The organism is Proteus sp. G2300, from assembly GCF_009915965.1.
GTDB classification, from domain to species: Bacteria; Pseudomonadota; Gammaproteobacteria; order Enterobacterales; family Enterobacteriaceae; genus Proteus; species Proteus vulgaris.
On the sequence record NZ_JAABNK010000022.1, the window covers coordinates 57,672 to 115,342 of the forward strand.

Annotated in this window: 64 protein-coding genes (1 of these 64 only partly in view); 55 read left to right on the top strand and 9 right to left on the bottom strand. The window is 38.6% G+C overall.

Going from position 1 to position 57,671, the window contains the following annotated elements:
• The first annotated feature begins 226 nt into the window (after positions 1–226).
• From GWI97_RS10690 to GWI97_RS18390, 30 genes are all read left to right on the top strand, one after another.
• Positions 227–496: a bacteriophage protein gene (locus tag GWI97_RS10690; RefSeq protein WP_036904926.1), complete on the top strand. Its 270-nt coding sequence runs from the start codon at positions 227–229 to the stop codon at positions 494–496.
• Entirely contained in the window at positions 496–966 is a 471-nt protein-coding gene (locus GWI97_RS10695) for a lysozyme (protein WP_109372927.1), read from the top strand. Before GWI97_RS10690 ends, GWI97_RS10695 begins: the two co-directional genes overlap by 1 nt.
• A complete protein-coding gene (locus GWI97_RS18215) occupies positions 948–1,106 on the top strand; it encodes a hypothetical protein (protein ID WP_202609419.1) in 159 nt (52 codons plus the stop codon). Before GWI97_RS10695 ends, GWI97_RS18215 begins: the two co-directional genes overlap by 19 nt.
• A gap of 2 nt (positions 1,107–1,108) precedes the next feature.
• The gene (locus GWI97_RS10700; protein WP_161751962.1) at positions 1,109–1,510 is read left to right on the top strand and encodes a hypothetical protein; all 402 of its coding nucleotides are present in this window, start codon (positions 1,109–1,111) and stop codon (positions 1,508–1,510) included.
• Entirely contained in the window at positions 1,425–1,661 is a 237-nt protein-coding gene (lysC, locus tag GWI97_RS18615; RefSeq protein WP_438873154.1) for an Rz1-like lysis system protein LysC, read from the top strand. The genes GWI97_RS10700 and lysC overlap by 86 nt, the downstream gene beginning before the upstream one ends.
• A gap of 15 nt (positions 1,662–1,676) precedes the next feature.
• Positions 1,677–1,838 (top strand): hypothetical protein, encoded by a 162-nt coding sequence (locus GWI97_RS10710; protein WP_159242363.1) that lies wholly within the window; start codon positions 1,677–1,679, stop codon positions 1,836–1,838.
• Positions 1,839–2,289: 451 nt separating this feature from the next.
• Positions 2,290–2,601, top strand: a complete 312-nt coding sequence (locus tag GWI97_RS10715) for a hypothetical protein (RefSeq protein ID WP_161751964.1) — start codon at positions 2,290–2,292, stop codon at positions 2,599–2,601.
• Positions 2,591–3,010: a hypothetical protein gene (locus GWI97_RS10720; RefSeq protein ID WP_161751965.1), complete on the top strand. Its 420-nt coding sequence runs from the start codon at positions 2,591–2,593 to the stop codon at positions 3,008–3,010. The genes GWI97_RS10715 and GWI97_RS10720 overlap by 11 nt, the downstream gene beginning before the upstream one ends.
• Positions 3,011–3,096: 86 nt before the next feature.
• On the top strand, positions 3,097–3,444 hold the full coding sequence (locus GWI97_RS10725; RefSeq protein ID WP_161751966.1) for an HNH endonuclease: 348 nt from the start codon (positions 3,097–3,099) through the stop codon (positions 3,442–3,444).
• Between the two features lie 214 nt (positions 3,445–3,658).
• Entirely contained in the window at positions 3,659–4,132 is a 474-nt protein-coding gene (locus tag GWI97_RS10730) for a phage terminase small subunit P27 family (protein ID WP_161751967.1), read from the top strand.
• A 3-nt stretch (positions 4,133–4,135) separates the two neighbouring features.
• Positions 4,136–5,869 (top strand): terminase large subunit, encoded by a 1,734-nt coding sequence (locus tag GWI97_RS10735; protein WP_161751968.1) that lies wholly within the window; start codon positions 4,136–4,138, stop codon positions 5,867–5,869.
• Positions 5,869–7,200: a phage portal protein gene (locus tag GWI97_RS10740; protein WP_161751969.1), complete on the top strand. Its 1,332-nt coding sequence runs from the start codon at positions 5,869–5,871 to the stop codon at positions 7,198–7,200. Before GWI97_RS10735 ends, GWI97_RS10740 begins: the two co-directional genes overlap by 1 nt.
• A 4-nt stretch (positions 7,201–7,204) precedes the next feature.
• Positions 7,205–8,056 carry a head maturation protease, ClpP-related gene (locus tag GWI97_RS10745; RefSeq protein ID WP_161751970.1) on the top strand — a complete coding sequence of 284 codons (852 nt, stop codon included), beginning with the start codon at positions 7,205–7,207 and terminating at the stop codon, positions 8,054–8,056.
• Between the two features lie 11 nt (positions 8,057–8,067).
• Positions 8,068–9,282, top strand: a complete 1,215-nt coding sequence (locus GWI97_RS10750; RefSeq protein ID WP_161751971.1) for a phage major capsid protein — start codon at positions 8,068–8,070, stop codon at positions 9,280–9,282.
• 43 nt (positions 9,283–9,325) lie between these two features.
• On the top strand, positions 9,326–9,580 hold the full coding sequence (locus GWI97_RS18220) for a DUF7210 family protein (RefSeq protein ID WP_202609420.1): 255 nt from the start codon (positions 9,326–9,328) through the stop codon (positions 9,578–9,580).
• Entirely contained in the window at positions 9,580–9,906 is a 327-nt protein-coding gene (locus GWI97_RS10760; protein WP_069367006.1) for a head-tail connector protein, read from the top strand. Before GWI97_RS18220 ends, GWI97_RS10760 begins: the two co-directional genes overlap by 1 nt.
• Positions 9,907–9,914: 8 nt before the next feature.
• Positions 9,915–10,238: a phage head closure protein gene (locus GWI97_RS10765; protein WP_123822042.1), complete on the top strand. Its 324-nt coding sequence runs from the start codon at positions 9,915–9,917 to the stop codon at positions 10,236–10,238.
• Complete coding sequence (locus GWI97_RS10770; protein WP_023582509.1) at positions 10,235–10,675, top strand: HK97-gp10 family putative phage morphogenesis protein; 441 nt, start codon at positions 10,235–10,237, stop codon at positions 10,673–10,675. The genes GWI97_RS10765 and GWI97_RS10770 overlap by 4 nt, the downstream gene beginning before the upstream one ends.
• A complete protein-coding gene (locus tag GWI97_RS10775; protein WP_161751972.1) occupies positions 10,672–11,007 on the top strand; it encodes a hypothetical protein in 336 nt (111 codons plus the stop codon). The genes GWI97_RS10770 and GWI97_RS10775 overlap by 4 nt, the downstream gene beginning before the upstream one ends.
• A gap of 65 nt (positions 11,008–11,072) precedes the next feature.
• Positions 11,073–11,540 (top strand): phage tail tube protein, encoded by a 468-nt coding sequence (locus GWI97_RS10780; RefSeq protein ID WP_115350930.1) that lies wholly within the window; start codon positions 11,073–11,075, stop codon positions 11,538–11,540.
• 2 nt (positions 11,541–11,542) lie between these two features.
• Positions 11,543–11,923, top strand: a complete 381-nt coding sequence (locus GWI97_RS10785) for a phage tail assembly chaperone (protein WP_088495895.1) — start codon at positions 11,543–11,545, stop codon at positions 11,921–11,923.
• Between the two features lie 41 nt (positions 11,924–11,964).
• Positions 11,965–12,228, top strand: coding sequence for a phage tail assembly protein T (locus GWI97_RS10790; protein ID WP_223672497.1), 264 nt, complete (start codon positions 11,965–11,967; stop codon positions 12,226–12,228).
• 19 nt (positions 12,229–12,247) lie between these two features.
• Positions 12,248–15,514: a phage tail tape measure protein gene (locus GWI97_RS10795; protein WP_161751973.1), complete on the top strand. Its 3,267-nt coding sequence runs from the start codon at positions 12,248–12,250 to the stop codon at positions 15,512–15,514.
• A gap of 2 nt (positions 15,515–15,516) precedes the next feature.
• Positions 15,517–15,849 carry a phage tail protein gene (locus GWI97_RS10800; protein ID WP_109402835.1) on the top strand — a complete coding sequence of 111 codons (333 nt, stop codon included), beginning with the start codon at positions 15,517–15,519 and terminating at the stop codon, positions 15,847–15,849.
• Entirely contained in the window at positions 15,846–16,595 is a 750-nt protein-coding gene (locus GWI97_RS10805; RefSeq protein WP_069366998.1) for a phage minor tail protein L, read from the top strand. Before GWI97_RS10800 ends, GWI97_RS10805 begins: the two co-directional genes overlap by 4 nt.
• A gap of 5 nt (positions 16,596–16,600) precedes the next feature.
• Positions 16,601–17,308, top strand: a complete 708-nt coding sequence (locus tag GWI97_RS10810) for a C40 family peptidase (RefSeq protein ID WP_161751992.1) — start codon at positions 16,601–16,603, stop codon at positions 17,306–17,308.
• A gap of 78 nt (positions 17,309–17,386) precedes the next feature.
• Complete coding sequence (locus GWI97_RS10815) at positions 17,387–18,250, top strand: tetratricopeptide repeat protein (RefSeq protein WP_161751974.1); 864 nt, start codon at positions 17,387–17,389, stop codon at positions 18,248–18,250.
• 53 nt (positions 18,251–18,303) lie between these two features.
• The gene (locus GWI97_RS10820) at positions 18,304–18,897 is read left to right on the top strand and encodes a tail assembly protein (protein ID WP_237585387.1); all 594 of its coding nucleotides are present in this window, start codon (positions 18,304–18,306) and stop codon (positions 18,895–18,897) included.
• Between the two features lie 19 nt (positions 18,898–18,916).
• The gene (gene gpJ, locus GWI97_RS10825) at positions 18,917–22,741 is read left to right on the top strand and encodes a TipJ family phage tail tip protein (RefSeq protein WP_161751975.1); all 3,825 of its coding nucleotides are present in this window, start codon (positions 18,917–18,919) and stop codon (positions 22,739–22,741) included.
• A 17-nt stretch (positions 22,742–22,758) separates the two neighbouring features.
• A complete protein-coding gene (locus GWI97_RS18390; protein ID WP_237585388.1) occupies positions 22,759–24,252 on the top strand; it encodes a phage tail fiber protein in 1,494 nt (497 codons plus the stop codon).
• 131 nt (positions 24,253–24,383) lie between these two features.
• Here the strand turns inward: GWI97_RS18390 and GWI97_RS10835 are convergent, their stop codons facing one another.
• Positions 24,384–24,791, bottom strand: a complete 408-nt coding sequence (locus tag GWI97_RS10835) for a hypothetical protein (RefSeq protein ID WP_072063026.1) — start codon at positions 24,789–24,791, stop codon at positions 24,384–24,386.
• Positions 24,788–25,354, bottom strand: a complete 567-nt coding sequence (locus GWI97_RS10840; RefSeq protein ID WP_072063025.1) for a Panacea domain-containing protein — start codon at positions 25,352–25,354, stop codon at positions 24,788–24,790. Before GWI97_RS10840 ends, GWI97_RS10835 begins: the two co-directional genes overlap by 4 nt.
• Before the next feature lie 451 nt (positions 25,355–25,805).
• Between GWI97_RS10840 and cbrC the strand changes: the two genes are divergently transcribed.
• The 6 genes from cbrC (at position 25,806) to potD (ending at position 32,291) form a co-directional block, all read left to right on the top strand.
• Complete coding sequence (gene cbrC / locus GWI97_RS10845) at positions 25,806–26,396, top strand: PF03691 family colicin E2 tolerance protein CbrC (protein ID WP_161751976.1); 591 nt, start codon at positions 25,806–25,808, stop codon at positions 26,394–26,396.
• 160 nt (positions 26,397–26,556) lie between these two features.
• Entirely contained in the window at positions 26,557–27,852 is a 1,296-nt protein-coding gene (locus GWI97_RS10850; protein WP_082239440.1) for a S8 family peptidase, read from the top strand.
• Positions 27,853–28,397: 545 nt separating this feature from the next.
• A complete protein-coding gene (gene potA, locus GWI97_RS10855) occupies positions 28,398–29,513 on the top strand; it encodes a spermidine/putrescine ABC transporter ATP-binding protein PotA (protein WP_036934548.1) in 1,116 nt (371 codons plus the stop codon).
• Positions 29,497–30,357: a spermidine/putrescine ABC transporter permease PotB gene (gene potB, locus GWI97_RS10860; RefSeq protein WP_087803327.1), complete on the top strand. Its 861-nt coding sequence runs from the start codon at positions 29,497–29,499 to the stop codon at positions 30,355–30,357. The genes potA and potB overlap by 17 nt, the downstream gene beginning before the upstream one ends.
• Complete coding sequence (potC, locus tag GWI97_RS10865) at positions 30,354–31,133, top strand: spermidine/putrescine ABC transporter permease PotC (RefSeq protein WP_036934543.1); 780 nt, start codon at positions 30,354–30,356, stop codon at positions 31,131–31,133. Before potB ends, potC begins: the two co-directional genes overlap by 4 nt.
• Positions 31,134–31,247: 114 nt before the next feature.
• On the top strand, positions 31,248–32,291 hold the full coding sequence (gene potD / locus GWI97_RS10870; protein WP_036934542.1) for a spermidine/putrescine ABC transporter substrate-binding protein PotD: 1,044 nt from the start codon (positions 31,248–31,250) through the stop codon (positions 32,289–32,291).
• Positions 32,292–32,419: 128 nt separating this feature from the next.
• On the opposite strand, the gene GWI97_RS10875 is transcribed toward potD, so the two are convergent.
• From GWI97_RS10875 to GWI97_RS10900, 6 genes are all read right to left on the bottom strand, one after another.
• Positions 32,420–32,731 carry a helix-turn-helix domain-containing protein gene (locus tag GWI97_RS10875; RefSeq protein WP_087803329.1) on the bottom strand — a complete coding sequence of 104 codons (312 nt, stop codon included), beginning with the start codon at positions 32,729–32,731 and terminating at the stop codon, positions 32,420–32,422.
• A gap of 25 nt (positions 32,732–32,756) precedes the next feature.
• Entirely contained in the window at positions 32,757–33,830 is a 1,074-nt protein-coding gene (locus tag GWI97_RS10880) for a fimbrial protein (protein WP_161751977.1), read from the bottom strand.
• Positions 33,830–34,348 (bottom strand): fimbrial protein, encoded by a 519-nt coding sequence (locus GWI97_RS10885; RefSeq protein ID WP_036934537.1) that lies wholly within the window; start codon positions 34,346–34,348, stop codon positions 33,830–33,832. Before GWI97_RS10885 ends, GWI97_RS10880 begins: the two co-directional genes overlap by 1 nt.
• On the bottom strand, positions 34,348–36,867 hold the full coding sequence (locus GWI97_RS10890) for a fimbrial biogenesis usher protein (protein ID WP_052038438.1): 2,520 nt from the start codon (positions 36,865–36,867) through the stop codon (positions 34,348–34,350). The genes GWI97_RS10885 and GWI97_RS10890 overlap by 1 nt, the downstream gene beginning before the upstream one ends.
• Before the next feature lie 36 nt (positions 36,868–36,903).
• Entirely contained in the window at positions 36,904–37,584 is a 681-nt protein-coding gene (locus GWI97_RS10895; protein WP_036934535.1) for a fimbrial biogenesis chaperone, read from the bottom strand.
• A 97-nt stretch (positions 37,585–37,681) separates the two neighbouring features.
• Positions 37,682–38,242: a fimbrial protein gene (locus GWI97_RS10900; RefSeq protein ID WP_036934533.1), complete on the bottom strand. Its 561-nt coding sequence runs from the start codon at positions 38,240–38,242 to the stop codon at positions 37,682–37,684.
• Between the two features lie 877 nt (positions 38,243–39,119).
• Here GWI97_RS10900 and yddG point away from each other — a divergent pair.
• The 19 genes from yddG (at position 39,120) to GWI97_RS10995 (ending at position 56,678) form a co-directional block, all read left to right on the top strand.
• Complete coding sequence (yddG, locus tag GWI97_RS10905; protein ID WP_036934531.1) at positions 39,120–40,034, top strand: aromatic amino acid DMT transporter YddG; 915 nt, start codon at positions 39,120–39,122, stop codon at positions 40,032–40,034.
• A 229-nt stretch (positions 40,035–40,263) separates the two neighbouring features.
• Complete coding sequence (locus GWI97_RS10910; protein ID WP_123822409.1) at positions 40,264–41,538, top strand: bifunctional O-acetylhomoserine aminocarboxypropyltransferase/cysteine synthase; 1,275 nt, start codon at positions 40,264–40,266, stop codon at positions 41,536–41,538.
• A gap of 128 nt (positions 41,539–41,666) precedes the next feature.
• Positions 41,667–42,251, top strand: a complete 585-nt coding sequence (locus GWI97_RS10915) for a hypothetical protein (RefSeq protein ID WP_161751978.1) — start codon at positions 41,667–41,669, stop codon at positions 42,249–42,251.
• 372 nt (positions 42,252–42,623) lie between these two features.
• Complete coding sequence (locus tag GWI97_RS10920) at positions 42,624–43,211, top strand: TetR/AcrR family transcriptional regulator (RefSeq protein ID WP_036934524.1); 588 nt, start codon at positions 42,624–42,626, stop codon at positions 43,209–43,211.
• A gap of 26 nt (positions 43,212–43,237) precedes the next feature.
• Entirely contained in the window at positions 43,238–44,092 is an 855-nt protein-coding gene (locus GWI97_RS10925; RefSeq protein ID WP_036934519.1) for a transcriptional regulator, read from the top strand.
• Positions 44,092–44,610 carry a FidL-like protein gene (locus GWI97_RS10930; protein WP_036934516.1) on the top strand — a complete coding sequence of 173 codons (519 nt, stop codon included), beginning with the start codon at positions 44,092–44,094 and terminating at the stop codon, positions 44,608–44,610. Before GWI97_RS10925 ends, GWI97_RS10930 begins: the two co-directional genes overlap by 1 nt.
• A gap of 739 nt (positions 44,611–45,349) precedes the next feature.
• The gene (locus GWI97_RS10935; RefSeq protein ID WP_004249182.1) at positions 45,350–45,628 is read left to right on the top strand and encodes a BMC domain-containing protein; all 279 of its coding nucleotides are present in this window, start codon (positions 45,350–45,352) and stop codon (positions 45,626–45,628) included.
• A 20-nt stretch (positions 45,629–45,648) separates the two neighbouring features.
• Positions 45,649–45,933: a BMC domain-containing protein gene (locus tag GWI97_RS10940; RefSeq protein WP_006536329.1), complete on the top strand. Its 285-nt coding sequence runs from the start codon at positions 45,649–45,651 to the stop codon at positions 45,931–45,933.
• Between the two features lie 14 nt (positions 45,934–45,947).
• Complete coding sequence (locus GWI97_RS10945; protein WP_006536328.1) at positions 45,948–46,226, top strand: BMC domain-containing protein; 279 nt, start codon at positions 45,948–45,950, stop codon at positions 46,224–46,226.
• A 73-nt stretch (positions 46,227–46,299) separates the two neighbouring features.
• Entirely contained in the window at positions 46,300–47,967 is a 1,668-nt protein-coding gene (locus GWI97_RS10950) for an acetaldehyde dehydrogenase (acetylating) (RefSeq protein ID WP_052038437.1), read from the top strand.
• 26 nt (positions 47,968–47,993) lie between these two features.
• Complete coding sequence (locus GWI97_RS10955; RefSeq protein WP_036934514.1) at positions 47,994–48,257, top strand: EutN/CcmL family microcompartment protein; 264 nt, start codon at positions 47,994–47,996, stop codon at positions 48,255–48,257.
• A gap of 7 nt (positions 48,258–48,264) precedes the next feature.
• The gene (locus GWI97_RS10960) at positions 48,265–49,413 is read left to right on the top strand and encodes a 1-propanol dehydrogenase PduQ (RefSeq protein ID WP_036934512.1); all 1,149 of its coding nucleotides are present in this window, start codon (positions 48,265–48,267) and stop codon (positions 49,411–49,413) included.
• Between the two features lie 56 nt (positions 49,414–49,469).
• Entirely contained in the window at positions 49,470–52,898 is a 3,429-nt protein-coding gene (gene cutC, locus GWI97_RS10965) for a choline trimethylamine-lyase (protein WP_036934510.1), read from the top strand.
• Positions 52,899–52,998: 100 nt separating this feature from the next.
• Complete coding sequence (gene cutD / locus GWI97_RS10970; protein ID WP_036934507.1) at positions 52,999–53,949, top strand: choline TMA-lyase-activating enzyme; 951 nt, start codon at positions 52,999–53,001, stop codon at positions 53,947–53,949.
• Between the two features lie 13 nt (positions 53,950–53,962).
• Positions 53,963–54,466 (top strand): BMC domain-containing protein, encoded by a 504-nt coding sequence (locus GWI97_RS10975; protein ID WP_036934506.1) that lies wholly within the window; start codon positions 53,963–53,965, stop codon positions 54,464–54,466.
• 56 nt (positions 54,467–54,522) lie between these two features.
• Positions 54,523–55,110: a phosphate propanoyltransferase gene (locus tag GWI97_RS10980; protein ID WP_373364698.1), complete on the top strand. Its 588-nt coding sequence runs from the start codon at positions 54,523–54,525 to the stop codon at positions 55,108–55,110.
• Between the two features lie 17 nt (positions 55,111–55,127).
• Complete coding sequence (locus GWI97_RS10985) at positions 55,128–55,832, top strand: hypothetical protein (RefSeq protein ID WP_036934503.1); 705 nt, start codon at positions 55,128–55,130, stop codon at positions 55,830–55,832.
• A 35-nt stretch (positions 55,833–55,867) separates the two neighbouring features.
• Positions 55,868–56,284 carry a DMT family transporter gene (locus tag GWI97_RS10990; RefSeq protein ID WP_036934502.1) on the top strand — a complete coding sequence of 139 codons (417 nt, stop codon included), beginning with the start codon at positions 55,868–55,870 and terminating at the stop codon, positions 56,282–56,284.
• A 67-nt stretch (positions 56,285–56,351) separates the two neighbouring features.
• The gene (locus GWI97_RS10995) at positions 56,352–56,678 is read left to right on the top strand and encodes a DMT family transporter (RefSeq protein WP_004245856.1); all 327 of its coding nucleotides are present in this window, start codon (positions 56,352–56,354) and stop codon (positions 56,676–56,678) included.
• 231 nt (positions 56,679–56,909) lie between these two features.
• On the opposite strand, the gene GWI97_RS11000 is transcribed toward GWI97_RS10995, so the two are convergent.
• Positions 56,910–57,671, bottom strand: partial view of a MexW/MexI family multidrug efflux RND transporter permease subunit gene (locus GWI97_RS11000; protein ID WP_036934500.1) — the final stretch only. Its footprint extends 2,316 nt past the window's final position; the window shows 762 of its 3,078 coding nt (coding positions 2,317–3,078); its start codon lies off the right edge, out of view; it ends in the stop codon at positions 56,910–56,912.

Genomic DNA, 57,671 nt, shown 5'->3' on the forward strand with positions numbered 1-57,671 from the left:
TTATTTCGTTACCCGTTCTAAATATAAAGCTTATTGGCGAGCCGTATTTCATTAATTATCGAAAGCCTCATGCAGAGATATCGATAATTGCACACTAGGTGGAGTTGTGCCCACCATCTATTTACACATTGCAGACCACAGTATCAATCACACACTAATCACTTCACACAAGAGCTGTGTGTCTGCATCCTTTTAACTAAACTCGGACACTCCGTAGGGGGTGTATATGCGCATGGAAAAATTGACCAATGCTACCTACGGAACAGCTGGCTTAACTGCCTTTTTTGCAAGTCTCTCACTTTATGAATGGGGATTTGTAATAGGGATGGGATTCAGCATGCTCCTTGGATTAGCAACTTACTTTATGACACAGCGAGAACAGCGGAAACGAACAGCGTTATTTGCTGAATTAGTTCATCGAAATTGTTCTAGCGATCCGCAAGACATAGAAAAGATAGTTGGCGAGATGCTGACTAAAGCTAAAAAGGACATTTAATGAACCTAAAACAGAAAGTGACAGCAGTCGCGAGTGCTGGTGCGGTAAGCATTGCGCTAACAGTGATTGGTTATTTTGAGGGAGTGCGTTATGAGCCATACCATGATGTTGCTGGAATTCTGACGGTTTGTTATGGCCACACTGGAAATGACATCATTCAAGGTAAGACATATACACAGCAAGAGTGTGACGAATTACTGCAGAAAGACTTTATTAGAACGCAGCAGCAAGTTGATACCCTGATTAAAGTACCGCTGGATGATAAAACAAAAGCTTCTCTATATTCCTTTGCTTTTAATGTCGGTACCACAGCATTTGCACGTTCTACGTTGCTAAAGAAATTAAATGCAGGTGATCAGTATGGCGCCTGTGAAGAAATGAAGCGTTGGGTTTATGCGGGTGGAAAGATATGGCGAGGGCTAGTCAGTCGTAGAGAGGCGGAGTCAGCATTATGTCGCGGAAGCCTTTAATCATCATCGTCGGTTTTATCCTTACTCTACTCATCACAGTCGCTGGTGGTATTTATATCTCAATTGATAATTCATGTGTTAATGATAAAGCCAGTTTAGAAAAGCGCTGTCAGGTGGCTCTCTCACATCATCGGTACTAATTATGAAACTAGGCGAAACAACAGTGTCTGTTGGTATTATCTTGGTGATGACCATTTGCATTGCGTGGCAAAGTAACCAGCTTGATAAGCTGAGTGAAAGTGTTACTAAGTTAGAAAAAGATAAATCATCACTTACTGAACAACTCTCACGTCAAAACTTAATCACAGAAAACGCCAACCGCACATTCAGGATTATCAATAATGTCTCATCACTTAATAGCGAAGAGCGGAATAGGTCAGCCGTGGATTCTGAAAAAGTTAAAACGGTTATCAAAACTGTTCTTATCAATAATGATTGTGCCAATACCGCTATTCCTAATGACGTTCTTATCAGGATGCACGACTATTCAGAAAGAATACGTACCAGTGGAACACATAGCGATACCGGCACACCTAACCGCTGATTGTCTATTGCCTTATATACCCGAACAAATGACATGGGGAGAATCATTAATGTTAAACATCTCCCTGTTATCGGTTATTGAGCAATGTAATTCAGACAAGAAAGCGATCCGCGATATTGAGTCAGCTAGAAGCAATTTAAATTTACATTAAAACGGAGTGTTTACGATGAACGAAGATAAAGATGCTTTAGCGGCTAAAATTTTAGGGTTTATGAAACAGCACAACCCAATTGAATATTCTTATGACGAAATGGGTTCTAAATATGCACATGTATTCTCTGAAAAGCTAGCTGAGCACCTGTTGCAAGAAAGCAATACGGGAAATTGAAGAAAATAGATAAAAAAATACCCTGTGAGTTCGGGCAACACAGGGCGGTTAAAATGAAGCAAAAAATTAATATTAGATATCAACACTAAGTTGATTGAAAGTTAAGTATAATTATCCATACGTAAACTTACAAATTTAACCTATCTATTATTGAAATAAATCAAATCGATTACCCTGAAATATTAATGCGTAGCGTTGTCGCTGTCTCCTATGTTAGCCATGACCTGTTTTATTCTCGACAGATAGCGCATAGTGAGAGTCAAAAACAATGAATACCACCGCCTTAGCTATTTTCGGTCATTATCAGCAACGTCAGCTGTAGGTAGAAGAAAGGACGTGACTATGGAGAGACATTATTAATTCTACAAACGTCATTCATTGAGTGGCGTTGATAGAGTTTATTTAGATAGCCATCAGTTAATAGCTGGTGGCTTTTATATTGGAGAGGATCATGTCAGATAACCAGATTAACTATGAGGCGATAGGTCGTGATGTATACCTATCCAAAAAGATACATTCTTTAATTCGAAGTAGACAGTCTGAACTTAAAGGTATTGCAGGCACTATAGATGAAACTTGCCTCACCTATAGTCGGCTAACTAATGAATATAGATTATTTAATTACCGCAATATTCCTGCAGTAATTGAAACAATTCAATCTATCGATAATCAACTTAAAGAATTACTTCCAGAGCAGAATAAGTGGGCCAAGATTGCAGGTGGTGAACCTATTGTTATTGAGGGATTAAACGATGTCAGATAACACTATTCAATTAAAAGTCTCAGTGGATACAAGTGAGTTAGATAAGTTAGAAGAACAACTAACCCGTATTAAACAATTGATGGCAGATGTCGGTATCAATACAAGCATTAAGCCAGAGCAAGGCAATGATTTCTTTATTGCAGGTTCAGGTGGTTATTTTATTAAAGATGCTGTTATTGATGGAGGAAAACTTAAGTGCTGTGTATCAGGTGATGCAGTGTTTAGTGGTGTGCTTGTCAGTAATAAGTTAGAGGCGGATACCAAGGCTCAACTGACAAATTTACGAATGCAAATTGATCGACAAGATGTTGCTATCAATGAGTTAAAAAGAGTAATGGAAACTCAGAATAATGCATGGTCACAGGCTGTGAATGATTTAACTAACAGAACGTGGTGCAGTCAGAAGTAAAGGTGAAAATACCCTATGTTCAATAAAGGGTATTATCCTCTTCTTTAAAATGGCAGATATCTGCCCTTTAAATTATAGGAGATAACATGCCACCTCGCATACCTCGTGCGTGTCGTAAACAGGGATGCGCTAAGACAACAACAGAACGTAATGGTTACTGTGAAGATCATCAGAACTTAGGATGGGAAACCCACCAGCGCGGTAAGTCTCGTCATCAACGTGGTTATGGTAGTAACTGGGATAAGTTACGAGTACGTATACTCAAACGTGATAAGTATCTGTGTCAGGAATGCTTAAGAATAGGACGAGCAACTGAAGCGAAAACGGTTGACCATATCATTGCTAAAGCACATGGGGGTACCGATGCAGACACTAACCTGCAGTCATTATGTATTCCATGTCATAGAACCAAGACAGCAAAAGAAAGAATCTAATATTAAATATAATCCATTGATATATAACAATTAAATAAATTTATGAAAAATATTTAATTTCACATTGATATTATAACGCACAGGGAGGAGGGGAGGGTCAAATCTCTACCACTTTCGCCTGATAGGACCGCCCCCTTACCTCTTTTCACATCACCGCAGGTTAGAAAACTTTTTTTGGGGAACCCCAAGCGATTATTGATAGGAGATTTCTATTATGGCTGGACCGCCTAAAACCCCGTCACATCTGCAATTAGTGAGGGGGAACCCATCAAAACGACCGATTAATAAAAAAGAGCCAAAGCCCCCTTCAGGGGTACCCCCAACTCCGAAGTATTTTGATAAGCAAGGTAAGTATTGGTTTAAACGAATAGGGGAAGAATTAAACGCATTAGGTGTGATGAGTACACTTGATGCTAAAGCATTAGAAATGTTGGTTGAAGCTTATGTTGAGTATCGACAGCATTGCGAGACACTCGATGAAGAAGGTTATACATACGATGTCATGTCATCGATGGGCGATAAATTAAAAAAAGCTCACCCTGCAGTCGCCATGAAATCTGATGCATGGAAACGTATTCGCGCCATGTTAAGTGAATTTGGTATGACTCCCGCTTCTCGAGCAAAAGTCACGATGAACACTCCTGCCGAAGAAGATCCTTTTGAGGCATTTTTGAAAAAGCGCAAATGATGAATGGCAATCGTAGCAGATGGAATTCAGTACGCCGAACAGGTGGTTGCTGGAGAAATTGTTGCGTGCGAACTGGTACGTTTAGCGTGCCAACGGTTTTTGAATGATTTAGAGCATGGGCCTGAGCGTGGCATCTATTTCATTGAAGATCGCGCACAGCACATACTCGAATTTTACAGTTTTATTCCTCATGTCAAAGGAGCATTAGCTGGTAAACCCATTGATTTAATGCCTTGGCATGTTTTTATCTTAATTAATATTTTTGGCTTTGTTATCCCGTTAATTGATGAGCAAACGGGTAAAGAAGTTGTAGATGAAGATGGTGATGTTGTCTTTGTCCGTCGCTTTCGCACCGCTTACAACGAAGTTGCACGTAAAAATGCAAAATCCACATTGTCATCAGGTATTGGGCTGTATATGACCGGTGCTGATGGTGAAGGTGGTGCCGAAGTTTACTCTGCAGCTACGACGCGTGATCAGGCTCGTATCGTATTTGAAGACGCGAAGAACATGCTGAAAAAGTCCAAAGCGACATTGGGACGTTTATTTGAGTTTAATAAACTCGCTATCTATCAAGAAAGAACTGCCTCTAAGTTTGAACCGCTTTCTAGTGATGCTAATAACCTCGATGGTTTAAATATTCACTGCGGTATTGTTGATGAATTACATGCGCACAAAACTCGTGATGTGTGGGACGTATTAGAAACCGCCACTGGTGCGCGTCTGCAGTCTCTTCTTTTTGGGATCACTACGGCGGGTTTTAATAAAGAGGGGATTTGTTACGAACTACGGGATTACGGTATTAAAGTGCTTCGTGGCCAAGTGGATGATGACTCGTTTTTCGCCATTATTTATACCTTAGATAAGGACGATGATCCCTTTAATGAAACCGTATGGCAAAAAGCGAATCCGGGTCTCGGTGTTTGTAAGCGCTGGGATGATTTACGCCGTCTAGCCAAGAAAGCCAAAGAGCAGGTTTCTGCACGAATTAACTTCTTCACTAAACACATGAATATTTGGGTCACGGCTGAATCTTCATGGATGGATATGATGAAGTGGGATAGTGCTCCTGAACTCGCATCACAACAAGAATTACAAACTTATCCGTTATGGGTCGGTGTTGACCTTGCTAATAAAATTGATATTTGTGCGGCCGCTAAAGTATGGAAACAGCCCGATAACGGTCATGTTCATGCTGATTTTAAGTTTTGGTTACCCGAAGACCGACTTGAGCGTTGCTCTAAACAAATGGCAGAACTCTATCGTAAATGGGCTGATATGGGATATCTCACATTAACTGATGGTGAAGTTGTCGATCATACTCAAATTAAAGAAGAAATCATTGAATGGGTGACGGGTGAGAACTTAAACGAACTGGGTTTTGACCCGTGGAGTGCGACACAATTTAGTTTATCACTGGCTGAAGAAGGGTTACCCCTTGTAGAAGTAGCTCAAACGGTGCGTAACTTTTCTGAATCCATGAAAGAGATTGAAGCACTGGTTTATGCGGGTAAGTTTCATCATGGCCAACACCCTGTTATGAACTGGATGATGTCGAACGTCACGGTTAAACCAGATAAAAACGACAATATTTTCCCTAATAAATCAACTCCTGAAGCCAAAATAGACGGTCCTGTTGCACTATTTACAGGCATGAGTCGATTATTGGTGAATGGGGGTGGTGATAAACCCGATATCTCAGGATTTATAAATAACCCAATCATAGTAGGTATCTAATGCAACACAATAAAAAACCAGGACGCATTAAAAGTGCGCTTCTTAATTGGTTGGGCGTACCTATTTCGCTGACCAGTGGAGAGTTTTGGCAAGAATGGAGTGGCACAAGCAGTAGTGGAAAAGTTGTAACAGCAGATAAAGCAATGCAACTTTCTGCGGTTTGGGCATGTGTAAGATTGCTTAGTGAATCAATATCAACATTGCCGATCAAGATTTATAAAAGCGAAAGTGATGGCTCAAGAAGTTTAGCGAAAGAGCACCCTATTTATAGATTACTCTGTAAGCAACCTAACTTTGAAATGACGCCTTCCCGCTTTATGTTAATGGTTGTTGCTAGCCTTTGTTTGCGTGGTAATAGTTTTATTGAGAAAAAGTATATTGGTTCAAAGTTGGTTGCTTTAGAGCCTTTATTGCCACAAAACATGACGGTTAAACGCAGCGAACAAACGGGGATGCTCGAATATAAATACACCGATCCGTTAGGGCAAAAAATACGAACTATCCCTATTAATAACATTATGCACATTCGTGGGTTCGGCATGGATGGCATTTGCGGAATGATCCCCGTAAAAATAGGGCGTGATGTTATTGGTGCTGCATTATCTGTTGAAGAGTCAGCCGCTAAGATATTTGAAAATGGATTGCAAAGTTCGGGTTTTTTATCTTCTGAACAATCACTTAATGAAGATCAAAGAGAGCGCATTAGAAGTTATTTATTAAGCTTTGTGGGTTCAAAAAATGCGGGAAAAATGATGGTGTTGGAAGGAGGGATGAAATACAACAATGTCACCATGAATCCTGAAGCGGCTCAAATGCTAGAAAGCAGAACGTTCAGTATTGAAGAGATTTGTCGATGGTTTCGTGTTCCACCCTTTATGGTGGGTCATATGGATAAACAAAGTAGTTGGGCGTCGAGCGTCGAAGGTATGAATATGCAGTTTCTTACTAATACGCTAAGACCTCTTTTAGTCAATATAGAACAAGAAATTAGCCGATGCTTATTGAATGGCGACGACGATTATTATGCTGAATTCTCTGTTGAAGGTTTATTACGGGCTGACAGTGCAGGGCGTTCTGCTTACTACACAACGGCATTACAAAATGGTTGGATGAGTCGAAATGATGTGAGACGGCTAGAGAATTTACCGCCAATTGAGGGGGGGGATATTTACACCGTTCAACTTAATTTAACCCCCCTTGATCAGCTCGGGCAAGAAGCCTCTAGTAATGAAGCTGAAAAACTTAAAGCGCAGATCACCAACTGGTTGTTTCCTGACGGCAATCCCGTAGCCCCACATTCTCAAAACAATCAACCTCACTCTGAGGAGTAAATTTATGAAAAAAAGTCATTTGCCAGTTGCGCTGGAGGATCGCCCCTGCGCATCGATTAGCTACGAGCTTAAACCTAGAGCACTGGATAAATGGAATAGCAGTATTCGTGCATCAAGTACAGATAACACCATCTCAATATTAGATGTCATTGGTGAGGATTATTGGGGGGAGGGTGTTACTGCAAAACGTATTTCTGCCGCACTTCGCGCCATTGGAAATAATGATGTGGTTGTCAACATCAATAGCCCCGGTGGCGATATGTTTGAAGGGTTAGCCATTTATAACCTACTTCGCTCTCACAGTGGAAAGGTGATCGTTAATATTTTGGGTATTGCGGCTTCAGCTGCGTCCATTATTGCAATGGCTGGCGATGAAGTTCAAATGGGCCGAGGTGCCTTTTTGATGATCCACAACTGTTGGGCTGTCGGTGTGGGTAATCGGCATGACTTTGCAAAATTAGCTAATGATCTCGCTCCTTTTGATACGTCTATGGCAGATATCTATGTTGCACGTAGTGGGCAATCTAATGAAGTCGTAAGTCAGATGATGGACGACGAAACCTATATTTGTGCGAGCGAAGCGATTGAGAAAGGTTTTGCTGATAATTTGCTTACTGCAGATATCGTTGATGATGGTGATGAAAGCCCACAAGCCGCCATTCGTAAATTAGATGCGTTACTTGCTAAGGCGAACACCTCTCGCTCTGAGCGTAGAAAACTTATTAGTGCTTTAACACGAAGTATGCCGAGCGCTACTTCCAATCCTCACGGTACGCCAAGCGCTACCTCTGAAATTAATCCTGACACTCTTTCTGAATTGGAAAAGGCGGTAAATGCCTTTGCCACAGCTAACTAATTGGAGACATTATGTCTGATACAAATGAATTATTAAAAAGTCTATCGGCAAAAATTGAAGAAGCCAACGGCAAATTTAATGCTAAAGCCGAAGAAGCCTTAAAAGAAGCGCAAAAAGTCGGTAGTTTAAGCACTGAAACTAAAGCCGCAGTAGATAAGATGGCAACCGAACTGAATGCATTGCGTGAATCTGAAAAAACACTCAAAGCTTCATTAGGTGAATTAGAGCAACATGTAGCACAAATGCCATTGAATAATGCGGTTCAGGCAGCCAAAACAATTGGCCAGCAAGTCATTTCTGCAGATGTACTGAAAGAAATTAACTCTAGTATTCAATCAAGTAAGCGCATTTCTATTCCAGTGCAAGCCGCATTAACTTCAACCAGTGTGGCTGAAGGTGTTGTTGAGCCTCAACGTTTACCCGGTATTGATGTTGCGCCAAAACAGCGTTTATTTATCCGTGATCTGATTGCGCCGGGCAAAACAACGTCACCGGCTATTTTTTGGGTTCAGCAAACGGGCTTTACGAATAAAGCTTCTGTGGTACCAGAAAATACCACTAAGCCTTACAGTGACATTGAATTTGCAACCAAAATCACACCAGTAACCACCATTGCTCATATGTTCAAGGCCTCTAAGCAAATCTTAGATGACTTTGCACAACTGCAGTCTTTAGTCGATGCTGAAATGCGTTATGGTTTGAAGTTTGTTGAAGAGCAAGAAATCTTGTTTGGTGACGGCTCTGGTGCTCATTTACATGGCATCATTCCTCAAGCCTCTAAATATAAACCTGAATTTAGCGTCGAAAAGCAAAGTGGCATTGATGATTTACGCCTTGCGATGCTACAAGCGCAATTAGCTCGACTGCCTGCCACAGGGCATGTTTTGCATTTTATCGATTGGGCGAAAATTGAATTAACCAAAGACTCATTAGGGCGTTACATTCTTGCCAACCCATCTGCATTAATTGGCCCAACTTTATGGGGTCTACCTGTTGTTGCTACTGAATCAACGGCCTTTAAAGGCAAGTTCTTAACAGGGGCATTTAACGCGGGTGCGCAGTTATTCGATCGTGAAGAAACCAATGTGGTGATTTCTACGGAAAACACTGACGATTTTGAGAAAAACATGATCTCAATTCGTTGCGAGGAGCGTTTGGCGTTAGCAGTAAAACGTCCGGAAGCCTTTGTTTACGGTGATTTCACCGTGCCTACATCAGGGGAATAATCGATAGAGCGGTCTTCATGACCGCTTTTTCTTTGGGGGCAACATGAAGCTAATTATATTACGAGCCATTTATTTTGGTGGTGTCGTTGTTACTGAGGGGAAAGAGATTGAAACCTTAGAACAACATGGTCGTGAGTTAATTCAAAAAGGGTATGCAAAAGAAAAGGAAGTTGTACATCCTGCTATTGAGCCTGAGCCTGAGCCTGAGCCTGAGCCTGAGCCTGAGCCTGAGCCTGAGCCTGAGCTTGAGCCTGAGCCTGAGCCTAAAAAAAACACCAAGGCTAAAAAGGAGAAATAATGCTTTCTCTGGAATTAGTAAAACAACATTGCAATATTGATCCTGATTTTACGGATGATGATAAATTGCTCGCTCTTTACACCAAATCTGCAGTGAAGTTTGTCGAGAACTACACTCGCAGGACGCTTTATGAAAAGGAAGTATCGGAAGGATACCAAGAAGATGCCGATCATCTATTACTGACAGATGATGTTTCAGCAGCCATGTTACTACTGATTGGGCAGTGGTATGACAATCGAGAAGGTGTGATTACGGTAAGCTCGTTTTCAACTCAACCATTTGCAGTGGAAGCGTTATTGCAGCCTTATCGAATTTACGGTGTGTAGGAGGTTGTATGCAAGCTGGTCGCCTAAGGCACAAGGTTAAATTTCAGCGTAACGCACCCATTAAATTACCTTCAGGGCAATTTAAAAAAGAGTGGATTGATATCGCTTCAGTGCGGTGCGAAGTAAAACATCTTTCTGGTCGTGAACTGATATCCGCTAATGCTGAAATGTCAGAGGTTACCGTTAGAGTGTGGATGCGTTATCGACCGGATATTAACAGTACCTGCAGAATGGTTTGGCGTGAGCAAATTTATGACATTCAGTCAGTCATCCCTGATGAGAAATTGACTCGATTAGAATTGCTATGCAAACAAGGAGTTAAACAATCATGAATTTGGATTTCTCCGATCTACTCGACTTATCAAGAGAGTTAGATGTTTTAAGCCGAGCTGAAAGTCATCAAGCGATGCGAAAAGCAACCAATGCGGCCGCAACGTTATTACGTGATGAAATCAGAACGTCCGCACCACGAAAGACGGGAAAATTAGCACGAAATATAGTGACCCGTAATCACAGAATGCGCAATAAAGGTGAGGTTTCTTCGGGCGTTTATGTTCGAGGGAGTAACGCATCAGGCACAAACAGTGATACATCCATGAAAAGTGATCATCCTAACAATGCCTTTTATTGGCGCTTTCTTGAAGAGGGTACTTCTAAAATGGCGCCAAGGCCTTTTATACGTCCCACTTTTGATCGTGAATCGGATAAGGCAGCCAATTTAGCCATTAGCGAATTAAATAGAGCGATTGATGAGGCGCTAGGAAAATGACAGAGGCGGATATCTACGCAATTTTATCACCCGTATTACCTGATAAAGTTTTTCCGTATGTTGCTCCACAATCAAGCCCTGCAATAACAGCGCCTTGGTGTGCCTTCTCTTTGTACGATGTCAAAGGCGATGTACTGAAGGGGCAAGCCGAAACGATGACAAATATTCAGGTTGATGTTTATGCCGATACGATTGATGAGGCAAGAACGCTTCGCTTGTTATTTGCTAACGCCTTAACAAAATTAAGCCCTGTTGAAATTTCAGAAAAACAAGGCTACGAGCCTGATACAGGATTGTTTAGAGCAACATTTGAATGCCAAGTTTGGCAATAGCATCGCCTTATTATTCACACTAAAGCCACCTTCGGGTGGTTTTTTTATGCCAATAGGAAATGATCATGTCTAGTAAATATGAAAAAACACAAGGCACTAAAATCAGTGTCTCGAAATTACCTGCAACGGAAGTTAACCCTGCTGATGCGGTATTTTTAGGGATTTCTTGTTCAACAAAAGAGATCAGTTATACCGGTGGGCAGAAATCAGATATTGATGTCACCACGCTCTGCTCTGAGGAGCAAGAAGTTACCAATGGATTATCTGCACCTGCAGAGCTCACCATTAATGGTAATTTCACCGATGATGAAGGCCAAGAAACATTACGTACCGCGTATGAAAATGATGAAGTTCATGCCTTTAAAGTGGAGTTCCCTTCGGGGATTGGCTATGCCTTTTTAGCTGAAGTGCGTCAAAACAGTTGGAGTGTTTCTACTTCGGGTGTGGTTTCTGCTTCATTTACCCTACGTTTAAAAGGTAAATCTAAGCCGATTAAAAACGGGACTGTTAATTTAAATGAAGGTAGCGAATAATCATGAAAAAACCGTCATTAAAATCACTGGCTTTAAGTGAAAAGAATGCCTTTCGCACAAAGAAAGTGAATGTTGCTGAATGGGAAAATGCGGTTGTCATGCTTCGTGAACCGTCATCACCTGCATGGATGAAGTGGCGTGAAATTATTCATCATGATAATGCTGAAGATGAACATTCGTTATCTGACATTGAAATTGCACAACGTAATTTACGTGCCGATGTTGTGATGTTTATTGATGTGTTGCGTGATGAAAACGGGGATGTCGTTTTTGATGAATCAGACATCAACGATGTGATGGCTATTTATGGCCCTGTGCATTCTCGTTTATTAAAACAAGCGCTCGATTTAACTATTTCGGTTGATGATGCAGAAAAAAAGTAGCCCAGCCTGATACTTTCTTTTTAATGACATTGGCGCTCCGCATGGGGCGCACTCTTGACGAACTCACTCGCCAAATGAGCTTGAGTGAACTTCGGATGTGGATGGCTTTTGATCGCATTAATCCCATCGGTGATATTCGTAGTGATATTCAAACAGCACATATCGTTTCTTCCATTTATCACTCTCAAGGCGGTAAATGCACGCTTTCTGATGTGCTTTTACGGTGGGATCCCAAAGCAACACAAGAAAATGATGATAGTTCTAATGGGTTAGAGAATTTCTTTCAGTCTATTTCAGAAAATTAATTATTTTTGCGAGGATAAAATGGCAAAACTGCGTGAACTGATTATTAAAATTTCTGCTAATTCTTCCTCGTTTCAATCTGAAATAGCGCGGGCTTCGCGTATGGGAGAAAACTATTATCGGATCATTGAGCAAGGCGGACGACGCGCCAGTGGCGCATCTCGTGAAATGCAACGTGCTATCCATGATCTAAATGGTGAGTTGTCATCCATTAAAAATACTGTATCAGGCGTTGCGGGTGCATTTGCAGGGGCTTTTGCAACACAGCAACTTATCAATTATGCAGACGTATGGAGTCAACTCAGCGGTCGATTAAAATTAGCGTCTACGTCGATGGAAGATTTTAAGCAAGCACAGCAAGAGTTAATGACGCTGAGCCAAAGAACGGGCACATCGATTGCTGCGAATACGAATCTATACAGCCGTGTTGCACAATCTATGCGTGATGCGGGTTATGCCTCAAGTGATGTTGCGAAAGTCACTGAAACCATTGCAACTTCATTAAAGCTCTCTGGTGCCAGTGCTGAAGAAACCAGCTCTGTTATTACACAGCTAAGTCAAGCATTAGGCTCGGGTGTTCTTCGCGGTGAAGAATTTAATGCCGTTATGGAAAATGGTGGGCGATTAGCAAAAATGCTGGCTGATGGTATGGGAACGACGATTGGTGGCCTGCGTGAAATGTCGCAAAGTGGACTACTCACGATGGATAAAATTGTTCCTATCCTGACAAATACGCAACAGTTACGAGCCGAATTTGAGCAATTACCAGCTACGGTAAGTGGGTCTGCGCAGAAGATTGAAAATGCGTTCATGGCATGGATCGGCAATGTTAATGAAACATCAGGTGCTACTCGCACACTATCAACCGCAATGGAGGGGATCGCTAACAATATTGATGGTATAGCCTCTGTTTCTGGTGTGTTAATTGGTTTGGGGTTGGCGCGTTATTTTGGTGGGTTAACAACAAGTGTAGCGAATGCAACCATTGGGGTTGCGCGTGCAACAAAAAGTGAAATAGCACATGCTCAAGCTCAATTGCAAGGTATAAAAATATCAACGGCTAGAGCAAGGGCAGCAGTCTATCGTGCTCAACAAGCAAGGTTAGCAGCACAAAGTGTTGAGCAACAAGCATTAGCTGAGCGCCGATTAGCTTCCGCGCAGGCAACATTAAATAGAAATATTTCAGCTAGACGGACGGCACAATCAAATTTAAATAGAGTAGCTTCTGTTGGAAGTCGCCTTCTTGGTGGAACTGTGCGTTTGTTAGGAGGGATCCCTGGACTCCTTCTTGCAGGGGCTTCTACATGGTACATCATGTATCAAAATCAAGAGGAAGCGAGACGTTCTGCTATGGAGTATGCGGAAACAATAAATCAAGTTCAGGCAAGCTTGAAAAAAATGTCTCTTTCTGATGTTTTGGATAATCAAGGGAAAACGAATAGCTCTTTAATAGAACAAAATAGACTGATTGAAGAACAGAAACAAAAAGTAAGTGACTTAGAAAAGAACATTAGAGGATATAAACAAATTTTAGCCTCTCCTGGTCCGAAAATGGGTGATTTCATGATAAATCATCTATCCAGTGAGTCAGAAGTCGTTAAGCAATTAGAGGATGCCGAAGCTAGCTTGCTCGCGGAGCAAGAAAAACTCCTGCAAATGCAGGAGAAATCGACAGGAATTCAGTCAGCATTAAAAAACATTGAAGAACAACGAGTATTTTTAATTCGACAACAGGCTTCAGAGCAAAATAAAGCCCATCAAGCCTTGTTGTTTATGAATGCTGAGCAAACGAAGTTCAATCAGATCATGAATATTGGTAACAATATGCTCGCTACTCGGCAGGCACTCGTCAATATTCCTATGCGTATTCCTAATGCACCACTAGATGATAAACAGCAAACGCTAATAAATAACTCTGAACGAGAGAAAATTCTCTCTTCATTAACGGGTGAAGCTAGAGTTATTAAACAGGCCGAATTTTCTGCCGATGATGTGGGGTTAACCAATACGCCTGAGCATGCCGAAAATCGTCAGAAATATATTAATAACCTAGTGACTGCTTTTCAAAATCGAGAAAAGCTAAATGAATCTCTTCAAACAGGAAAAGCAACACAAAGCGCCTATGAAAAGGCGCAGAAAGAAGCTGAAAGAACCGCAGAGCAATATGAGCGGAAGATAGCAGATTTAAGTGTGGCAACAGAGGTTCAGAAGGTTAGAGCTTCACAAGGTGAAAAAGCCGCTTCTCTTTATGCGGCATCACATGAAAATGGGGCTAAATGGACGGATAAGCAAAGAGAAGCGATTGAACGCTCATCTGTCGCTCTCGCAGAATGGACACAAAAAGCAGATGATGCCGTGAAAAAGCATCGTGATATGGAAGAGGCTCGTAAAAAACTGCAAGAAGCCACGGTCAAATTTAACGATGAAGCTACGTTAGCGACTCAAACCAATAGCATGAATTCGCGAGAAAAAAGCTACTTTGAAGAAAGCCAGCAAATAGACCGTATCTACAATGAATCTGCAAAGAAAACAGAAGATATTGAAGCCAGATCTAAAGCATTAGATGCATTAGATCTTAAGTATCGAAATATAGCGCTCGCTGAATCTGACTGGACCGCAGGTATAACGCGTGGAATGAAAGATTGGGTTCAAGAAAGCGGTAACTACGCTACTCAAACAGCCTCTGTTGTTCAAAATGCAATGGGAGGAATGGTTGACACGATCAGCGATAAATTAAATGGCAATAAAGCCAGCTGGAAAGATTGGTCTGTTAGCGTGTTGAAATCTATTCAGAATGTACTCATTAATGCGGCAATAGTGAATAGCCTGAATACAATGGCCGGTGCTGGTGGTTGGATGGGCGCTGTTGGTGGATTTTTAGGTGGTGTTGCTCATGCTAAAGGTGGGGTACATAGTTCAGAAAGTCTAGGTTCTTATAGTAATCAGATCGTTAGCTCACCTACTTATTTTGCCTTCGCTAAGGGGGGCGCGCCTAATCTCGGACTCATGGGCGAAGCAGGGAGTGAGGCTATAATGCCATTAACTCGAACTGCAGATGGCAACTTAGGGGTTAGAGTTGTTGGTGGTAATAATCAGGGCACTACTTCAGCACCACAGGTTTACATTACCATTGACGGTAATGGTAATTCAGAAACTCAATCGACGAATGGGTTCGAGCAGTTTGGTGCGGAGATTGGCCGATTTGTTGATAGCCGTTACCGAGAGTTAATGTCCAAAGATATTAGGCCGGGTGGTTTAATTTGGAATGCAACTCGAGGAGGCCGTTAAAAATGGAAACATTCACTTGGTGTCCGCGTGTAAATCCGACTGAAGATGTCTCTTACAACATAAGGAAAGTCAAGTTTGGGGATGGTTATGAACAAGTTTCTGGTAATGGTTTAAATTCACGCAGTCAGAAATGGTCAATGGAGTTTGTGGGTGATGAAGATTACATTTCAGCTATTCGTCACTTTATTGATAAACACGCAGGAATAAAGTCATTTTTCTGGAAACCGCCTCTTGAGCCACTTGGATTGTATCGTTGTGATGAACACAAACTCATTCCGAACGGTGCAGGAAATTACACCCTTTCTTTGGTTTTTATTCAGGCATTTAAATCATGATCACAGCCGATTATCAAAAATTAGAGCCGGGCAATACTGTCCGGCTTTTTGAAGTTGATGGTACAGAATTTGGTGTTCCTAATATTCTGAGATTCCATGCATACAATATTCCCATCACGGAAGAGGAGATGCAAAAGGCTAAAGGAGAAATAGAGGCTAAGTCCATTTGGTGGCAAGGGAATGAATATGGGGCATGGCCAGTTCAAATAGAAGGGTTAGAGTCCTCTACAACGGGATCTAGTGCTAATCCTAAATTATCAGTGGCTAATTTAGATAGCTCAATAACCGCATTATGTCTGCATTATGATGATATGTTGAAAGCGAAAGTGATTATTCACGATACACTTTCTCATTATCTCGATGCGGAAAATTTTAGTGATGGGAATGCTTCTGCAGATCCCACCCAAGAGCGAGTATCTGTCTTTTATATTGATAGTAAAAGCGCAGAAACAAATGAATTTGTTGAATTTACACTGGCAAGCCCAATGGATTTACAAGGTGTGATGATACCCACTCGGCAACTACATTCAATGTGTACGTGGTGTTTACGAGGGCAATATAAATCGGGAGATGGGTGTGATTATGCAGGGCAAAATGGTTATTTTGATAAACAAGGTAATCCTGTTGATGATCCATCACTAGATAAGTGCAGTGGTTTATTGAAAACGGGGTGTGTACCACGATTTGGTAAAAATAATCCTCTTCCTTTTGGTGGTTTTGTCGGAACTTCATTGTTACGGAAATAATAATGATGCAAAAGAAAATACGAGAGGCGATATTTTCTCATGCAAAAAAGGAATATCCCAAAGAAGCATGTGGCGTTATCGTACAAAAATCCAGAGTAAAGACGTATTTACCTTGCGTAAATGTAGCTACAACACCTCAAGAGCACTTCGTTATTTCTCCTCAAGAATATGCATTATGTGAAGACCAAGGCATCGTTATTGGTATTGTTCATAGTCATCCAGATGCCACGACTCAACCTTCTGAGTTAGATCAGGCTCAATGTGATGCACTGGGTATCCCTTGGTATATTGTCAGTTACCCCGAGGGGGATTTTCGTGAAATTCTTCCTCGAGGCGAGCTTCCTCTTATTGGTCGTCCATTTGTGCTTGGTTTTACGGATTGTTGGGGCCTAATCATGAGTTATTTTAAGCAGACACATAATATTGTATTACCTGATTATCGTGTTGATTATCCGTGGTGGGAGCAAGGTGAGGATCGCTATATGGATAATTGGCAAGAAGCGGGGTTTGTGAAAGTAGAAGGTGAACCACAAGCAGGCGATATGGTTGTTATGCAGGTTCAATCCAATGTTGCAAATCATGCCGGTATTATTCTGGATGATGGCATGTTATTGCATCACCTTTATGGGCGATTAAGTCAACGAGTTCCTTATGGTGGTTATTGGCGAGATAGAACAATTGTTGTTTTACGCTATAAATCACTAATTAAATAAGTAAATTATAAATACGCTTTTAATTATTCACATACATGAGTAGCATTGTTAAATGCTTATTTTTACTGAGGTGTGATGGTGAGTGTAAATAATTTATTGAATATGGCAGATAATGCATTGAAATCATTTAATTATAATGAAGCTTTGGATTATTATAATAAAGTATTGGAAATATCACCTTCCAATGAAACGGCATGGTTTGGCAAGGCAGAATCTGTTGGGTATTTATCATCAGTTGATTTAGCAAAATTTTCTGAAATGGAAAATTGTTTCAACAATGCAATTAAGTTTTCTAGAGATCCTGATTTCATAAAGAAACAAAGTGCCAACTCTATTAATCTTATTGTATCTTTATATTATAAAGAGTGTAAAAAATACGCACAAAAATATATTCATTTAGATGGGATATGGGATAATTTTATACAACAAAGCTTAGACGCTATATTAGCATTAGAAACTGCACATTCTTACTATAAGGAAAATACATCAATACTTATTGAGATTATCTCAATATGTACAGAAAATATAGAAGGGATGCCGTATGTTGAGAATGGAAAATCGAAAGTTGCATATATAACTAGTGAGCATGAAAAAAAACTTAGAGATTTAATTGAAGTTTACGGTAATGAAATAAAAAAAACAGAGCCAAACTACAAAATACCAAACCCAAAGAATATAAAAGAAAGTAATTCATGCTTTGTTGTAACAGCAACGATGGGAAATGAATATAATGTTTTTGTTAGTGAATTAAGGAAATTAAGAGATAAAATACTTCTCAAAAGTAAAGTGGGATCTAAATTTGTTAGTTGGTACTATAAAGAGAGTCCAAAATTAGCAAAATTAATACAAGAAAAAAAACTTCTAAGAAGTATTAGTTTTATTTTTATAGTGCTTCCTTCTTTTTTAATATCAAAGTTTATTTTTTTAATAAAGCGTAAATAATTTTTACATCTTAAATATAACCCGCCAAGTGCGGGTTTTTTTATGGAGTTTTTATGCAAGAAGAAAAAATGGTAACAATAGAGTTAAGCGGAATATTAGGCAAAACATTTGGTAAAACTCATCAGCGCATAATTACGACAACATCAGAAGCAATCAGAGCACTTTGTTGTACCTTAAATGGATTTGAACAGTATTTAAATACCAGTAAATCACGAGGATTAACATACGCTGTATTTAAAGGGAAAAAGAATATCGGTGTTGATGATCTTAATTTCCCAATATCAGAAGAAATTATTCGTATCGTTCCCATTGTGGTGGGGAGCAAAAGAGGGGGTGTTTTTCAGACTATTTTTGGTGCCGTCCTTGTTGCTGCCGCTATATGGCTACCTTGGGGTTCCGCATTATGGGCCAGTAACCTTTTATTTGCTGTTGGCGCATCAGTCGCTATCGGCGGTGTTATTCAAATGCTTTCACCTCAACCGAAAGGTCTTGCAATGCAAGATCAGGGTGAAAACAAACCTTCGTATGCGTTCGGCTCTCCTACTAATACCGTTTCTCAAGGTTACCCAGTACCAGTGCTTTATGGCGAAAGAACTATTGGTGGTGCCATCATTTCTGCAGGTATTTATGTAGAAGATCAGCAATAAATCTATTTGGAATAATCTAATGAGAAAAACAATTCACGGTCAAAAAGGGGGCGGTGGTAGTCCTCGCGTGCCTGTTGAGCAACCTGATGATTTACAATCTATTGCTAAAGCAAAGTTACTCATTGCCTTGGGGGAGGGAGAATTTGCCGGAGAGTTAACGGCACAAAATATCTTTCTTGATGGCACACCGTTAGAAGACACTGAAGGAAATGCAAATTTTAGTGGTGTAACGTGGGATTTTAGATCAGGAACACAAGCACAGACTTACATTCAAGGATTACCTAGCGCTGAAAATGAAATCAATGTTGGCTCAACGATTTCGAGTAAAACACCGTGGGTTCATACATTTACTAATTCACAATTATCGGCTATTCGGATTCGTCTAAAGTGGCCTTCATTATTCAAGCAAGAAGATAATGGGGATTTGGTGGGTAATGAAGTTAAATACGCCATTGATTTACAAACTGATGGTGGTAGCTGGAAAACCGTTATTGATAGTGCCGTGAAAGGAAAAACGACTTCGGGTTATGAGCGCGCGCATCGAATTGATTTACCTGAGTCGAAAACATCATGGTCACTACGTGTTAGAAAAGTCTCTAATGATGCTAATAGCAGTAAAATCGGTGATACGGTTGTTTTGCAAAGTTACACTGAAGTCATTGATGCTAAATTTACCTATCCTCATACAGCGTTACTTTATATTGAATTCGACTCTAAACAATTCAACGGCTCTATTCCGCAAATAACGTGCAAACCGAAAGGGCGCATAATCCGAGTACCCTCAAATTACAATCCTATTGATCGCACCTATGCGGGTGTGTGGGATGGTTCCTTTAAATGGGCATGGACCAATAATCCCGCATGGGTTTTCTACGATATTGTTATCTCCGACAGATTTGGTCTTGGACAACGAGTAAATCAACAACAGATTGATAAATGGGAGTTATACCGTATAGCGCAGTATTGCGATCAATTGGTACCCGATGGGAAAGGTGGTGATGGCACCGAACCTCGTTATGTCTGTGATGTTTATGTGCAAGATAGAAATGAAGCGTATAACGTGTTACGTGACTTTGCGGCTATCTTTCGAGGAATGACCTATTGGGGTGGCGGTCAGATTGTGACATTAGCGGATATGCCTCGTGATATTGATTATAGCTATACCCGAGCTAATGTGATTGATGGCAAATTTATTTATTCAAGTAGTAGCAGTAAAGAAAAGTATTCCACAGCATTGGTTTCGTATTCAGATCCGCAAAATGGATATGCTGATGCAATGGAGGCGGTGTTTGAACCTGATTTAGTTTCTCGGTTTGGCTTTAATCAATTGGAGGTTACGGCAATTGGTTGCACCCGACAAAGTGAAGCCAACAGAAAAGGGCGCTGGGGAATACTGACAAACAATAAAGACAGAATGGTGACATTCTCTGTTGGGTTAGATGGGAACATTCCGCAACCCGGTTACATTATCGCTGTTGCTGATGAACTGTTGTCAGGAAAAGTCACTGGTGGTCGAGTGAGTGCCATCGATGGCAGAAATATCACGTTAGACCGTGTTTCAAGTGCTGTGAGTGGTGACCGCTTAATTCTCAATCTTCCTTCAGGGCAATCGCAAGCAAGAACGATACAAACAGTATCAGGGAAGGTGATCACGGTTACAACGGAGTACAGTGAGACACCAGAGACAGAATGTGTGTGGGTTGTAGAGTCAGAAGAGCTGTATGCGCAACAATATCGGGTTGTCAGTGTTACAGAAAATGAATCTAATCAATTTACTATTACCGCCATTCAGCATGATCCCAATAAATATGAACATGTTGATTCTGGCGCATTGATTGATGAAAGGCCCATTAGCGTTATTCCTCCTAATAACCAGCAAGCCCCGAAAAATATTGTCATCGACTCTTACTCCATTGTAAGCCAAGGCGTTAGCATTGAAACGATGCGAGCACAGTGGCCACAAGTTGAAAATGCAATCTCTTATGAAGCGCAATGGCGTAGAAACGAAGGCAATTGGGTCAATATGCCTCGAAGCTCCATTAACTCTATTGAGGTTCCTAATGTTTATTCAGGTCGATATTTAGTTCGTGTTCGAGCCATTAATGCTTCTGAGATCTCAAGCGGATGGGGATATTCTGACGAAAAAACGTTAACAGGCAAAATAGGTAACCCACCAAAACCGATTAACTTCAGAACGTCGCCATTAGTCTTTGGCATTAAGCTAGACTGGGGATTTGGTGAAAACACCAGTGATACGTTAAAAACTGAAATCCAGTACAGCAAGACGAATGATGGTGAAGGTCTGATGCTGTTATCCGACGTACCTTATCCATCTAAAACCTATGAAATGGCAGGTTTATCAGCTGGTGTAGCGTTTTATTTTAGAGCAAGGTTGGTGGATAAAACCGGCAATCAATCTGAGTGGACTGAGTTTATTTGTGGGGAATCGGAGTTTGATGTAGGTACAATATTGCCAGAGCTTGATGGACACTTCATGTCATCAGAAGCCGGTCAGCAACTTAGTGAACGCTTGGATTGGAATGCTGAGACGGCACTTATTCTTAGTAACGCTGACTCTCAACTATCACGCAGTTTGTTGGTGAAACACGGTCAATCACAGGCTGGTATTCGCGAGCTATGGCAAGTTCGTGCAACGGATAACGAAGCCTGGGCACAGGAAGTTAAAGAAATTTACTCCGCTGTTGGTGATAACACGTCTGCAATTAAAGAGACACAAACGTCAATTACCAAGCTTGATGAGGCTATCGGTCAGCGCTTTACTGAAATACGTACTAAGGTTGATAAGGCTGAGGCCGATATTGCTTCAAATTCTCAAGCCATCTCTAACACAAACAAGGCATTTGCTGAAAACAAAACACAAGTTCAAGCTAAGTTTGATGAACAGGAGGGAATGATACAGGAGAAAATGCAAGCTACCTTCAATCAGGCTGGTGACGGTGTTGTCACTCACTCAATCAATATTACTATCAAACATGATGGCGTTAGTTATAACGCAGCAGGGCAAGTGATTAGTGCTCAGGTTAAGAACGGCAAGCTTGAATCATTCATTGGCTACAACGCCAATAATTTTGCTTGGTACAACCCCGCAAATGGCAAGATGGAATTATTCATGTATGCCAAAAATGGACAATTCTTTATTAAAGAAGCGTTTTTAGATAAAGCGAATGTTCGTGAAATGGTGTTATCTGAAGCCATTAAATCCAATAATTACGAGGCGGGTAAAACAGGATTTATTATTGATGCTAATACTGGTAATACTGAATTTAATAGTGCGATATTCAGAGGGATGATTGACGGTGCCGATGGTAATTTCAATGGGACGGTTAAGGTCGGAAAGTTAATAGGAAATATTGTTTCAATTTCTGACGAGATTTATATAAATGATAGATGGAAAGGTGATGGAATAAGGGAGTTGTTTAAATTTAAACAGCGAGATACTCCATGCTACTTGTGGATTAACGGCTCATTACATCAAGAAGATTATATTCCTGATTGGTTTGGAACAAAAACGCCGAATAGAGCATTAATGGGATATATGGCACCATTTATGGGAGAGGGTAGAGGTGTTGCTGAGATTTATGTTGATGGGGTTTTTAATGTAAAAACAGTTTCTGTTTGGTCGGGAAATCCATCGAATGATAGAAAAGATGAATATGTTTGTAATGAGTTTGTTGTAAAAATACCAGCTGGAAAGGGAATAAGTAGTGTTGGTATAAAAATACCTTATGCTGGAGGTGGGCATAGCGGGGAGTGGACGGAGTTTATTTTAAGAGGACGAGTTTTTGCATTTCCTGATTCAAGCGAAGAATTTCTAATTAATTAAACTATGGAATAAATAAAATGATATACACAACAGGCACTGTTAATACAGTGTCAGGGTCTGCTATTGTCAAAGGCACTGGCACTAAATTTAAAAATAATAATCCAGCTATTAATATCGGAATGACGATTTTAATTAAATCGGGAACAACAAATATTCCGTATATGATTAAATCTGTTAATTCCGACACTGAATTAGTATTAGCACAACCGGCATTAGCCACAGCAACTAACACCACATTCTCAATTCATATTACTGAGCCAGATAATAATAGTGATGCAGCAAGAACCATGGTCGCTATTAATAGTTACGTTGAGTATTTTCTTGATGCAATGAATACATGGATGACTCAAACGGGGCAGACAAAAATTGAGATGCCGAACGGAGAGGTTGTCACGCTCGATAGCATTAAGAAGATGCAAGGGGATATTAGTGGAAAGTTGGATAAAATAGGCGGTGTGATTACCGGCAATTTAACAACATCAGCTAATTTATCACTAGCTAACGCTGGTGCTGATAAGGCTGTGCTGAAGCGAAATAAAGACCAGGCGGCATGGCTAGCATTTTTATCGGATAGTGGGGTTATCCGTTGGCGAGCAGGAATGAGTACAGAAGGGGATAATGATAAGTTTAAGATAGCAGGTTGGTCTAGTGGCGGTGGAACCTATGTTAATGCGCTGGATATCAGCTATGGCGGTTCTATTGTTTTAACTGAATCATCATGTTTAATAAATGGTAAGCCAGTGATGAGGAGTGGTGATTATGGATTCGGTGGTGGTGGTTCATCACAGTTAATGAAACAAACCACAGAGGCTGAGGTTGAAAAATTCATTAGAGAGTCGATTTGTCAAATTTGGCGTCCTAATGAAACAGATAGTAAATTCTCTACGAGATATGCTACGAATTTTTTAGCTAAAACAGCGGACACTTTATTTAATATAGGTATTTCTCATAACACAAATAAAGTTACAATAACATCAGGGACTACAGCAGGGGCTTTAATTGTTAGGGATTTATGGAATAGTTTAAACACTACAACAGACCCTCAAGGTTTTATCAAAAAAGCATCCCCAATTATCAATATCTACCCTGATGGTACATTTACCACTAACGACGAATCCGAAGGTGCTACGGTTACTCGAGTAGCGCAGGGTGAATATCTCATCGAAGGCGTATTAGGTTTTAACTCAGATGCCGGATGGGGTGGCGTTGATGGCGGTATTGAAATTCCACTCGATGTTAATAAACAGCCACTTATTTGGGTTAACTCTGAAGTAAATGAGGACGGTTCTATTCTCGTTAAAACCTATCATCGCACTCATCCTAATGCACCTAAGTTCGCCCGTAATGATATTGACGGCTTCAATGATAGCGATCCGATTGATATTCCAGCCGGTCGCTTTATTTCCGTTCGTGTACAGATGCCAGAGCAATCCATCTATAACGTGAGAATGCGTGAGATGGAAGAAGCGCAGAAAGCGGAAGAGGAACGCAGACAAAAAGAAGAGGACTAATTGTGATATTGTTGAGCGGACTGTTTTCGCTAACTAACTCGTCCGCTTAATATAAATATAAAAGAGATAAGTCTAAAAAAGAATTATTACATACGAAGACATAAATAAAAAAAGAGTGCTTAATGCACTCTCTAATAATTAGAACAAAAAGTACGCCAAAATTTAAAGTTTTTTGGGATTACTTGTTCTGAAATACCAAAACCTGCGTTTATCCTTTTAAATACATCAAAGCTAACATCGCTTCTCGGAATAATTTCGCCTGTCTGAACTCTTGAAATAACATTTGGAACTCGCCAAATGATAGCTTCTCTATAAACCACGTAACTATCATGTCGAATAAAATCATGATCTCCTGGTTTTAATAAGCAGGTTGCATCGAATGGGACACCCTCTTTACAACTTGATATATTTACAACCAAAACACAATCACAACCATTAATGGGGTAATAAACAGGATCATTGCAAACAACGTGTAAATGCTCACATGGGCCTGTTGGTGCTAACACCGTACCTCTTTTATATGGTTGATAATCAATCATGCTAATTCAGAACTAAATGCCTTGAGCTGTTTAGTTTCATTAAAACTTCGCAAGCACGCATCCGCTTCTTGTTCAGTCTTACCGCCAGCTAGAAATATGTCTCTTGGGTTAATGGGGATAGATGAACCATGAGGATCATTCCACTCTGGACATATTTCATGAGTTAAATCGCAAATTCGAAACCTTTTCAGGTGTCCATACTTGGAAAAAGTCTCATCAAGTATTTTTATATCCGCTTTACTTAGCTCATCAAAATCATCGTCCATAACACCTGACAATACTTTTTTTATGCTAACTTCATAGTTAGCCTCACCAGAGATCCATAATTCCCATGGAGAATCATCATAATCTCCACCAGATTTAACTAAATCATAAGTTCTGGATAAAACAGGCCCATGATTCATAGAAACGTAGCTGTCTCCTGACATAGAGTCACCAAATCTAATTAAGCACTCTCTATCAGCAAGGTAAAGAAGTTTCATTAATTTTATGTATGCCATGCGCCCACCGCGTTTATGCAGTAGGTATGCAGCCATTTGAGCTACTTTTTCTTCGCAAAACATAGAAACCTCCAAGACACACTAAATAAGTTACCAAGTGATAACTCTTGGTTAAAAGTATACCCGCTGGTAATAGGATTAGCTATTATTTCCGCTTTTTTTTGTGTATTTTTACAAAAATCAGGACACCAATAGCACACCAGAAATTGATAACTGATTGATTATATAACTCGGTCGGTTCCATCCAACATCGGCGCAACAGAAAAACGATTCAAATTATAATTTTTTGAATGGTTATTAACATAATGATTTTCTGTTAGTTTATTGAGTTCTGTAATTTCTGACATGCTGTAATTCTTTCATCTATTTAGGCGTTGGTTATCTCTCATTTATGGAGGAGATAAAATAAGCGCACATTATAGCATAGAGAATCACTTACACATGATGGATCTACGGTTAGGATTATTTTACTAAACAGAAGATGAGTAATTAGGAAAATAAAATAGGAAAATATATGTCAACTGAAAAAAGAGCATTACCTTATTTTAAATATCATCCTGAACCTGTAAAAACAGGGGCTTTTATTATGAATGATACTGTTGTATGTGATTGTTGTGGAAAAGAAACTGATATTTGTTATGGTAGTCCTTTCTATTCAGTCGAAGATATTGATGCACTATGCCCTTGGTGTATTGCTGATGGTTCAGCCAGTGAAAAGTTTGATGGTGAATTTCAAGATAGTGCAAGCATTGAAGGCAGAGAAGTTCTCTATGACGAAGATGGGGAGTATTGTGGTTCTACTTTACCTCCTATAGATAAAAACAAACTCGATGAATTAACAAAACGGACGCCTGGTTATCATGGCTGGCAACAAGAACATTGGCTAATACATTGCGATGAACCTTGTGCCTTTATTGATTATGTAGAATGGGACGATATCAAAGATAAATTAGAACAATTTGCTTCTTTAGAACAAGATATTAAAGAGATTGGTTTTGAACTTCCTGATTTATCAGAGCGCTTATGGAATGATGGTGAATGCCAGGGTTATTTATTTAAATGTTGTTGTTGTGGTAAATTACGTCTACATATGGATTTTAGCTAATAAAGATCATCAAAATAATATTGAGTTTGTTAAGCTGAGATAGGCTCATTATTATTTTTATAATATATATTTTTTTCATCATCTCTATTAAAAATAGAAATAGTCAGTGCTCAATATTTTACGTTATAAAAGCGAAAAAATAATAAAAGGAGCATTGAATATGAACATTAAAAGAAAGATCCTTATAAAATTAAATAGAATAAATAATCTTGAAGTTGAACATAAAAATTTATCACTGCCTTTTTATCATGGTCAACATAATTCTTTTTTATCTAATATATCTTTAGTTCCTGTTATTTCCTCTGCTTATCAATTACCTCCTAAAAATAATATGAATTCTATTTCAATAAATTGTCATGAATTAAATAAATATTATTATCTTAATTTACCAGATAATAATATTTATTCATTAGATAATCTCATTACAATATTAAAGCAACACCCTGATATTGAGTATGTGCAAACGGTACCGATACAACCTATTGAACCTCCCAATATTACGCCTGATTTTACTCAATATCAGCAATATTTATATGAGCCAGAAAAAACAGTCAATATTAATAAAATTATAGGGTTGGGAGTATTAGGAGCATGGAAACAAGAAGCCTATGGGCAAGGAGTTCAAGTTGCTGATATTGAATGGGACTTCAACCTTTCTCACCATGATTTATCAACAGATAACATTACATCATTGTTACCTTTTAATGAAAAAACGAGTCAAGCTGATCACGGTACTGCGGTGGCTGGATTAATAATGGGAAAAAAAGATGGTAAGGGGATCACTGGACTTGCGTATAAACTCGATATGTTTTACGCCATCTCTGAATTAACCTGTGGCCGTATTGATGCAATTATTGCCAGTAAACGTATATTACATGCAGGTGATATTGTTTTATATGAAATGCAGACAATCTGTGAGCATCAAGCTTATGTTCCTGCCGATTATGAAATGCATATTTGGGAAGCGACTCGTGCATTAACAGATGCGGGTATCATTGTGATTATGGCGGCGGGTAATGGGGGGGTGGATCTCGATTTACCTGCTTATGAAAGTTATCGTCAACGTAATGATAATAATTCGATACGTGTTGGTGCGGGCTCGCCTTATACATTAAATCGCTTACCTTTTTCAACGCATGGCTCACCTATTCATGTACAAGCTTGGGGAGAAGATGTGGCAACTGCAGGTTATGGTGATCTCTTTAGAAGTGATGACAATCATACTTATACGGCTAATTTTAGTGGAACATCGTCAGCGAGTGCTTTAGTTGCGGGAGCCGCTGCGGTGATCCAGTCTTGGTATAAAAATCATACAAACAGTGTATTAACACCAATACAAATGCGTGATTTATTAATTAGAACGGGGACTTTTCCACAGTTAAATGACAAAATAGGCCCTTTACCTAATGTTAATAATGCGATTCTGTATTTAAAAAAGCGAATAAAATATCATTAAATAGAATCATTTTCTCTTTAACACCTCTTAATATTAGGAGGTGTTCTTAATTTTAAATATATATGTACATGATATATAAAGTTTTTCTTATTGTGATAAGATTATAATCTAAAAAAGGGTAATTTAATAAATTTTATGAACTCAATGATTGCTATAAAATTATGTTGTTAATAAATGTAATAATAAGTTTTTATAGAAAAATAAGACAATAAGACAACTTATAATAGGAAAATTATTTAATCATAAACTTAGTTGATTTTTATGATTTATATGAATTAATAGTACTTTGATTTTATTGTATTTTTTCCATAAATCGTAAAGAGCCAGATTTATGATGAAAAACTTAAATATGAATAGTTTTTCATTGTTTATGCGCCTTTTTACTTTCAATTTCACGCCACTACGTTTATCATTTTCCGCTTGTACTATACATACGGCGTCGCTGGTTTTGGGCTTCTGTGGAGCATAATGCTCCGGCAGCTCACACAGTCTTTTCCAGTGGCGGTTCTATCTGCATTATTCTTCGGGATAGAGTATTACCTTAAATGACTGAGAAAACATCTCTGATACCAGTTGTCGAATTAAAATCCTTAAGTAAAGGTTTCGACGGAAAACAAATTATTTCCCGCCTCGATCTCACTATCAACCATGGCGAGTTTTTAACCATCCTCGGTCCTTCGGGCTGTGGTAAGACGACGGTTTTGCGTTTAATAGCGGGTTTAGAAGACGTTGACGATGGGCAAATTATCCTAGATGGGCAGGATATTACGGATATTCCCGCGGAACAACGTTTTGTAAATACGGTTTTTCAAAGTTACGCACTGTTCCCTCATATGACTGTTTTTGAAAACGTCGCATTTGGTCTTCGTATGCAAAAAACGCCTGCTGAAGAGATTAATGTTCGCGTAGAAGAAGCGTTACGTATGGTGCAACTTGAAAATTTCGCACAACGTCGACCTGCACACCTGTCTGGCGGACAACAACAACGTGTCGCTATTGCACGTGCTGTTGTCAATAAACCTAAAGTGTTGTTGCTTGATGAATCATTATCTGCACTGGATTACAAATTACGTAAACAGATGCAAAATGAATTAAAAGCCTTACAACGTAAATTAGGAATAACCTTTATTTTCGTGACTCATGATCAAGAAGAGGCACTGACGATGTCAGATCGGATCGTGGTGATGAGAGAAGGGCGTATTGAGCAAGATGGGACACCGCGTGAAATTTATGAAGAGCCAACAAATCTATTTGTTGCGCAATTTATAGGTGAAATTAATATCTTTGATGCCCGTGTTCTGCATCGTATTGATGATGCGCGTATTCGTGCTGATGTAGAAGGACATGAATGTGATATTTATACTACATTACCGGTGACAGAAAACCAGTCACTCAAAGTATTGCTTCGACCTGAAGATCTTCGTGTTGAAGAAATTCACGATCTTGAAAATCTGCCGGGATTAATTGGTTATGTTCGTGAGCGTAATTATAAAGGCATGACGCTAGATTCTGTTGTTGAAATGGAAAATGGCAAGATGGTGATGGTTAGTGAGTTCTTTAATGAAGATGATCCAGATGTTGATCACTCGTTAGACCAAAAAATTGCGGTGACTTGGGTTGAAAGCTGGGAGGTCGTACTGGCAGATGAAGAAAACACGTAAACTATTTCAAAACATCGTCATTACCGGTGTGGTGGGTTGGTTGATGGTGTTCGTCTTCTTGCCGAATATCATGATCATTGCGACCAGTTTCTTGACGCGAGATGATGCCAATCTTATCGAGATGGTCTTTACACTCGATAACTACTATCGCTTATTTGATCCCATGTATGCAGAAGTCTTGCTACATTCTATTAATATGGCGGTAGTGGCAACATTAGCTTGTTTATTATTAGGTTATCCCTTTGCTTATTTCCTTGCAAAAATGCCTAAGAAAATACAGCCATTAATGTTGTTTCTATTGATTGTACCCTTTTGGACAAATTCGCTTATTCGTATTTATGGATTAAAGATATTCCTAAGTACCAAAGGTTATTTTAATGAATTCCTGTTGTGGGTTGGACTCATTGATAAACCACTAAGAATTATCTATACCCCAGAAGCGGTTGTGCTGGGGCTGGTTTATATCTTATTACCTTTTATGGTGTTGCCACTCTATTCCAGCATTGAAAAGTTAGATAAACCTTGTTTAGAAGCTGCGCGTGATTTAGGTGCTAATAAACTGCAAACCTTTATTCGCATCATTATTCCATTAACGATGCCAGGCATCATTGCGGGTTGTTTACTTGTGATGTTACCTGCAATGGGCTTATTCTTTGTTGCCGATTTAATGGGGGGCGCGAAAAACTTATTAATTGGTAACGTAATTAAAAGCCAATTCTTAAATATTCGTGACTGGCCTTTCGGCGCAGCAACTAGTATTTGCTTAACATTGGTGATGGGATTAATGCTGTTTGTGTATTACCGAGCCGTGAAGCTACTGCATAAGAAGGTAGAAATAGAATGATAGGACGGTTATTGCGTGGTGGATTTATGTCCATTATTTACGCGTATCTTTATATCCCGATTATTATTCTGATAGTTAACTCTTTTAACTCATCACGTTTCGGGATTAATTGGAAAGGGTTTACCACAGATTGGTATGCCATTTTATTTAATAATGACAGCCTACTTCAAGCAGCAGGGCATTCATTAACGATGGCAGTTACTTCCGCGACATTTGCTACACTCATTGGCTCATTAGCGGCAGTTGCGCTTTATCGCTACCGCTTTCGTGGCAAAAAATTTGTCGGTGGTATGCTGTTTGTCGTAATGATGTCGCCTGATATTGTGATGGCGATTTCATTACTTGTGTTGTTTATGATCCTTGGAGTTTCATTGGGATTTTGGTCGCTTTTATTTTCACATATTACATTTTGTCTACCTTTTGTTGTGGTGACGGTTTACTCACGATTAAGTGGATTTGATGTAAAAATGTTGGAAGCTGCTAAAGATTTGGGGGCAGGTGAATTTACTATTCTACGTAAAATCATTATGCCACTTGCGATGCCAGCAGTGGCTTCAGGTTGGTTATTAAGCTTTACGTTATCCATGGATGACGTGGTGGTATCCTCTTTTGTGACAGGCCCAAGCTATGAAATTTTACCATTGAAAATATACTCAATGGTAAAAGTAGGGGTTTCACCAGAGGTGAATGCGCTTGCAACCATCCTTTTAGGTCTATCCTTAGTATTAGTGTTAATTAGCCAGTTGATCTTAAGAGACCGAACTGGCAAAGCGTAATGACATGTATTAGTGCAAGTTTTTTGCACTTATTGGGGTCTTTATGACCAATCTGTTGGAGGTAGGCTTGCTGCCTATTTGATATTAACGCATCAACCACTGAAGGAAACATAAATGAAAAAGTGGTCCTCTGTACTTGCTGCTAGCGTAATGGCATTAAGTATCGGCACAGCATCGGCTGATGATAGTAAGACATTATATTTCTACAACTGGACGGAGTATGTGCCGCCTGGTTTGCTTGAACAGTTTACGAAAGAAACTGGGATTAAGGTGATCTATTCCACCTATGAGTCCAATGAAAGTATGTATACCAAGTTAAAGACCTATAAAGAAGGGGCTTATGATTTGGTGGTTCCTTCCACTTATTTTATTTCTAAAATGAGTCATGAAGGAATGTTACAAAAAATCGATAAATCGAAATTAACGCATTTTGATAATCTCGATCCTAGTTTATTACATAAACCCTTCGACCCAGAAAATGATTACTCTATTCCTTATATTTGGGGGGCGACCGCTATTGGTATTAATAGCGATGAAGTTGATGTGAGTAGCATTACTTCATGGGCAGATTTATGGAAGCCTGAATATAAAGATAGCTTATTATTAACCGATGATGCTCGTGAAGTTTTCCAAATAGCATTATTAAAATTAGGTTATTCAGGTAATACGACTGATCCTAAAGAGATCGAAGAGGCCTATAAAGAGCTACAAAAACTCATGCCGAATGTATTAGCTTTTAACTCAGATAATCCCGCTAACCCTTATATGCAAGGGGAAGTTAATTTAGGGATGATTTGGAATGGTTCTGCATTTATTGCTCGCGATGCGGGTGCGCCAATTGAAATGGTGTGGCCAGAAGAAGGTGGAATTTTCTGGATGGATAGTTTAGCTATTCCTGCTAATGCTAAGAATGTCGACGGTGCTCATAAACTTATCGATTTCTTATTACGTCCAGAAATCGCAGCAAAAGTAGCTGAAAACATTGGTTATCCAACACCAAACTTAGCAGCACAAAAATTACTACCTAATACCATTACAAAAGATAGTTCACTTTATCCAAGTGAAGAGATTATCAATAAAGGTGAATGGCAAAATGATGTTGGTGATGCAACTGTATTATATGAAAGCTATTACCAAAAACTGAAAGCTGGACGTTAATTGAATTTGATTCTTATGCTGAAGCCACCTTAAAGGTGGCTTTTTTATAACAGAAGAAAAGTCATTTTATTTAGCGAAAAATAAAAGAGAAGTAAAAGAGAGTTTGTAATGAGAAAAATAAACTATGTTCAATTAAAGTCATTTTTAATACAGCTTTCGGCAATTAATTGATTATTTTTTTCTTGAGTTTTTCGGTGTTGTTCAATGCTAGATATATAATTACTTTGTAAAAAATAACTAATATGAACATCAAATTTTTCAGAGATACGATAAATTAACTCGATACTGATCCTATTTGTTCCGCGTTCATAACGAGAAAGCTGTTGCTGGCTTATCTCTAATCTTTTAGCAAATACAGTTCCCGAACATTTTAACTTTTTTCGTAAATGGCGTATTCGCTGGCCTATACGAAAATTAATGGTTTTGCTGTTATCTATCATTTATCAGCCTTAAAAATTCAAATCATTATTGATAAGAAAAAGTCAGACTGGCTAACCCGTTTGCTTTACCAGGTTTTAGTGTTCCAGTCGTGATATATCGGGTTGACAGGTTTAATGTGTAGTTTTCGTTATTAGATGTTGTTATATGAAGTAAACGTTGATTGGGTTGCCCCGTAGCACTAATGTCTGGCCCATAAGTCACAGGTGTTGGGTTATCATTAAAGAAAAATTGAATACCAATACCAGATGCATCTGAGTCTGATGTTAATGTAAGAATATCTGTATTATTAGAATAAGTAGATTGGTCAGTCATGCTGGCATATAAATGCACATTGGTGTCGCAATTCACTGAAATAGGCTTTGTTTGCGTTTTTGATGTTGAGCCGATAGTGCTCATATCTCGCATTGAAATATCACCTAATTCATAAGTCAGATTTTTGGTATTTACTGTGCAACCTCTGGCTTTAATGGTGATTGTCACCGGATTTATTGCGACAAGTGATGTGTTATTTCCTTTATGTCCTCCACCATATTCAGACCAAGTATTCGCAATCACGGTGTAAGGAATAGTATAAACACCCGTTTCTAAGTGCTCATCAGTAACAAGGAATACTACTTTTGCTTTTAATGAAACTCGGTCTACACCTTTATTTACGGTAGAGCCTACGGCTGGATAAATAATAGTTGCACTAGAGCCCGTGCCGACATCAATAGGGACATAAGAAACATTGTCATTGTTATCTTTTAAACCAAAGGCGTAACCAATGCCTTTTACGCCAGCTAGCGAATAAACCGGATATCGATTACTCCCTTCGTAATAATAGATCCCACTTATTTTTGAACCCAGTGCATTAGCATAGAGCGTTTCAACCCAGCATTTTTGTAGAAATTTATTTTCACATTTAAAGCCGTTATGAACAGATGTCTCTCCAATCCATGTTGACGTGATGGGGGTCCCTGCTGGTGTACCATCTGCAGCACCATCAAAATTCATTGGTACAGGAGATACGATAAGAGGATCTGCTACTGCCCATACCCTTTTTTGAGGGAGCAACGATAAAGAGACCAGTAATGTTAGGGAATAAAGGGAATATTTCATTATTGGTACTCCAGTAAAAAAGTTGTAGTCGCATTGGCTTGCCCAGAGGTGACTGGCAGGTGTGTTGCGACATAACGAGCGTAAAATTGCAGAGTGTTATCTTGATTTGGCAATAACAGGTAAGATTGGCTTTGTTCATTGATTGCAATAGGTGTGCCTGACTCATCCATAAGTGCAATTGCGACACCTTGAGCCCCATCTTGATTAATGGCGAGTAATGTATTATCCGCCGTAGATGGTGTTCCTTTAAAATTGACTTTCACGCCACTGGCTTCGGGTTGGCAATCTACCAACTTAATACTAAAAGGGATAATAGGCGTACGTTGTTGAGCAATGGTCGTTGACGTGAAATCTTTAGTGGCAATATTACCTAATTTCACTGTAATTGTTTTTGAATTGGTTTCTACAGTGCAAGTATTGCCTGTCACTCTGGCATTAATTTGAATCAAAGTGTCATAAGTATTGCCTTTGCTTATGGAAAGTAGCAATAAAGCCAAAATAAGTATTAATTTGCGCATTATTGGCACTCCTGTGTCATTTTTACAAAGGGCTCGTTATGTTGCTTTTGAGGTAATTGATAATGAACTTGGCAATATTGGGTTGATTCATTTCCCCAGCGAATATCTAATACGCCAGAGCTAGGGACGCCAGAGAGATAGAGCAATCCGTCATCCCCCACAATGCCAGAGAGATGATTTTGTTTATCTGTTGCAATTGCACCGAAAGGCAGAGGGCGTCCTTGTTGTCTTAGTGTCAGTAATAAGCGATAGCCTGTTTTTGCATCAAAATTAACTTTAATAACAGCACCTTGTGTCGGGATAACTTGCTGAATATTTTGTTCAATTTCGACATTATCTGGGAGTGTCGTGGTATCTAGGGCAACTTTATTTTGGCGATACGCTGTGGCATAAGGAATAACAGCAAATCCTCGCCAATCAGTATAAATACCGGTTGCATTATCAATAGGTACATCCGGTGTTTTACCCGCATCAACTAAAATGGTATTGGCGCTTAATGGCTGACTTAATGTGACTCCTTCACTATGTAATAACATACCGCCAGCGAGGCTATAATTGAGTTGTTGAGCATCTTGATGGTAGTTATAACCCGCATTCAAATTGCCATATCGGCTTTGATATCCAAGAGAAGCGCTTCCTGTATAACTGCCGCCTTGATTGCTATATCCCTGTTGGACACTGTAATTTAATGTATTGTCATCAAGTAGTGTGCCTGCAACGCCCGCGTTATGTGCAGAATAACCGTTATTATTATGACTGTAGTTATAAGTGAGATAAGCACTATTTATTGGTTGATAACTGGAAGGCATAAGAAGTTGCAACGGAATAGAAACCCCAACAGAGAGTGTTTGGTCTCGTTCTCCGCTGTTCATCATTCGGTTATAACTATAAATAATGTTATAAGAGAGCCCTTTTATATTACCGTTATAACCCGTTTGGATTAAGACGTTTTTCTCATTTGTTCCCCAATAGTTTTGCCAATGTGTTGTCATAAAAACAGAGCCATAATCAGCTAGTTGTTGTGATAAATTGATTTGTAGGCTGCCTTTTTTATGATTACGCAAATCAAAATAACGTGAAGGTGTTTGTTGATTATTTTCATAGAGATAACCAGACATACGTGTGTTCAGGGTCTCTTCTAGTGTGTAAAATCCAGACGTGGAATAGCGATAACCTAATAACTGAAAATTAGTACCAAATTGGTTGAGTGATTTTGCGTAGAGAAAACGTAAAGAGTAGCCTTCAGATGTTGAGTCATCAGGCAACTTGCTATGAGCAAAAGTGATGTCCGTAGACAATGCACCTAAGGTGCCCATATTTTTACCGGCTCCAAGTGCATAAGATTGATAATCTGCTGTAACTAAAGCCCCGCCATATGCTGTAGTGTCATAAGGTAATCCATAAATCAGATGACTTTGTAAAAAACGTGGTTTTTTATTTTGGTTATTTTGGCGAATTTCACCCGCTTGAATAACAAATTGTTTTTGGCCTTCTCGTTGCAAAACGGGTACAGCAGAATACGGCACAATATAATCGTGCGTACTGCCGTCGTTTTCTTCAATAGAGACATAAAGATCTCCACTATTTGATGTTGGATAGAGATCTTTAATTTCAAATGCTCCGGGAGCGACAAAGGTTTGATAAATAATATAGCCATTTTGTTTTATAACGACTTTGGCATTACTATTCGCTATTCCTCTAACAATAGGGGCAAAGCCTCTTTGGCTATCAGGCAACATCGTGTCATCGCTTTCTAAGGAAATACCTCTGAAATTAATACTGTCAAAAAGTGTTGATGACGTATAACTGTCGCCAATTTGTAATTGGCTTTTTAATGACACAATATTGCGTTGAAGATAGGTACTGATATGGTTCCATTGGTTTTTTCCATTTGATGAATTCCAAGTGGAATAATCTCTTAATCGCCAAGCACCAATATTGATCCCGCTACGTAGATTTAGATAGTAACTATTATTATGAGAATTTCCCCAACTGTTGGCACCGCTAAATGTATAATTTAATATTCCCGCTGTAATACCGTTATCCCATTTCTCGGGTGGTATATAGCCACGTGCTTTAAGATCTAAAGCGGCTTGAGGTATTTGAATTTTTAATGCTTGTTTCTCAAGATCATAATTAACAACAGAGTTAGGAATAATGTCTTCAATATTAATGCATTTATTATCTGAGGCATTTTCAATATCAGAAAATATTTTAGTATTAATCCCTAATGATTGATAAAAAGATTTATTTAAACAAGGAATTACATTGTTATCTTGACTAATAAAATGAATACTCTCTGTTCTTAGATATTCATGATTAATAATAATATCAAGTGGATAATCTCCGGGTTTGATACTATTTCCAGCTTCAAAATAGCTTAAATCAGCCACTGAATCAGGAGAGTCAGCCAAAAATGCAGGATTAAATCGGTTTGTGCTGTATGCCAAAAATGGCAAAGCCATTGATATTGTGATGGCACCATAAAAGAAAGAATAAACTGTATTTTTATTAATCATGTTTTTTGACCAATAAGCTTGAAGCAGATGTAATCATTAATGAGAAATGTCTTTTTTTAATACAGCTGTCTGTGCGCCATAATCATTAATTGTTTGGAATGAAATTATGCTTGCATTATTTTTTACTTTTCCTAACACTAATTGAGATAACGGATTTATCATTATGCTTGCTGGAAGTGGATTATCGGCCACAGCTAAATTCACCATGGTTATATGATAAGGTGTAGGGTTATTCGCAATAAGCTCACCATTTTGGTAAGAAAAAGAAATTTCATTCGCAAATTTTGCATTATAAGCAGGTAAGCGACTCGGACGATAAAAAAGCTTTATGCGACTCTGTATTGCTATTTGTAGTGTGTTTTCCTTAGCCAATTCATCTTGTAATGAAGGGATCACTTTTACATTCATCCAAAATAAACTTTCTCTATCTTCAGGTAGTGGTGCGCCGGTATACATAATTCTTAATGCATTTTCTTTATTTGCATCAAGAATATATAAAGGAGGTGTTACGATAAAATCGTTATTTTTAATGCCTTGGTTATCCGAAACCCATGACTGAATTAAAAAACTATTTTGTTTATCTGAATTAGTAATAACAAGGTTGGTTTGTTTAATATTAGAATTATAAATAATACGTGTGGCGCCTAATGAAACCCCATTAGAATAAGATAATAATGGGAAGAGAAAAATAATAAGGAATGTAAGTATTTTTTTCATAATAGAAATATATTAGGTAATAATTATAGGATAATTGCATGTTGATAAAAAATAGGCCGTCCTTGGCAATAAGATATCAATCAAAAATGATTAGCAATTAAGAGTAAGTCACCATAAAGTTTGTGGTAACGTTTGCGCTACCCGCCTTAACAGTATCATCCGTTGAAATAAGGGATGCGTTGTAATTTAATTGGTTTTCACCTTCAATGAGTTTTTGTGTTGTTGATGGTTGGCCAGGAACAACGTTTTTGCTACTTGAATCCGTAATTTTTAATGCTACATTCGCAGCAGCGCCACTACCTTGTAGTGCAAATGCATTTGCATCGCCATCAGAAGCTGTGCCATTAAACGTAATTGCAGCTAATGTTGAAACAGTAATATCGCAGTTATTTAATTTGATACTAAAAGGGATACGACCTGTCTCATCACCTTTTTTGGTAAATTCGGCAACACGGAATTGACCTAGACGAACAGTTTGGTTTGCTGAGCTACTATCAACACCACAAGCTGCATTAACAACAGAACCTTCAAAGTTAACGGTACCACCATTAACTGTCACTTCTGTTGGTGCTGGAGTGCCGGTGTCTTCTGCAAATGCAGGTGTTGCAATAACTGCCATTGCAGAAGTGATAATTGCAGATAATAATAACTTTTTCATTAATTGTTCCTATATTTTAAATATATACTTACCCGTTAACTTAATAAATTAAGCTAACGGTTAATTCTATTTATTCCTTATTTTTAAATAGAGAATAATAGGGGTAAAATTATTTCTTAGATGTGTAACGTAAGGCTATTTATATATATTTAACAGAGAGCGATTACCGCAATTATCGTAGAAACGATAAAACAGGCTCATCCACACTTAAGTCAAATTTCCAAAAATTATAGATGTGCTAAAAAAATTAGAGAAATCGTTTTAAACGATCGTTTTTGGCTTTTTTTATAGGTGATATCTATTGATATCGTGATAACTATCGGCAATATTTAGTGTTAATAAATAGAAAAATACATTATTTTATCTAATGTTTTATATGATGTCGTGTATTGTATTGATATTCATTGTGTTTTTGTTTTTTGTTTTTATTCAGTCTCAATACTCTAATAAAGAGCGTCCTAAAAAGATTCTGTAAATGTACTTATAAGATGATGTTTCATAAAATATATTTCATAGTGAAACTATTTATAAAATGATACAAAAAATAACACTTTTTATGATAAAAAAAGGCAGTATTGCCTATTTTTTTATTCAAATATAAATTTCGAATTTAAAATTTATAAGAAAAATAGAAATATTATTTATCCATTTTAAATTGAAATTAAAAGGTGTATTTTTAAAATATAAAATAAATGACACTTTTTTTACTACTTATGGGAGTAGATCAATATGTTTTATACTTAATATTAATTGTAACAAAATGTTTCACTGATCAGGTTTTTCTTTATTATTTTTGCATAAAAGTGGTTAAAGCAATTATTCTGGTTTTATTTTAATATGGGTTCTAATGGTAAAATCTTAAATTTGAAGGCTCAAAATGATATCTAGCTCAGCAAAAGGAACGTTATATGGCATCGTTGCTATTTTTCTTTGGAGCACTATTGTTGGTTTAATTCGTAATATCAGTGAGTATTTTGGCCCTATTGGAGGTGCAGCTCTGATTTATACCGCAGGGACGCTGTTTCTTATGTTGATCCTAGGCATACCTAAGCTATCACTTTTTCCTAAACGATATCTTTTTTGGGGAGCCCTATTATTTGTCACTTATGAAGTATGTTTATCTTTGGCATTAGGATTTGCAACAGATAGAACACAAGCCATAGAACTAGGCATGGTGAATTATTTATGGCCTAGTTTTACGTTAGCCCTTGCCGTCATACTCAATAAACAGCGATTCTCAATTTTATTGATCTTAGGATTATTGTGCTCATTTAGTGGATTAGTTTGGGTTGTTAGTGGGGATAACCCGCTCACGATTGAAGGCTTATGGAAGAATATTCAAAGCAATCCATTAAGCTATATATTAGCGTTTTCAGGTGCCATTTTATGGGCATTTTATAGTAATTTAACTCGCCTTATTTCTGAAGGGAATAACGGTATTGTGCCCTTCTTTCTATTAACGTCACTTGCATTGTGGGGGCAATACTTATTTTCAACACCGGCAGAATGGATCGTTAATACAAAAAGTATCACTTTATTATTAATAACAGGGGCGGCAATTGGGCTGGCTAATGCAGCATGGACTATCGGTATGATAAGAGGTAATGTGACTTTATTAGCTACGCTTTCTTACTTTACACCTGTTATTTCTACTGCATTTTCATCAATATTATTGTCTACTGCACTCTCCTTCTCATTTTGGCAAGGGGTAATGATGGTGACCGGAGGCTCTTTAATTTGCTGGTTAGCGACTCGTCAAAAAAAGATAAAAGTACTTAAAATGATAAAATAGCGAGAAAAACAAGATCCTTAACTCAAATATGATAGTAAAAAAGGGCATTTTACCTTATTGACGGTATGGTGGCTGGATAGCATTAATTTAATTTGAATTTTTTTCACTATACGACAGAGTTAATATGCGCTTATTTATATGGCTTATATATTAAGAACGTTTACTTTGATTTAAGTTATTTAAAATATAAGTATTACGATAAGAACAAATGCAACAAAAAGGGATTGCTATGAAACTTGAGACACTTTCTGTTCACGCCGGTTATTCACCTGATCCAACGACAAAAGCAGTCGCTGTACCTATTTACCAAACCACTTCTTATGCATTTGATGATACGCAACATGGTGCTGATCTCTTTGACTTAAAAGTACCCGGTAATATTTATACTCGAATCATGAATCCAACTAATGACGTATTAGAAAAACGTGTTGCAGCATTAGAAGGTGGAATTGCTGCAGTTGCCGTAGGATCGGGTATGGCAGCTATTACTTACGCTATTCAAACTATTGCTCAAGTGGGTGACAATATTGTTTCTGTCGCTAAACTTTATGGTGGTACTTATAATTTAATGGCGCACACTTTCCCTCGTATTGGTATTGAAGCGCGCTTTGCTCCCCATGATGATATTGCTGCATTAGAAGCATTAATTGACGATAAAACAAAAGCAGTATTTTGTGAAACCATCACAAATCCAAGCGGAAACATTGTCGATATTCAAGCATTGGCTGATGTAGCTCATCGTCATGGTGTGCCTTTGATTGTTGATAATACCGTTGCAACGCCTTATTTATGTCGTCCTTTTGAACATGGCGCAGATATTATTATTCACTCGTTAACCAAATATATTGGCGGTCATGGCAATTCGATTGGTGGTATTGTCGTTGATTCTGGTAAATTCCCTTGGGCTGAGCATAAAGATCGTTTTGAAATATTAAATACACCTGATGTTTCTTATCACGGGGTAAATTATGTCGAGCACTTTGGTGTAGCTGCTTATATAGCAAGATGTCGTGTTGGGCCTTTGCGTGGAACGGGGGCTGCTCTGTCACCTTTTAATGCATTCTTGATCTTACAAGGGTTAGAAACACTGGCTCTGCGTATGGAACGACATACTGAAAATGCACAGAAAGTGGCAGAATATCTACAAAATCACCCTCAAGTTGCATGGGTTAAATATGCGGGTTTAAGCAATCACCCTGAGCATGATTTAGCCGTACGTTATATGTCAGGTAAACCTGCCGGTATTCTCTCTTTTGGGATCAAAGGTGGCGCAGAAGCCGGGGCTAGATTTATTGATGCATTGCAACTCATTGTTCGTCTTGTGAATATTGGTGATGCAAAATCATTAGCATGTCATCCAGCTTCAACCACTCATCGTCAATTAAATGATGAAGAATTAGATCGCGCTGGTGTTTCTCGAGATTTGATCCGTTTATCTATTGGTATTGAACATATCGACGATATTCTTGTAGATTTAGAGCAGGCATTAAAAGCCAGCATTTAATTACAGTTATCAATTATCAATTTAAAACCTTCTTTATTTAAAGGAGGTTTTTTTATACTTGAATTTCTTAAATTTACTAATATATTTTAGAAGGATTAATTTTATTATTTTTAATATAAGGATATATAATGAATATTACTTCTATATTTAGAGATACAGTGAATCAACTGACAATAGGAGCAGGAAAAGTAATAAACAATATTGTTGATTTTTTTTCTAATATTAGTTCGGGTATAACGGGTATATTTAATAGTAATACACCTTTTAGACAAGCTACAACAGAGCCGAGTTTTATTAGTCATACACCTATAAACTTTGTAAATAATAAGGATGAACTAATAAAAAGGCCACTTGAAATTATAAATGAATTTTTAAATAAATGTGAAAATGAAAATAATTCAAACATGATTGAAAATAAATGTAGTGAGGTTGCTTATTTCGTGACTACATCTAATGATAAACCTTATTATAATACTCTTTTTGAAGGACTGATTCATAATACACCTTCTGAAAGACATATTTATAGTATTCCTTTTGAAGACCATATTTATAATGTTTCTTTTGAAGACCATATTTATAGTATTCCTTTTGAAGACCATACTTATGATGTTCCTTCTAAAGAAAATATTGATGATACTCCGCCAACGGAAAGTAAAATTATGGAATTATGGGATTTTTTACTTAAAAATAAAACCAAATTTAACACCATTTAACTGGTGGTGATTCTATTTTTAATAAAAAATAGCAGTGTAAAGAGATAATGATCCATATGAAAAAATAATCGTAATTAAAAATAAAGAAATTAATTAGATATTGATTTCTTTATTTTTTCTAAATTGGTTTTTTAATTAAGATAATAAATATATTTATTTTTTTGATAAAAATCAAAATTTATATTCCTTTAATTTTTAAATTAATCATTTAGATCAATCTTGTAAAATAAGTTTAATTTTTTAAATTAAATTTGATTGGGAAATAAAGGAATGTGAAGTCAACTGCATTATTTACATATAATAAGCATCAGTCGAAATCAGATTGATTTCGATCAATAAGGAACATACCGACTGGTCGGTATCATCCTGTGCATGAATACAACTGCGCATCACCGAAAAAAAGACCCTATCCGAGTTCAAGAGCAATTATTGGAAGCGGCAAGTATTATTGTGGCTAATGAAGGAATAGCTTCTCTCTCTTTAAATGCCGTAGCAAAAGAAGCGGGTGTAAGTAAAGGTGGTCTACTTCATCATTTCCCCGGAAAATTAGAATTAGTGCAGGCAGTATTTAAACGGCTATTAGGTATTATGGATAGTCGTATTGCAGTTATTATGGAAAATGATCCTATTGAAGCGGGACGTTTTTCTCGCGCATATTTAACTTATATTTCTGATTTAAAACAGTCAGACGAAAGTCGCCAATTAGCCATACTATCTTTAGCAATGCCAAACGAGCCTATTATGCGTAAATGCTGGCGAGATTGGATGTTAGATCATTTAGCCAAAGGCGATAAATTAGATAATAGTTATTTAGGTACATTAATTCGTTATGCCGCAGATGGTCTTTGGTTATCTGAATTAACAGAAGGCCCTACGATTTCACAAGAAGAGCGTAACGCATTAGTTGAAAGATTATCTGAAATGACATTTGACTATATGGCAAACACAGCAAATCAGTAATTTTAATCAGGATGAATGAGGGCACAATGAAATACAAAATAAATGCCTTAATTTATTACGACGCAACGGATGGCGCGATATCGTTAGAAAAAGAGAGTGTTGATACACATCTTTCTATTACCGCAAATGCGTTACTGTTTTATTTTATTCAGCATCCAGGTGTTGTTAATCGTGACGAAGTATTAAAACGTGTTTGGGATGATAATGGGTTAGTCTCATCAAACAGTAATTTAAACCAATATTTGAGTTTATTACGAAAAACATTTCGCCATTATGGTATTGAAAATATCATTGTCACTATTGCAAAAGGGCGATTAGAGTTTAATCCAGATATTTCAGTTGAACTCATTGATGATTCAACGCTGTTACCTTCAACTCAAACAAATGAAGAAGCACCTATTTTAGTTAAGAATGAAAATAAAATAGCCGTTGAAACAACGACATCTTTATCTTTAACGCAAACACCTTTAGAGCCTATACAAGAAGAAACACCGCAACAAAAACAGAAACCAGAAATTTGTTGGTATTTAGCTAGCATTGGTTTTCTATTAGGTGCGGTATTTCTTGCCGTGATCATTTTTTTTAATCAACATCAATCAAAGCCAATTTCACTGACACCATTAACGCATAATGATTGTGAATTACTTTCTAATGAAGCCATGATTAATTCTGCGGTAAGCGATAATTATGTTCGTAATTTTGATGCTGTAAGAAAGAAGCTTAATTTACAGTGTGTAAAAGGTGAACGATTTGTTTTTTTCTATGGTGATAAATTACAAACAAATGGATTAGGGCGAGTATTTTTAGCGCATTGTGCGAAAAATGAAGATAATCCATTTAGTTATTGTGACAATTACTTTTACTATTCTTGGAAATACTAATGAAAATCTCAGGGAAACTTTTATGTTTTTTATCGGCCCTGATTTTTATCTTGGTCGCCACTTATGCTGCAACAAGATTATTAACCATTAAAAATGAAGGTGTCATGGTATGTTCAACCAAAGGCATTATGCGCTTTGAAAATATGGAAGATGAAAATGTAAATGGTAATATTCATTTTTCATTTGGTGCTAATGGTAAAGGCTCGATTGTTGTTGAAGGTTATACCACTTCAAAAGCGGGATGGTTGTATTTACAACGTTATGTGAAATTTGATTATACGACCAAACGGGTTTCACCGACAGAACGACACTATTTTGTTAGTCAATGGAATGCAAGTGCATCATCAATTGATGAATCCCCAGATGTTATTTTTGATTATTTTATGCGTGAAATGTCAGATAGTCATGATGGGCTATTTATTAATGCACAAAAACTTAATGAGAAAACATTACTATTAAGTTCACTCAATTCGCCCCTCTATATTTGTACCTTAAAACCAGGTAGTAAATTTGATTAACTACCCTGATTATCGATCTTGTTTTTATAAGGTGGTACGTCTGTTTCCACCTTTTCATTACTCTAAGACCTAATGTATTACACCCAATTCTTTTACTTATTTTCTCTGTCATTGTGTGATGATTCTTCCTCTTTTACTTAGACTGAAAACATCCCTTAAATAAGCATGAGCACTCAGTTGTAGTTTTGTGCTTTCCAGTAAATGATACTTTCTCCATTTCATTATCGCATGGCCACCTAATGTATAGGTGTTAGATAAAGAGTGCCCTCTTACTTTTTATACCTGTCGTAAAGCCTTAGATGAAATAAATACGTTATCAACAAAAAAATAGCACTATTTGTATATAGACTTGATTTAGCCTTTTTTAATTATTGATCTCACGTTGAAATATCAGTGATATTCCGCACATCTTTCCCATCGATACGTACTGGCTTTTTGCACCTTTTCAACATCCTCCTAACAAAGTTAATTTGCCTGTTTTTTAATCTATTTTTTGTGGAAATTAATCAATTTATAACGATGAAAAAAGCAAATAAACAGCATGGTTAAATAAATGCTGAGATAAAAAACACTAAATATCAGAATTAAATTCTATATTTCTCCATAACATGGATTTATATGTTGTTTTATTTTTTGCGCGTTATAGTGATTTTGAAACCAACGTCTGCGTTTAAAAAATCACCACGCAGACACAATGGGCAAACGTAAACCGTTAAACGGCTTCTCGGAGGAAATGAAAATGGGTGATGCATTAGGTCTGATCGAAACCAAAGGTCTGGTGGCATGTATTGAAGCCGCTGACGCTATGTGTAAAGCCGCGAACGTTGAACTTATTGGTTATGAAAATGTGGGTTCAGGTCTCGTGACTGCGATGGTGAAAGGCGACGTAGGCGCAGTGAAAGCTGCAGTAGATTCAGGTGTGGAGTCAGCACAACGGGTGGGTGAAGTTGTTACATCGCTTGTGATTGCTCGTCCTCACAATGACATCAACAAGATTGTTATCAAACACAAGGCATAGTTTCTGCCTTAGGAGAACGTATGGGTGATGCATTAGGACTTATTGAAACTCAAGGGCTGGTGGCTTGTATTGAAGCAGCTGACGCGATGTGTAAAGCGGCAAATGTTGAGTTAATCGGCTACGAAAATGTGGGTTCAGGTTTAGTGACTGCAATGGTGAAAGGTGATGTAGGTGCCGTTAAAGCCGCTGTGGAATCTGGCTTAGAAGCTGCTCAACGTGTTGGTACTGTTGTGACTTCATTAGTCATCGCTCGTCCACATAACGATATTCAAAAAATCGTTGCCCAGTACAAAGTGACTGAATAACGAAGGAAATAAATATGAAAGAAGCACTAGGTCTAGTTGAAACCAAAGGTCTTGTCGCTTGCATTGAAGCTGCTGATGCAATGTGCAAAGCAGCCAATGTTGAACTGATTGGTTATGAAAACGTCGGTTCAGGTTTAGTGACAGCCATGGTGAAAGGCGATGTCGGTGCAGTAAATGCAGCGGTTGAGTCAGGTGTTGAAGCGGCAAAACGTATCGGCACTGTCGTGACTTCTCGTGTGATTGCAAGACCGCATAACGATATCGAGAAAATCGCGCAACAGCACAAAGCCTGATTATTCGGGCGTGCTGTAAATCAAAGAAATAAGTTATTCAGCTAAATTTTTTAACTCCTGTATGGGGGAAGACATGGTTGCATTAGATAAAGATTTGCAATCCAGACAACTGGCTCGTGAGCTAGTTCGTAACGCGAAAAATGCACAGCTTGTTTACGCTAAATTTTCGCAGGAAAAAATCGACAGTATTGTAAAACACATTGCATTTGAAGCGGCTCGTCACGCAGAAGAGCTGGCAAAAATGGCGAACGAAGAAACAGGCTTTGGTAAGTGGGAAGACAAAGTTCTGAAAAATACCTTCGCGTCATTGCGTGTGTATGAACATATGAAAGACATGAAGACCGTTGGCATTATCAATGACGATAAAGTGAAAAAAGTCATGGATGTCGGCGTGCCTTTAGGTGTTATCACGGCGTTAGTTCCTTCAACTAACCCAACATCAACCATTATCTATAAAACCCTAATTGCACTGAAAGCGGGTAATGCGATTATTTTCTCTCCGCATCCAAATGCCAAGCAGTGCAGTTTCCGTGCGTTAGAAATTGTTAAAAAAGCGGCGCTAGAAGCCGGTGCTCCAGCAGGTATTGTTGATGGCGTGACATTACTCACACTGGAAGCGACAAAAGAATTAATGCACAGCAAAGATGTGTCATTAATTTTAGCGACTGGTGGCGAAGGTATGGTACGTGCAGCTTATGCATCAGGCACACCGACAATCAGTGGTGGCCCAGGTAATGGCCCTGCCTTTATCGAACGAAGTGCAGATATCAAAAAAGCAGTTAGCGATATCATCACCAGTAAAACATTCGACAATGGGGTTATCTGTGCATCAGAGCAATCCATTATCGTTGAACGTTGCATTTATAACGAAGTTCACCGCGAGCTATTAGCACAAGGTGCTTACTTTATGAATGACGAAGAAGCAACAAAAGTGGCTTCCATGTTACTGCGTGCTAACGGCACAATTAATCCTGCTGTTGTAGGTAAAGATGCGATTTATTTAAGTCAGCGTGCTGGTTTTAGTGTACCCGCAAATACGCGCGTATTAATCGCACTACAAGATACCGTTTCACCCAAAAATCCGTATTCACGCGAAAAATTATGCCCAATCTTAGGAATGTATATCGAAGAAGATTGGAAATCGGCGTGCGATCGCGTAGTGCAATTACTGACTAATGAAGGCTTAGGTCACACCTTAGTGATTCATACCCAAAATGAAGATGTTATTCGTCAGTTCTCTCTAGAAAAACCGGTTAACCGTATTCTGATTAATACCCCAGCGGCATTAGGTGGCATCGGTGCAACCACGAATATTACTCCAGCGTTAACTTTAGGCTGTGGGGCTGTAGGTGGCGGTTCTAGCTCTGACAACGTCGGCCCAATGAACTTACTGAATATTCGTAAAGTAGGTTATGGCGTGCGTACCGTCGAAGAGTTGAAACAACCTTGCCCTTTAGCACAAGAAGCTACTCAACCTGCTGTTTCTGCTTGCTCTGTTTCCAGTGCAAATCACCAGACCAGCATTCTTGATGATGATCGTTTTCGTTCACCTTCTTTAACTCCTGTTCATGCTGAATGTGCCACTGCACAACGTCAAACTCAAGGTGATGATCGCTTTGGTGCATCTCCTTATGTAACGACGGTCAGTGCTTGCGCGCAACAAGTGATTGAACAAGGTGATATTACCGAAGAAAACGTGGAACGCATTATCAAGGAAGTTCTCGGACGTCTGAGTAAGTAACTCATTGATATAAGGCGATATAAACCATGATCCTCGCAAAGGTAATCGGACACGTAGTAGCGACACAAAAAAGCCCAGAACTTAAAGGGAGCAATTTATTAATGATAGCGACCTTAGATGATGAGCTTAAGCCACTGAAGAACAAAACGTATGTTGCAGTGGATAGTGTAGGTGCAGGTATCAACGATGTTGTGTTGGCTGAAGAATACTTCGCACTGAACAAAGAACGTTACAAAGCGATGTCAGTGGTTGCCATTGTTGAGAAGGTTTATCGGGACAGTAAGGAGTAATAACGACATGAGTGAGTTTCTGATAAAACCCAAAATTCAGTTTGGCACCAATGCACTGGATTTTCTTTCTGGGTTAACTGCCCGCCGCGCATTTGTGGTGACAGATAAAGCAATGGTGAAGTTTGGCTTTGCAAATAAAGTCACTGACAAGTTAATGCAACGAGGTATTGAGTTCCAAGTTTACGATGATGTTGCGTCAGATCCCGATATTTCAGCCATCGTGAGTGGTATGAAGATCATGGATGCGCATTATCCAGATTTGGTTATCGCACTCGGTGGTGGGTCTGTGATTGATGCCGCGAAAGCCGTTATGTACTCCCTCTGGCATACCCGTAAAGAGAGCAACAGAACAAAACCACAATTTATTGCGATCCCAACCACTAGTGGTACGGGCTCTGAAGTGACCTCTTTTTCAGTGATCAAATCACGCAGTGAAAAACTGGTCTTGGTTGATGAGTTTATGTTGCCTGATGTCGCCATTCTCGATCCTGAGTTGGTGAAATCTGTACCACCTGCGATCACTGCAGATACGGGAATGGATGTGCTTTGCCATGCACTCGAAGCGTATGTTTCTAAAGCTGCTTCTGATTTTTCTGATGCAATGGCAGAGAAAGCCGTCAAGTTAGTGTTTAGCCATCTTATTGATTGTCATCATCAAGGCGACAACTTATTTGCTCGCGAAAAAATGCATAACGCATCTTGTATTGCAGGCATGGCATTTACTAACGCTTCGTTGGGTATTACTCACAGTCTTGCCCACGCATTAGGTGGTGTATTCCACGTTCCTCACGGTCGTGCAAATGCGTTATTGATGACACATGTCGTCGCCTTTAACGCCAATCTTCATGGTGATTGTAATAGTGAAGCAGCAAAACGTTACGCCTATCTTGCTCAAAGCTTAGGACTTCCGGCTAACACAGTAAGAGAAGGGGTAACCAGTTTAATCGTCGCCATTAATGTATTGAAAGATGAAATGGGTATGCCGAAGAGTATTCGCGATACCGGTGTCAGTGAAGCGGACTTTTATGCCCGTTTAACGGAAATGGTCGGACAGGCTTTACGAGATAGCTGTACGCCGACAAATCCGCGTGACGTAAACACACACCAATTAGAAACATTGTATCGTCAGGCATTTGCCGGTGTATCACACAGTTAATGCTCAACCGAATGAATACCGATTAGGTCAAGTAAAGAACATCAGGAGAGCCTCTCATGGCCAAATATTCTTTGACGCCACGCGTAAAAATGCTGGCAGAACGTTTAGTTTCACGTAATAGTTCCATCAGCACAGAGCGTGCAACCATTTTTGATTCATTAGACAACAGCATTGCAGGAGTGCCCCAAGCAATTAAACCTGCGCAACGTTTTTATGAATTTATTCGTCATTTTCCAAGCTACATTGCACAAGATGAATTGATTATCGGCAGTCAGTCATCAACACCACGCGGTGCGATTTTTCACACTGAAGATGAAGTGCGTAGCGACTCTATCTACCGTTTCTTAAGTATTAATAATAGCGTTGCATCACCTGATTATATGCTGGTGGTAAACCAAGGTTTCTTAGCCATCAAAGCGCAGCTTGAAGACAGAATTAGAAGCATTGGTAGTGCCGTAAATCGTAGCAGTATTGATGAAGCTAATTACTGTAAATCAGCTATTTATGCATGTGATGCAGCACTGTATTTTGCACAAATTCTGTCTGCAAAAGCAGAGAATTTAGCTGCAATGGAAGGTAACCCATACCGTAAAGCAGAATTATTAGATAGTGCAGCGGTATTACGTAAAGTACCTGCAAAACCAGCAGAAACCTTTAAAGAAGCGGTTCAAGTATTCTATTTATTGCAATTAGTCTTACATCTGGAAAATGGTAGCTATGCCATTAATCCAATGGGATTTGATAAAGCACTTTATCCATTTTATCAACGTGATCTCGACCAAGGTCGTTTAACACAAGCACAAGCGTATGAAATTGTTGAAAGTGTGTGGCTGAAATTAGCTGAGCTTTCAGAAGTACGTGCGACCAAAGAAGTTGATGGTTATCCAATGTTTGATGCCATGACGCAAGGTGTTGATATCAACGATCCACGTATCAGCATTAACGAATTATCAGAAATGTTGCTATCAGCTCGCGCTAACTTGTCAACTTTACACAGTTCACTGCAAGTGCGTTTATACAACGGCCGTATGAATTCACAGCCACAATATGCTGCACCTTTAGCGAGTGTTGTTGCACCAACGGCAGACGCGAGCGAATTCAAAGTGATGGAAGGTTTAACGCCTCGCTTACAACGTTTACGTAACCGTTATTTAGAAGCTCGTCCAAGCGTTTCTATCTACAGAGCGTTAGCATTTACTGAGATTGTTCGTAATAACCCAGGTTTACCGCCAATTTTACTACGAGCAAAAGCATTCCGTCGCGCTTGTGAAACTGCACCTATTTTAATTCAAGATGAAGAGCTGATTGTTGGTCATCCTTGTGGTAAACCGCGTGCTGGCGCTTTCTCTCCTGATATTGCATGGCGTTGGGTTCGTGATGAACTCGATACTATGAGCACACGTCCACAAGATCCATTCCAAATTTCAGAAGAAGACAAAAAAGTCATTCGCGAAGAGATTGTTCCATTCTGGGAAGGGCGTTCTCTGGATGAGATCTGTGAAGCACAATACCGTGAAGCGGGTGTGTGGGAATTTAGTGGTGAAACCTTTGTGAGTGATCTTTCTTATCACCAAATCAATGGTGGTGGCGATACTTGCCCTGGTTATGACGTACTACTTTTCACCAAAGGTATGAACGGTATTAAAGCCGATGCGCAAGCAAAACTGGCTGAATTAAGCATGGAAAATCCGGCTGATATTGACCGTATCTACTTCTATAAAGCGTCTATTGAAAGCTGTGAAGGTGTGATTGCTTACGCCCATCGCATTGCAGAACATGCACGTGAATTAGCATCAAAAGAGAGCAACCCTCAACGTCGTGAAGAGTTATTGACGATTGCTGAAGTCAACGAAAACGTACCTGCTAATCCACCAAAAACACTGCAAGAAGCACTGCAAAGTATCTGGACGGTTGAGTCACTGTTTGAAGTAGAAGAAAACCAAACAGGTCTTTCTTTAGGTCGTTTAGACCAATACTGCTTCCCAATGTATGAAAACGATATCAAATCAGGCCGTTTAACGCGTGAACAAGCACTGGAAATGATGCAAGCCTTTATCATCAAATGTGCTGAATTAATGTGGATGTCGAGTGAGTTAGGAGCGAAATATTTTGCTGGTTATCAGCCATTTATCAACTTAACCATTGGTGGACAAAAACGTACAGGTGGCGATGCGTGTAATGATTTAACGTACCTAATTATGGATGCTGTACGTTTTGTAAAAGTGTATCAACCATCATTAGCATGTCGTATTCATAACCAATCACCACAGCAATACATGGAAAAAATTGTAGATGTGGTTAAAGCAGGTATGGGCTTCCCTGCATGTCACTTCGATGATTCTCATATCAAGATGATGTTGCGTAAAGGCTTCGATTTTGAAGATGCGCGTGACTACTGCTTGATGGGGTGTGTTGAACCACAAAAATCAGGCCGTATTTATCAGTGGACATCAACGGGTTACACCCAATGGCCTATTGCGATTGAATTTGTTTTAAACCGTGGTCGTATGGTGCTGTTTGATAGCTATCAAGGTCTAGATACTGGCGATTTACGTGATCTGCGGACTTATGATGATTTTGATAGAGCAGTGAAAGAGCAAGTTGCTCATATCATACGTTTATCTGCGATTGGTACCGTAATAAGTCAACGTGTTCACCGTGATATTGCACCAAAACCATTAATGTCTCTGCTTGTTGAAGGTTGTATGGAACAAGGTAAAGACGTGACCGCAGGTGGTGCAATGGTTAACCATGGTCCAGGCCTGATTTTCTCTGGCTTAGCGACTTATGTTGACTCAATGGCGGCTATTCGCAAATTAGTTTATGAAGATAAAAAATACACCTTAGAGCAAATTCGTGATGCGTTATTAGCGAATTTTGAAGGCCACGACGAGTTATTACGTGACTGCTTAAATGCACCGAAATTTGGCAATGATGACGATGTTGTTGACCAATATGCGTTAGATATTACGGAATGGACAGAGCGTGAATGTCGTAAATACAAAATGCTCTATTCCACATTTAGCCACGGTACGCTCTCTATCTCTAACAATACACCTATTGGTGAGTTAACCGCTGCTACTCCAAATGGTCGCTTGGCATGGAAACCATTATCAGATGGTATCAGCCCAACACAAGGTGCGGATAAACATGGCCCAACAGCAATCATTAAATCAATCAGTAAGATGAATGTGGAAACTATGAACATCGGTATGGTTCATAACTTCAAATTCCTGAAAGGATTGTTAGATACCAATGAAGGTCGCCAAGGTTTAATTACCTTATTAAGAACGGCTTCCATTTTGGGTAACGGCCAGATGCAATTTAGCTATGTCGATAATGAAGTACTGAAAAAAGCGCAATTAGAGCCTGAAAAATACCGTGACTTAATTGTCCGTGTTGCTGGCTACAGTGCTTACTTCGTTGAATTATGTAAAGAAGTTCAGGATGAAATTATCAGTCGTACTGTGATTGAAAAATTTTAATTACAGCCATAGGGATGGCTCAGGCTATCCCTTTTAATCGACGAGACAAGATTTAAATTTATCGAACAGGGATGTTTGATGCAGATTTGGAGGCGTAAAGATGGAGACGGCGGCAGAAATAAGAGGGCGGATATTTAATATCCAGAAATACTCTATTTATGACGGAGATGGTATTCGTACTCTCGTTTTTTTAAAAGGCTGTAATATCCGCTGCCCTTGGTGTTCCAATCCAGAAGGTCTCAGCAGTGAATTTCAGGTGATGTACTCTCACGACAAATGTGTAGATTGCGGTAAATGCGTTGATGTTTGTCCAGCAGGTGTGCACTACATGACAACCAATGAAAGTGGTAAGCAAGTCCACCGTGTTGATCGCGCTGTTGATTGTATTGGTTGTCGTAAATGTGAAGACGTCTGTATCTCTGATGCCCTTGATATTATGGGAAAAGATGTTTCAGTTTCTGAGCTAATGAAAATCATCATGCAAGATTATGACTTTTACCTATCTTCCGGCGGTGGCGTCACCATTGGTGGTGGTGAAATGAGCTTACAAACGGATTTTGCGGTTGCGCTTTTACGTGAATGTAAAAAGATGATGATTAATACCGCGGTAGAAACGCAAGCGACCACTAATGTGACGAATTATGAAAAATTAGCGGAAGTCGTTGATCAATTTCTGATTGATATCAAACACATTGATACTGCTCAGCATAAAGCGTTGTTTGGCGTTGGTAATGAAAATGTCCGTCGTAATTTAGAACGTTTAATGGATCTCGGTGCCAATGTGGTAATTCGTATGCCTTTAGTACGAGGTTATAACGACTCTTATGATGCAATTACAGGAGCCATTAATTACGCCATGGAGCTATCAAAACGTGGCAATATTCAGCGTATTGATATCCTTCCTTATCATCAATTTGGGCGTAATAAATACGAAAAATTGGAAATGATCTACCCAATAAAAACCGATCCTAGTTATACGCCAGAAGAGTTAGATAGTTTAGAAAACTTCTTTAAGAAATTTGATTTCGATATCCGTCTTGTCCGTCATTAAGTAGGAGAGAAAGATGAACAGTTTAGGTGTGATTGAAACACGAGGGTTAACCGCAGCCATTCAAGCGGCAGATGCAGCTTGTAAAGCAGCAAACGTGGAAATTATCGGATACCGAAAAGTGGGATCTGGTTTGGTATCAATCTGTTTTCAGGGAGAGATCAGTGCAGTAAGAACAGCAATTGATCATGGCGTTGATGTGGTGAGTCAAAAAGAGCTGGTGATTGGTTCATTGGTTATCGCAAGACCAGAGCCAAGCGTTATTACTAAACTGCTTACAGTTAAAGGTAAGAAAAAAGCCCCTATTGTTGCTGAAAAAGTGCAAGAGGCGGCTATTGAAAAAGTTGTTGAAACAATCGTTGAAGCTCCTGTTAAAAACGAAGTTGAGAAGCTAGAGGCCATAAAAGCCGTTGCAGATTTGAAGGCTCAAAATATTGCTTCTGAAACTAAAGCTGTAACAGATAAAGCACAAAACAGTAAAAAAGAGATCAAACCTGAAAGCCGTAAAGGTAAAAAATAATGATTAATCAACAACTCATGGGAAAAATTCTCTCTCGCTTGCCCGTTCATGGAGTGATGTTGGGAGAAACGCAAGGAGTGGCTATCCCTGTTGGTATTTCTAATCGTCATGTGCATCTTTCACAACAAGATGTTGAAGCGTTATTTGGCAAAGGTTATCAACTCACCCCGTTTAAAGATCTTAAACAACCGGGTCAGTTTGCAGCAAAAGAGTGTGTGATTGTTGTGGGACCAAAAGGCTCAATCAGTAAAGTTCGAGTTTTAGGGCCGGTTCGTCCACAAAGTCAATTAGAAATCTCAAAAGCAGACTGTTTTGTATTAGGTGTAAAAGCACCAGTACGTGAATCAGGTGATTTAGTCGGTTCAGGTCAAGCTGTATTAATGGGGCCTGCGGGTCATGTTGAATTACAAGAGCAAGTGATCTGTGCTCAACGCCATATTCATATGAGTGAAATTGACGCCAGAATGTTAAATGTCACCAATGGGCAAAAAGTACACGTTAAAACAGAGGGTGAGCGTAGCCTGATTTTTGATGAAGTTGTTGTTCGTGTTAATGAAAAATTCGCTTTGGAATTTCATATAGATACTGATGAAGCTAATGCTGCAGGGCTTCGTAACAACGATAGCGTATTTATTGTCAGCTAAGACAATGAGGTGACGTAATGGACAATCAGTTAATTGAAAGGATAGTGGCTGAAATAGAAAAAAGAATGAAAAAGTCAGTGTTGTTGGCACTTACACCTGCACCGGGATACCAAGATGAAATCTGTCAGCGTATCAACACTTTTTCTCATATTCGATTTTCTCTTTTTGTTACAACATCGGCACAAGTCAGTCATGATTTGTCGAAATGGCGTCATCTAGGGGAAATATATAATGCGAGCGAGTTCGATTGCCAGCAGTTATCGACTTACCACGCACTGTTTGTTCCTTATTTTGATAAAAAGCTGGTGGGTGAAATTATTAACGGATTATTTATAAGTGAAGAAGGAAAGCTAATTCATTCTGCACTGGCTCAAAATATTCCTGTTATTGCATTACCTTATTTTTGCCAACCAGAAAGTGAGTTAAATGAGATTTTAGGTTTAAATAAAAATAAAGAGTACAACCTGCTTATTCAGGAAAATATTAGTCGATTAAAATCAATGGGTGTTATGTTTCACTCTATAAATGATGTTGAAGATAATTTAATAAACCATGATGTTAAGCATCAAGCTAAATCTGAATATAAACCTGAAATTAAACAAGAGAATAATAATCGCTATATTACTTTAAACGAAGTAATGAATAAGCCTGGAGAATATCATTTATCGCAAGATAAATTGACGGATTCTGCTATTGAATATTTAAAAAGTTTGAAAAATTAATCTTAAATTATATCTGATAACTCAGGAGTCTTATTATGTCACCGAAAGCTAAATCATGGCTTTGGATGCTGGCGGTTATTGTTTCAGAAACCTCAGCAACCTCTACCTTAAAAATGTTTGATAATAGTGAAGGTACAACTAAAACATTATTATTAGGCCTAATTGTTATTCTTTATGTTATTTGTTATTACTCATTATCCCGTGCAGTGAAAAATATTCCAGTTGGTTTGGCTTATGCAACATGGTCTGGTACAGGTATTTTAGTGGTTTCTTCTTTAGGTATGTTGTTTTATGGTCAACATCCTGATACAGCGGCAATAATCGGTATGGCCGTTATTGCCAGTGGTATTGTCATTATGAATCTCTTCTCGAAAATGGGTTCTGAAGAAGAGGAAGAAGAAACAACCGAAACTCCTAATATTAAACAGGCTGCATCGTCAGTGAATAAATAAATCTATTTCTTAATAAATCTATTCTTTTATAAATAAGTGTTTATTAAAATAAATAAGGATAACAATTATGTTTACCGGATTCTTATGGCTGGCGCTGTCTATCGGTTCTGAAATCACAGGCACGTCTATGATCAAAAAGACAAATGGCTTTAGTAAATTAGCGCCTTCAGTTTTAGTCATCGCGGCTTACTGTATTTGCTATTTTGCCTTAACACGCGCAATGGGATATATTCCTGTTGGTGTTGCTTATTCACTGTGGTGTGGATTTGGTATTGTCGGTGTGACGTTAGTTGCAATGATTTTATATAAGCAAAAACCAGATTTACCAGCTATATTCTCTATGGCATTAATTATCTCTGGTGGGATAATTATGAATACATTCTCTACTATGTAGTTGCATATTAATTATTTTTAATAGAAACACTGAGTGTTAGGTGAAATAGACTCAGTGTTTTTATTTTTTGAAATATAAAAATCACGATATGATATTTTTATACAATGATTTCAATTAACGATTTTATTTCAAAACGGATCTGAGTTTATCTTGATAACTTTAAAGATAAAATCCCCATTGTATTCACAATGGGGATTGGTTTATGACATTACTGCTTTTTATTTTTTAGTTTTACTGCTCACTAACTTGCTGTAAATGTTTTTGACGCTCAGTTTTAGCGCTGATTTGATGGTTTCTAGCTAAGAAGCTGTACATTGTTGGTAACACAAATAGGGTAAACAGTGTGCCGACTAACATACCTGACACAATAATCAATCCTAATCCATAGCGACTATTAGCACCTGCACCACTGGCAAATAAAAGTGGAATAAGCCCAATAACCATTGCCGCCGTGGTCATTAATACAGGACGCAATCGGATTTTTGCAGCTTCAATAATGGCATCTCGACGGTTTAGATTTTTATGAACTTGCAATTCATTAGCGAATTCCACCATTAAAATGCCGTGCTTACTAATAAGTCCTATTAGTGTGACTAAACCAATTTGAGTGTAGATATTTAGTGTCACCATCCCTAATGCTAATGGAATTAATGCGCCACAAATTGATAGCGGTACGGTAATTAAAATAATCAAAGGATCAACTAAGCTTTCATACTGTGCGGCTAACACTAAATAAATAATGATAAGTGCTGAGATAAAAGCAAAGACTAACGTATTTCCTTCTTGGGTAAATTGGCGAGAATCAGATTGCCAATCATGACTAAAGCCAGCGGGTAATGAATCTGCCACAGTTTCAAGAAAAGCGACCGCTTGCCCCATCGTGACGCCAGGGGCGGGGATTGCTTGAAATATTGCGGCATTTTGTTGATTAAATTGTGTTAGCTTATTGGGCTCAATTTCAGTGGTAATATTCACAACGGTTGATAATGGAAT

Coding starts and splice junctions, on each gene's coding strand:
- GWI97_RS10775 (WP_161751972.1), top strand. CDS start 10,672: ATGACAGAGGCGGATATCTACGCAATTTTATCACCCGTATTACCTGAT.
- GWI97_RS10940 (WP_006536329.1), top strand. CDS start 45,649: ATGGGTGATGCATTAGGACTTATTGAAACTCAAGGGCTGGTGGCTTGT.
- GWI97_RS10725 (WP_161751966.1), top strand. CDS start 3,097: ATGCCACCTCGCATACCTCGTGCGTGTCGTAAACAGGGATGCGCTAAG.
- GWI97_RS18390 (WP_237585388.1), top strand. CDS start 22,759: ATGATATACACAACAGGCACTGTTAATACAGTGTCAGGGTCTGCTATT.
- GWI97_RS10850 (WP_082239440.1), top strand. CDS start 26,557: ATGAACATTAAAAGAAAGATCCTTATAAAATTAAATAGAATAAATAAT.
- GWI97_RS10835 (WP_072063026.1), bottom strand. CDS start 24,791: ATGATTGATTATCAACCATATAAAAGAGGTACGGTGTTAGCACCAACA.
- GWI97_RS10745 (WP_161751970.1), top strand. CDS start 7,205: ATGAAAAAAAGTCATTTGCCAGTTGCGCTGGAGGATCGCCCCTGCGCA.
- GWI97_RS10800 (WP_109402835.1), top strand. CDS start 15,517: ATGGAAACATTCACTTGGTGTCCGCGTGTAAATCCGACTGAAGATGTC.
- GWI97_RS10720 (WP_161751965.1), top strand. CDS start 2,591: ATGTCAGATAACACTATTCAATTAAAAGTCTCAGTGGATACAAGTGAG.
- GWI97_RS10950 (WP_052038437.1), top strand. CDS start 46,300: ATGGTTGCATTAGATAAAGATTTGCAATCCAGACAACTGGCTCGTGAG.
- GWI97_RS10925 (WP_036934519.1), top strand. CDS start 43,238: ATGAAATACAAAATAAATGCCTTAATTTATTACGACGCAACGGATGGC.
- GWI97_RS10695 (WP_109372927.1), top strand. CDS start 496: ATGAACCTAAAACAGAAAGTGACAGCAGTCGCGAGTGCTGGTGCGGTA.
- GWI97_RS10955 (WP_036934514.1), top strand. CDS start 47,994: ATGATCCTCGCAAAGGTAATCGGACACGTAGTAGCGACACAAAAAAGC.
- potA (WP_036934548.1), top strand. CDS start 28,398: ATGACTGAGAAAACATCTCTGATACCAGTTGTCGAATTAAAATCCTTA.
- potC (WP_036934543.1), top strand. CDS start 30,354: ATGATAGGACGGTTATTGCGTGGTGGATTTATGTCCATTATTTACGCG.
- GWI97_RS10805 (WP_069366998.1), top strand. CDS start 15,846: ATGATCACAGCCGATTATCAAAAATTAGAGCCGGGCAATACTGTCCGG.
- GWI97_RS10820 (WP_237585387.1), top strand. CDS start 18,304: ATGCAAGAAGAAAAAATGGTAACAATAGAGTTAAGCGGAATATTAGGC.
- GWI97_RS10810 (WP_161751992.1), top strand. CDS start 16,601: ATGCAAAAGAAAATACGAGAGGCGATATTTTCTCATGCAAAAAAGGAA.
- GWI97_RS10750 (WP_161751971.1), top strand. CDS start 8,068: ATGTCTGATACAAATGAATTATTAAAAAGTCTATCGGCAAAAATTGAA.
- GWI97_RS10960 (WP_036934512.1), top strand. CDS start 48,265: ATGAGTGAGTTTCTGATAAAACCCAAAATTCAGTTTGGCACCAATGCA.
- cutD (WP_036934507.1), top strand. CDS start 52,999: ATGGAGACGGCGGCAGAAATAAGAGGGCGGATATTTAATATCCAGAAA.
- potB (WP_087803327.1), top strand. CDS start 29,497: ATGAAGAAAACACGTAAACTATTTCAAAACATCGTCATTACCGGTGTG.
- GWI97_RS10890 (WP_052038438.1), bottom strand. CDS start 36,867: ATGATTAATAAAAATACAGTTTATTCTTTCTTTTATGGTGCCATCACA.
- cbrC (WP_161751976.1), top strand. CDS start 25,806: ATGTCAACTGAAAAAAGAGCATTACCTTATTTTAAATATCATCCTGAA.
- GWI97_RS10710 (WP_159242363.1), top strand. CDS start 1,677: ATGAACGAAGATAAAGATGCTTTAGCGGCTAAAATTTTAGGGTTTATG.
- GWI97_RS10700 (WP_161751962.1), top strand. CDS start 1,109: ATGAAACTAGGCGAAACAACAGTGTCTGTTGGTATTATCTTGGTGATG.
- GWI97_RS18220 (WP_202609420.1), top strand. CDS start 9,326: ATGAAGCTAATTATATTACGAGCCATTTATTTTGGTGGTGTCGTTGTT.
- GWI97_RS10770 (WP_023582509.1), top strand. CDS start 10,235: ATGAATTTGGATTTCTCCGATCTACTCGACTTATCAAGAGAGTTAGAT.
- GWI97_RS10885 (WP_036934537.1), bottom strand. CDS start 34,348: ATGCGCAAATTAATACTTATTTTGGCTTTATTGCTACTTTCCATAAGC.
- GWI97_RS10930 (WP_036934516.1), top strand. CDS start 44,092: ATGAAAATCTCAGGGAAACTTTTATGTTTTTTATCGGCCCTGATTTTT.
- GWI97_RS10880 (WP_161751977.1), bottom strand. CDS start 33,830: ATGAAATATTCCCTTTATTCCCTAACATTACTGGTCTCTTTATCGTTG.
- GWI97_RS10985 (WP_036934503.1), top strand. CDS start 55,128: ATGGACAATCAGTTAATTGAAAGGATAGTGGCTGAAATAGAAAAAAGA.
- yddG (WP_036934531.1), top strand. CDS start 39,120: ATGATATCTAGCTCAGCAAAAGGAACGTTATATGGCATCGTTGCTATT.
- GWI97_RS10840 (WP_072063025.1), bottom strand. CDS start 25,354: ATGTTTTGCGAAGAAAAAGTAGCTCAAATGGCTGCATACCTACTGCAT.
- GWI97_RS10935 (WP_004249182.1), top strand. CDS start 45,350: ATGGGTGATGCATTAGGTCTGATCGAAACCAAAGGTCTGGTGGCATGT.
- lysC (WP_438873154.1), top strand. CDS start 1,425: ATGACGTTCTTATCAGGATGCACGACTATTCAGAAAGAATACGTACCA.
- GWI97_RS10785 (WP_088495895.1), top strand. CDS start 11,543: ATGAAAAAACCGTCATTAAAATCACTGGCTTTAAGTGAAAAGAATGCC.
- GWI97_RS10995 (WP_004245856.1), top strand. CDS start 56,352: ATGTTTACCGGATTCTTATGGCTGGCGCTGTCTATCGGTTCTGAAATC.
- GWI97_RS10875 (WP_087803329.1), bottom strand. CDS start 32,731: ATGATAGATAACAGCAAAACCATTAATTTTCGTATAGGCCAGCGAATA.
- GWI97_RS10915 (WP_161751978.1), top strand. CDS start 41,667: ATGAATATTACTTCTATATTTAGAGATACAGTGAATCAACTGACAATA.
- GWI97_RS10910 (WP_123822409.1), top strand. CDS start 40,264: ATGAAACTTGAGACACTTTCTGTTCACGCCGGTTATTCACCTGATCCA.
- potD (WP_036934542.1), top strand. CDS start 31,248: ATGAAAAAGTGGTCCTCTGTACTTGCTGCTAGCGTAATGGCATTAAGT.
- GWI97_RS10760 (WP_069367006.1), top strand. CDS start 9,580: ATGCTTTCTCTGGAATTAGTAAAACAACATTGCAATATTGATCCTGAT.
- GWI97_RS10715 (WP_161751964.1), top strand. CDS start 2,290: ATGTCAGATAACCAGATTAACTATGAGGCGATAGGTCGTGATGTATAC.
- GWI97_RS10730 (WP_161751967.1), top strand. CDS start 3,659: ATGGCTGGACCGCCTAAAACCCCGTCACATCTGCAATTAGTGAGGGGG.
- GWI97_RS10900 (WP_036934533.1), bottom strand. CDS start 38,242: ATGAAAAAGTTATTATTATCTGCAATTATCACTTCTGCAATGGCAGTT.
- GWI97_RS10980 (WP_373364698.1), top strand. CDS start 54,523: ATGTTGGGAGAAACGCAAGGAGTGGCTATCCCTGTTGGTATTTCTAAT.
- GWI97_RS10920 (WP_036934524.1), top strand. CDS start 42,624: ATGAATACAACTGCGCATCACCGAAAAAAAGACCCTATCCGAGTTCAA.
- GWI97_RS18215 (WP_202609419.1), top strand. CDS start 948: ATGTCGCGGAAGCCTTTAATCATCATCGTCGGTTTTATCCTTACTCTA.
- GWI97_RS10975 (WP_036934506.1), top strand. CDS start 53,963: ATGAACAGTTTAGGTGTGATTGAAACACGAGGGTTAACCGCAGCCATT.
- GWI97_RS10990 (WP_036934502.1), top strand. CDS start 55,868: ATGTCACCGAAAGCTAAATCATGGCTTTGGATGCTGGCGGTTATTGTT.
- GWI97_RS10740 (WP_161751969.1), top strand. CDS start 5,869: ATGCAACACAATAAAAAACCAGGACGCATTAAAAGTGCGCTTCTTAAT.
- GWI97_RS10795 (WP_161751973.1), top strand. CDS start 12,248: ATGGCAAAACTGCGTGAACTGATTATTAAAATTTCTGCTAATTCTTCC.
- GWI97_RS10690 (WP_036904926.1), top strand. CDS start 227: ATGCGCATGGAAAAATTGACCAATGCTACCTACGGAACAGCTGGCTTA.
- GWI97_RS10780 (WP_115350930.1), top strand. CDS start 11,073: ATGTCTAGTAAATATGAAAAAACACAAGGCACTAAAATCAGTGTCTCG.
- GWI97_RS10945 (WP_006536328.1), top strand. CDS start 45,948: ATGAAAGAAGCACTAGGTCTAGTTGAAACCAAAGGTCTTGTCGCTTGC.
- GWI97_RS10895 (WP_036934535.1), bottom strand. CDS start 37,584: ATGAAAAAAATACTTACATTCCTTATTATTTTTCTCTTCCCATTATTA.
- gpJ (WP_161751975.1), top strand. CDS start 18,917: ATGAGAAAAACAATTCACGGTCAAAAAGGGGGCGGTGGTAGTCCTCGC.
- GWI97_RS10765 (WP_123822042.1), top strand. CDS start 9,915: ATGCAAGCTGGTCGCCTAAGGCACAAGGTTAAATTTCAGCGTAACGCA.
- GWI97_RS10735 (WP_161751968.1), top strand. CDS start 4,136: ATGGCAATCGTAGCAGATGGAATTCAGTACGCCGAACAGGTGGTTGCT.
- GWI97_RS10790 (WP_223672497.1), top strand. CDS start 11,965: ATGGGGCGCACTCTTGACGAACTCACTCGCCAAATGAGCTTGAGTGAA.
- cutC (WP_036934510.1), top strand. CDS start 49,470: ATGGCCAAATATTCTTTGACGCCACGCGTAAAAATGCTGGCAGAACGT.